This is a genomic window from Paenalicyclobacillus cellulosilyticus (assembly GCF_014647315.1).
Taxonomy (GTDB): domain Bacteria; phylum Bacillota; class Bacilli; order Alicyclobacillales; family Alicyclobacillaceae; genus Alicyclobacillus_J; species Alicyclobacillus_J cellulosilyticus.
Map to the genome: position 1 here is coordinate 1 of NZ_BMOY01000017.1, position 56235 is coordinate 56235.

General features: G+C 66.8%; 49 protein-coding genes and 1 pseudogene. 13 read left to right on the forward strand and 37 right to left on the reverse strand.

The window, feature by feature from the left end; all coding sequences use genetic code 11:
* Nucleotides 1-292: 292 nt before the first annotated feature.
* From IEX97_RS06635 to IEX97_RS06665, 7 genes are all read right to left on the reverse strand, one after another.
* Complete coding sequence (locus tag IEX97_RS06635; RefSeq protein WP_188881902.1) at nt 293-853, reverse strand: DUF5317 domain-containing protein; 561 nt, start codon at nt 851-853, stop codon at nt 293-295.
* 587 nt (nt 854-1440) lie between these two features.
* Nucleotides 1441-3171 (reverse strand): GGDEF domain-containing protein, encoded by a 1731-nt coding sequence (locus IEX97_RS06640; protein WP_229776555.1) that lies wholly within the window; start codon nt 3169-3171, stop codon nt 1441-1443.
* Nucleotides 3172-3237: 66 nt separating this feature from the next.
* Complete coding sequence (locus tag IEX97_RS06645) at nt 3238-3666, reverse strand: hypothetical protein (protein ID WP_188881904.1); 429 nt, start codon at nt 3664-3666, stop codon at nt 3238-3240.
* A gap of 20 nt (nt 3667-3686) precedes the next feature.
* Entirely contained in the window at nt 3687-4232 is a 546-nt protein-coding gene (locus IEX97_RS06650) for a response regulator (protein ID WP_188881905.1), read from the reverse strand.
* 205 nt (nt 4233-4437) lie between these two features.
* Nucleotides 4438-5628, reverse strand: a complete 1191-nt coding sequence (gene metK / locus IEX97_RS06655; RefSeq protein ID WP_229776537.1) for a methionine adenosyltransferase — start codon at nt 5626-5628, stop codon at nt 4438-4440.
* A gap of 233 nt (nt 5629-5861) precedes the next feature.
* Nucleotides 5862-6086, reverse strand: coding sequence for an alpha/beta-type small acid-soluble spore protein (locus IEX97_RS06660; protein WP_188881907.1), 225 nt, complete (start codon nt 6084-6086; stop codon nt 5862-5864).
* A gap of 93 nt (nt 6087-6179) precedes the next feature.
* Nucleotides 6180-6956, reverse strand: coding sequence for a WecB/TagA/CpsF family glycosyltransferase (locus IEX97_RS06665; protein ID WP_188881908.1), 777 nt, complete (start codon nt 6954-6956; stop codon nt 6180-6182).
* 405 nt (nt 6957-7361) lie between these two features.
* Between IEX97_RS06665 and IEX97_RS06670 the strand changes: the two genes are divergently transcribed.
* On the forward strand, nt 7362-7562 hold the full coding sequence (locus IEX97_RS06670; protein WP_188881947.1) for a cold-shock protein: 201 nt from the start codon (nt 7362-7364) through the stop codon (nt 7560-7562).
* Between the two features lie 293 nt (nt 7563-7855).
* Here IEX97_RS06670 and IEX97_RS06675 read toward each other — a convergent pair whose 3' ends face one another.
* The 5 genes from IEX97_RS06675 to proC form a co-directional block, all read right to left on the reverse strand.
* Nucleotides 7856-10426, reverse strand: coding sequence for a gluzincin family metallopeptidase (locus IEX97_RS06675; RefSeq protein ID WP_188881909.1), 2571 nt, complete (start codon nt 10424-10426; stop codon nt 7856-7858).
* 99 nt (nt 10427-10525) lie between these two features.
* Nucleotides 10526-12139, reverse strand: coding sequence for a DUF4855 domain-containing protein (locus IEX97_RS06680; protein ID WP_188881911.1), 1614 nt, complete (start codon nt 12137-12139; stop codon nt 10526-10528).
* A gap of 152 nt (nt 12140-12291) precedes the next feature.
* Complete coding sequence (gene nagA, locus IEX97_RS06685) at nt 12292-13434, reverse strand: N-acetylglucosamine-6-phosphate deacetylase (RefSeq protein WP_188881913.1); 1143 nt, start codon at nt 13432-13434, stop codon at nt 12292-12294.
* 27 nt (nt 13435-13461) lie between these two features.
* Nucleotides 13462-15033 (reverse strand): beta-N-acetylglucosaminidase domain-containing protein, encoded by a 1572-nt coding sequence (locus tag IEX97_RS06690; RefSeq protein ID WP_188881914.1) that lies wholly within the window; start codon nt 15031-15033, stop codon nt 13462-13464.
* A 55-nt stretch (nt 15034-15088) separates the two neighbouring features.
* The gene (gene proC, locus IEX97_RS06695; protein ID WP_229776540.1) at nt 15089-15922 is read right to left on the reverse strand and encodes a pyrroline-5-carboxylate reductase; all 834 of its coding nucleotides are present in this window, start codon (nt 15920-15922) and stop codon (nt 15089-15091) included.
* Nucleotides 15923-16118: 196 nt separating this feature from the next.
* Here proC and glnA point away from each other — a divergent pair, with 196 nt between their 5' ends.
* Nucleotides 16119-17543 carry a type I glutamate--ammonia ligase gene (gene glnA / locus IEX97_RS06700; RefSeq protein WP_188881915.1) on the forward strand — a complete coding sequence of 475 codons (1425 nt, stop codon included), beginning with the start codon at nt 16119-16121 and terminating at the stop codon, nt 17541-17543.
* A gap of 90 nt (nt 17544-17633) precedes the next feature.
* Here glnA and IEX97_RS06705 read toward each other — a convergent pair whose 3' ends face one another.
* The 3 genes from IEX97_RS06705 to IEX97_RS06715 all read right to left on the reverse strand — a co-directional run bounded on the left by IEX97_RS06705 (nt 17634) and on the right by IEX97_RS06715 (nt 19249).
* Entirely contained in the window at nt 17634-18062 is a 429-nt protein-coding gene (locus tag IEX97_RS06705) for a YfmQ family protein (protein ID WP_188881916.1), read from the reverse strand.
* A gap of 165 nt (nt 18063-18227) precedes the next feature.
* Nucleotides 18228-18473, reverse strand: coding sequence for a YkuS family protein (locus IEX97_RS06710; RefSeq protein WP_188881917.1), 246 nt, complete (start codon nt 18471-18473; stop codon nt 18228-18230).
* Between the two features lie 161 nt (nt 18474-18634).
* Nucleotides 18635-19249 (reverse strand): biotin transporter BioY, encoded by a 615-nt coding sequence (locus tag IEX97_RS06715; protein WP_188881918.1) that lies wholly within the window; start codon nt 19247-19249, stop codon nt 18635-18637.
* Between the two features lie 87 nt (nt 19250-19336).
* Here IEX97_RS06715 and IEX97_RS06720 point away from each other — a divergent pair, with 87 nt between their 5' ends.
* Nucleotides 19337-20281, forward strand: coding sequence for an ATP-binding cassette domain-containing protein (locus IEX97_RS06720; protein WP_188881919.1), 945 nt, complete (start codon nt 19337-19339; stop codon nt 20279-20281).
* On the forward strand, nt 20278-22026 hold the full coding sequence (locus tag IEX97_RS06725) for an ATP-binding cassette domain-containing protein (RefSeq protein WP_188881920.1): 1749 nt from the start codon (nt 20278-20280) through the stop codon (nt 22024-22026). Before IEX97_RS06720 ends, IEX97_RS06725 begins: the two co-directional genes overlap by 4 nt.
* Before the next feature lie 18 nt (nt 22027-22044).
* Here IEX97_RS06725 and IEX97_RS06730 read toward each other — a convergent pair whose 3' ends face one another.
* The 13 genes from IEX97_RS06730 to IEX97_RS06790 all read right to left on the reverse strand — a co-directional run bounded on the left by IEX97_RS06730 (nt 22045) and on the right by IEX97_RS06790 (nt 37247).
* A complete protein-coding gene (locus IEX97_RS06730) occupies nt 22045-23700 on the reverse strand; it encodes an MDR family MFS transporter (protein ID WP_229776542.1) in 1656 nt (551 codons plus the stop codon).
* Nucleotides 23697-24329: a bactofilin family protein gene (locus tag IEX97_RS06735; RefSeq protein ID WP_188881921.1), complete on the reverse strand. Its 633-nt coding sequence runs from the start codon at nt 24327-24329 to the stop codon at nt 23697-23699. Before IEX97_RS06735 ends, IEX97_RS06730 begins: the two co-directional genes overlap by 4 nt.
* Before the next feature lie 37 nt (nt 24330-24366).
* A complete protein-coding gene (locus tag IEX97_RS06740) occupies nt 24367-24960 on the reverse strand; it encodes a polymer-forming cytoskeletal protein (protein WP_188881923.1) in 594 nt (197 codons plus the stop codon).
* Nucleotides 24957-25604, reverse strand: coding sequence for a YhbD family protein (locus IEX97_RS06745; protein WP_188881924.1), 648 nt, complete (start codon nt 25602-25604; stop codon nt 24957-24959). Before IEX97_RS06745 ends, IEX97_RS06740 begins: the two co-directional genes overlap by 4 nt.
* A 285-nt stretch (nt 25605-25889) precedes the next feature.
* Nucleotides 25890-27353, reverse strand: coding sequence for a 4a-hydroxytetrahydrobiopterin dehydratase (locus IEX97_RS06750; protein ID WP_188881925.1), 1464 nt, complete (start codon nt 27351-27353; stop codon nt 25890-25892).
* Between the two features lie 81 nt (nt 27354-27434).
* The gene (locus IEX97_RS06755; protein WP_188881926.1) at nt 27435-28244 is read right to left on the reverse strand and encodes a sirohydrochlorin chelatase; all 810 of its coding nucleotides are present in this window, start codon (nt 28242-28244) and stop codon (nt 27435-27437) included.
* Complete coding sequence (gene cobA, locus IEX97_RS06760; RefSeq protein ID WP_188881928.1) at nt 28241-29788, reverse strand: uroporphyrinogen-III C-methyltransferase; 1548 nt, start codon at nt 29786-29788, stop codon at nt 28241-28243. The genes IEX97_RS06755 and cobA overlap by 4 nt, the downstream gene beginning before the upstream one ends.
* 131 nt (nt 29789-29919) lie before the next feature.
* Entirely contained in the window at nt 29920-31629 is a 1710-nt protein-coding gene (locus tag IEX97_RS06765; protein WP_188881929.1) for an NADPH-dependent assimilatory sulfite reductase hemoprotein subunit, read from the reverse strand.
* A complete protein-coding gene (sat, locus tag IEX97_RS06770) occupies nt 31629-32801 on the reverse strand; it encodes a sulfate adenylyltransferase (protein ID WP_188881930.1) in 1173 nt (390 codons plus the stop codon). The genes IEX97_RS06765 and sat overlap by 1 nt, the downstream gene beginning before the upstream one ends.
* Nucleotides 32802-32940: 139 nt before the next feature.
* Complete coding sequence (locus IEX97_RS06775) at nt 32941-33624, reverse strand: phosphoadenylyl-sulfate reductase (RefSeq protein WP_188881950.1); 684 nt, start codon at nt 33622-33624, stop codon at nt 32941-32943.
* A 134-nt stretch (nt 33625-33758) separates the two neighbouring features.
* Entirely contained in the window at nt 33759-35333 is a 1575-nt protein-coding gene (locus tag IEX97_RS06780; RefSeq protein ID WP_188881931.1) for a gluconokinase, read from the reverse strand.
* A 382-nt stretch (nt 35334-35715) separates the two neighbouring features.
* Nucleotides 35716-36222: an NUDIX hydrolase gene (locus tag IEX97_RS06785; RefSeq protein WP_229776544.1), complete on the reverse strand. Its 507-nt coding sequence runs from the start codon at nt 36220-36222 to the stop codon at nt 35716-35718.
* Between the two features lie 206 nt (nt 36223-36428).
* Nucleotides 36429-37247, reverse strand: coding sequence for a carbohydrate deacetylase (locus IEX97_RS06790; RefSeq protein WP_229776546.1), 819 nt, complete (start codon nt 37245-37247; stop codon nt 36429-36431).
* Between the two features lie 105 nt (nt 37248-37352).
* Between IEX97_RS06790 and IEX97_RS06795 the strand changes: the two genes are divergently transcribed.
* The 3 genes from IEX97_RS06795 to IEX97_RS06805 all read left to right on the forward strand — a co-directional run bounded on the left by IEX97_RS06795 (nt 37353) and on the right by IEX97_RS06805 (nt 40980).
* Nucleotides 37353-39194: a DUF4855 domain-containing protein gene (locus tag IEX97_RS06795; protein ID WP_188881932.1), complete on the forward strand. Its 1842-nt coding sequence runs from the start codon at nt 37353-37355 to the stop codon at nt 39192-39194.
* Nucleotides 39188-40060, forward strand: coding sequence for a DUF421 domain-containing protein (locus IEX97_RS06800; RefSeq protein ID WP_188881933.1), 873 nt, complete (start codon nt 39188-39190; stop codon nt 40058-40060). Before IEX97_RS06795 ends, IEX97_RS06800 begins: the two co-directional genes overlap by 7 nt.
* A gap of 140 nt (nt 40061-40200) precedes the next feature.
* The gene (locus tag IEX97_RS06805; protein WP_188881934.1) at nt 40201-40980 is read left to right on the forward strand and encodes a sulfite exporter TauE/SafE family protein; all 780 of its coding nucleotides are present in this window, start codon (nt 40201-40203) and stop codon (nt 40978-40980) included.
* Nucleotides 40981-40988: 8 nt separating this feature from the next.
* On the opposite strand, the gene IEX97_RS06810 is transcribed toward IEX97_RS06805, so the two are convergent.
* The gene (locus IEX97_RS06810) at nt 40989-42011 is read right to left on the reverse strand and encodes a zinc-dependent alcohol dehydrogenase family protein (protein ID WP_229776548.1); all 1023 of its coding nucleotides are present in this window, start codon (nt 42009-42011) and stop codon (nt 40989-40991) included.
* Nucleotides 42012-42057: 46 nt separating this feature from the next.
* Nucleotides 42058-43020: a D-2-hydroxyacid dehydrogenase gene (locus IEX97_RS06815; protein WP_188881936.1), complete on the reverse strand. Its 963-nt coding sequence runs from the start codon at nt 43018-43020 to the stop codon at nt 42058-42060.
* Between the two features lie 194 nt (nt 43021-43214).
* On the opposite strand from IEX97_RS06815, the gene IEX97_RS06820 reads away from it, so the two are divergent.
* Entirely contained in the window at nt 43215-43448 is a 234-nt protein-coding gene (locus IEX97_RS06820) for a hypothetical protein (RefSeq protein WP_188881937.1), read from the forward strand.
* Between the two features lie 20 nt (nt 43449-43468).
* Here the strand turns inward: IEX97_RS06820 and IEX97_RS06825 are convergent, their stop codons facing one another.
* Complete coding sequence (locus IEX97_RS06825) at nt 43469-44233, reverse strand: SDR family NAD(P)-dependent oxidoreductase (RefSeq protein WP_188881938.1); 765 nt, start codon at nt 44231-44233, stop codon at nt 43469-43471.
* Nucleotides 44234-44318: 85 nt separating this feature from the next.
* A complete protein-coding gene (locus IEX97_RS06830) occupies nt 44319-45308 on the reverse strand; it encodes an MBL fold metallo-hydrolase (RefSeq protein ID WP_229776549.1) in 990 nt (329 codons plus the stop codon).
* Nucleotides 45309-45426: 118 nt separating this feature from the next.
* Between IEX97_RS06830 and IEX97_RS06835 the strand changes: the two genes are divergently transcribed.
* Nucleotides 45427-46452 (forward strand): Gfo/Idh/MocA family protein, encoded by a 1026-nt coding sequence (locus IEX97_RS06835; protein ID WP_188881939.1) that lies wholly within the window; start codon nt 45427-45429, stop codon nt 46450-46452.
* Between the two features lie 138 nt (nt 46453-46590).
* The gene (locus tag IEX97_RS06840; RefSeq protein ID WP_188881940.1) at nt 46591-46794 is read left to right on the forward strand and encodes a hypothetical protein; all 204 of its coding nucleotides are present in this window, start codon (nt 46591-46593) and stop codon (nt 46792-46794) included.
* 31 nt (nt 46795-46825) lie between these two features.
* Here IEX97_RS06840 and IEX97_RS06845 read toward each other — a convergent pair whose 3' ends face one another.
* The gene (locus tag IEX97_RS06845; protein WP_188881941.1) at nt 46826-47779 is read right to left on the reverse strand and encodes an ROK family protein; all 954 of its coding nucleotides are present in this window, start codon (nt 47777-47779) and stop codon (nt 46826-46828) included.
* A gap of 193 nt (nt 47780-47972) precedes the next feature.
* Here IEX97_RS06845 and IEX97_RS13555 point away from each other — a divergent pair, with 193 nt between their 5' ends.
* Nucleotides 47973-49205: an MFS transporter gene (locus IEX97_RS13555; protein WP_229776551.1), complete on the forward strand. Its 1233-nt coding sequence runs from the start codon at nt 47973-47975 to the stop codon at nt 49203-49205.
* 47 nt (nt 49206-49252) lie between these two features.
* Here the strand turns inward: IEX97_RS13555 and IEX97_RS06850 are convergent.
* A pseudogene (locus IEX97_RS06850) lies at nt 49253-51001 on the reverse strand (glycerol-3-phosphate dehydrogenase/oxidase); the annotation flags it as partial.
* Nucleotides 50994-51737, reverse strand: a complete 744-nt coding sequence (locus tag IEX97_RS06855; RefSeq protein WP_188881944.1) for a Cof-type HAD-IIB family hydrolase — start codon at nt 51735-51737, stop codon at nt 50994-50996. The pseudogene IEX97_RS06850 and the gene IEX97_RS06855, both read right to left, overlap by 8 nt.
* Before the next feature lie 107 nt (nt 51738-51844).
* Between IEX97_RS06855 and IEX97_RS06860 the strand changes: the two genes are divergently transcribed.
* The gene (locus IEX97_RS06860; RefSeq protein ID WP_268238325.1) at nt 51845-52534 is read left to right on the forward strand and encodes a serine aminopeptidase domain-containing protein; all 690 of its coding nucleotides are present in this window, start codon (nt 51845-51847) and stop codon (nt 52532-52534) included.
* 201 nt (nt 52535-52735) lie between these two features.
* Here IEX97_RS06860 and IEX97_RS06865 read toward each other — a convergent pair whose 3' ends face one another.
* Together IEX97_RS06865 and map are read right to left on the reverse strand one after the other, a co-directional pair.
* Nucleotides 52736-54103: an ammonium transporter gene (locus tag IEX97_RS06865; RefSeq protein ID WP_229776558.1), complete on the reverse strand. Its 1368-nt coding sequence runs from the start codon at nt 54101-54103 to the stop codon at nt 52736-52738.
* A gap of 322 nt (nt 54104-54425) precedes the next feature.
* Complete coding sequence (gene map, locus IEX97_RS06870; RefSeq protein WP_229776553.1) at nt 54426-55799, reverse strand: type I methionyl aminopeptidase; 1374 nt, start codon at nt 55797-55799, stop codon at nt 54426-54428.
* 246 nt (nt 55800-56045) lie between these two features.
* Here map and IEX97_RS13910 point away from each other — a divergent pair, with 246 nt between their 5' ends.
* A complete protein-coding gene (locus tag IEX97_RS13910) occupies nt 56046-56171 on the forward strand; it encodes a peptide deformylase (protein ID WP_268238324.1) in 126 nt (41 codons plus the stop codon).
* The last annotated feature ends 64 nt before the right edge of the window (nt 56172-56235 follow it).

The window sequence follows — 56235 nt, forward strand, 5'->3', positions numbered from 1 at the left end:
AGTAGACACGCACGGTGGCTTCGTCGTCAAATGTGGACGACGGATTTTACACCACTACTTGAGACTTTAACCGATATGTAAGGGATAAACCACGGCGAACGCGATAAAAAAGACTCCCTCAAGATAAAGCGTACCAATTTCGGAAATAACAATTTTAAACCTCTCAGATAAAACAAGCAGCCCCGTCAAAGCATAATAGACCACCCAATCATCAATCGAAAAGGGTTGATTTATGTACAACGTATATAGAAATATCCCAAACCAGAGGCTTATCGAAAAAAAAGTTGCTCTCTTACTCCATAACACTTGATTCACGACGAGTCTCCCTTCTCGCCATTGTCATGCCATACTGCACCAGGATAATGATCCCTGTCATGATCAAAATATCTCCAATGCTGATAATGCTGGGTGGAGGAACTCGGATACTAAAGATATCGCCAAGAAAGTTAAGACGTGTATGCGAAGACATCGCAATACTTTTGTTAAAGTCACCATGAAGAAGTCTCTCAACAAGTCCTGCCCCCATCTGTTTCACCGCGGGGAGATAAACTGGCATCCGCAGGCCATTCGCCGCCATGGCGATAAAATTGGACAACGTTCCTAAACCAGCCCAAACTACGCCTGGCAAACGGAAATTCAAGGCACAAAAAACAAGCGAAAGGATGTAACTCACTACAATCGAAACCTCATACATCAAACCCGAGAAAACATGAACAGAAAGATATTCTAAAACAAAAGCGACAGGCAAGGTCAACAAACCTCGGAGCGGGAGATTTGTTAAGTTCCAAAAACTACCCTTTTTTAGCCAACCCAAAATAAAACCTATAAATAAGGCCAAAATTTCAAACCCCAAAATCCCACCTCATTCGACATTTCATTGAGTCGGAAAAACCGGGCTTGAATTGCCCGGCTTTTAAATGAAACAATCATGAACTCTCATGTCGTAAAGCCCCAGCTTGCTTGAGCAGCGACGGAGAACAGCACCATCGCCCCCAACACCAACACCGCTTTCACCTTCTGAGACATCGGCGGTCCCTCCTTCAGAAATGGCTTGACGCCCGTTTCTGAAGTGCTGTGGTCCGTGCTGCGACATGTAAGTCGCTCACTGGCCGCGATGCACCCGTAGCACATACGTGCGCCGGTACACCGTCCGCCCGCGAGCCGTGGCTGCGAATGTTGCTGCGTGAGTTACACCCCGATGGCATGATTATAGAGCAGAATTGGACAAGTTGCTAGACCTTCACAAAAATCAAAACGAGATTTCTGTGCATTGAATTCAGCGTTCCGCCTCCGACCCTGCGTTCAGCCACACCTGCTTGCTCGCCTTCCGCCTTCATCCCTGTACCGCCTTCATCCCTGTACCGCCTTCATCCCCGTTCCGCCTTCATCCCCGTCTCGTAGCGCGGACGCCTGCACCCCGAACACCTCAATCAAAACACCTCAATCAAACTGAGCCGGCGAATACACGGAGACGCGGTTGCGGCCGGTCTGCTTGGCGCCCAGGTACACGGCGCGATCGGCATAGCGCAAAAGCGTCAAAGCTGAATCCGCGCCGTCCGGGAAACTCGCCACCCCGATGCTCAACGTGATGTGAATGGCGACCAGAGGCGGCGGCCCGCCGTCCGCACGCGGAGCCAGGGCGTCTTCGACGTAAAACGCGGTCTCCTCCACCTGCATGCGGATCTGGTCGGCGATGGCTTGTCCCTCGGCCAAGCTCACGCCAGGCATCAGGATGGTGAATTCCTCTCCGCCGTAACGCGCCAAGACGTCGGATCCGCGCACGTTGCGCCGCAGCACATCCGCCAACTGGCGCAGCACCTGATTGCCGGCCTGGTGACCGTAGCGGTCGTTGACCTGTTTAAAGTGATCGATGTCGATGATGAGCAGGGTCACGGGCTCGCCCGTCTCACGACAGGACTCCACGAAGTGGTGCAACGCCTTGTCGAAATAGCGGTAGTTGTAGACGCCGGTCAATTCGTCCGTCTGGGACTGCAGCCTTGACTCTTGGTATTGGTGATAATGACCGAGGATGGTGGCAAACTGTTGACAGAACATCCGCAGCCACGCCCGTTCCGGCTCCCTGTACACCCGATAGCCGCAGACCTGGTACAATGCCACCACGCCGAACACCGTTCCGCCCAGGCATACGGGCGCCGCCAACCCGCTCGACCAAAACGGCGCGTCGTCGACCATGTGAAACAGCGCCCAGCGCTGGCGCGGCGATGACACCACCACCGGCTCGCGCGAAGAGGCACAAAAACCCGCCAACCCCGTCCCCACAGGCATCGACCTGAGGACCTGGGTGAAGTACCGCGCCAAGGCCAACCCGCCGGTCCCAGCCTCCACCGCCTGCGGGCGGAGGTGGAGATCGTCCCCGAGCGACCAAAAGACGGCTGCGTCACACACCAAGACTTGGCGCACCTCGCGCAGGAAGGTGTGGATGAGCTGTTCCAAGGTCATCTCCGGGTGCAGGGCGGCGACGCACCGGACCGCCGCCTGCAACCGCATCTTTTGTTGCAGCCACCTGCCTGATGCGGACGCTGCAATCGCCGAGCCGGCCGTCAACAAGATGGCGAGGAACGTGCCCGTCCATGCGCCGGTCCGCATACTGACCCAGGCGCACACCGCGCACACCACGTCGATGCACGCCCAGATCTGCGGCCATCCCCGGGGCATCCGCCACGGGTGAACCACCGCCCGCGGCCCGGGCAAGTTCTGCATCGCCCAGTCGGTCAGCAGGTAGACTGCAATGACAGCAACCCCGGACACCCACAGCGGCATTCCGTACGCCCGGCTGATGGTCTGCAGACCCCCGGCCGCCAACGGAGCCAAGAGCGCGGTGCCGTACCACCGTCCATCTGTGTCGAACGTGCGCAAGCGCAAGCCCATGTACACCTGTCCGGCCAACCAAATCGCGCTCTCCACGGCGATGACCGGGAACGCCCCGCAGGTCATCAGCCATGGCCCATGGGCCGCCAACAACAAACGACGGCGGTCACGCACCGCCGGGATCCACGCATGTTCCACCACAGCCAACTGGACGGCGACGGCGACCCACACCCAAAGCGGCAACGGCCGCCAAGGCAGATACGCAAACGCGATACCCAGGCACGCCGCGTCCGCGGCGAGCCAGAACCATACCGCCGTAGCGGCGCGCACAGCGGCCGGCATGCGTTTCACCGACTTTCTTCCGAGGATTGAGCGCGAAATCCCACCGGCGCCCGCCAGCACCGAGGTTCATCCGTCCCACATCGCCAGCGCTTGTTCCAAACCCGCGCTCCGGGAACCTTGCCGGCCGTTGACCACACACGTGATGGCAGACCCGTCCACCCACCGCTGCAAGCGCAACGGCAGGTCGCCTTCCGTCACCACGCGCTCATAACGCACCTCGTCGTGCCGGCGGGCGAACGCCTCCACAATGAACCTCGTCCCATCCATTGAGTTTACATCTAATACGACAATTCCGCGATCCCCGGGGCGGTTACGCGCCAGGGCCATCAACTGCCGCAACCATCCTTCCACGCCGTCCTCGCTGTCCTGGACAATCAACACAAAGCGCACCGGCACCTGCGCGGCGTGCCGGCGACGCCAGAAAGACACGGTATGCCGCACTAGCGCCCACGCACCGTAGAGCGTGAGGATCCACAGCACGACCGACCAGAACACGGGACCCACCTCCTGCGGCACTATATGCGCAAGGAAGCGGGCTTCGCGCTTGCCTCCGGCCGACGGGAAACCTCCACAAAACGATTCAGGGTGCCCGCGAGCAATCCTGGGATGGCTTCGAAATCGGGATACAACGCCAAACGGCCTGCCATAACATCGCGGATAGCCTGCACGATGCCCTTAGCCGATCCGTCCTTGACCACGTAGCCGGACGCTCCAGCCTGCAACGAGTGCAACACGTAACCCAGATCGTCGTGCATGCTGAGCATGATCACGTGCGGCGCGGGACGCTCCGCCCGTATCAGGCTCACCGCGTCGAGACCGCGCAAAAACGGCATGTCCACGTCGAGCAGCACAATGTCCGGTTGGACGTCGTCCAACCCGGCAAGCGCCTCGACCGCATTCGGCCAAGAAGCCACCACGTCGATGTCAGGTTCATAACTGAGGATTTCCGTCAGTGTCTCCCGGAACGGCTCATTGTCGTCGGTGACGCCGACGCGCACAGGGCGCCCGGCCGTAGCTGCGGCGAGCAAACAGGGGGACACGCCAGAGGCCTGCACCAACATCCTCTGTCGTCCACCTCCCACAAGGCGGGGAAGGGCCAGCCAGCACGTTGTCACGTTGGAATGAGAATTCCACAAATGGAACAAAAACTCCTGCCGCTTTCCGAAACAAAAAATTCGGCACACATGGCGACGATTCGCCAAGCGTGCCGAATGCACCCGCCGTGCCCGTACGCTGGCCCGGCGCCAGACGCGATGCAGAGCGCGATCACGATTGGGCCGACGCGAACGCCGCTTGCCGCAGCACGTCCGCCTTATCCGTGCGCTCCCAGGGGACGTCGAGATCGGTACGGCCGAAATGGCCGTACGCCGCCACCTGCCGGTAGATGGGCCGCCGCAAGTCGAGCATCTCGATGATGGCCGACGGACGCAAATCGAAGTGCTTGCGGATGAGGTCGACGATGACCGCATCCGGCACCTTGCCCGTCCCGTATGTGTCCACCGCAATCGACACCGGGTGGGCCACGCCGATGGCGTACGCCACCTGGACCTCGCACTTCTTCGCCAATCCCGCCGCTACCACGTTCTTGGCCACGTACCGCGCCGCGTACGCCGCGCTGCGGTCCACCTTCGTCGGGTCCTTGCCTGAGAACGCGCCGCCGCCGTGACGGGCATAGCCCCCGTAGGTGTCGACGATGATCTTGCGGCCGGTGAGACCCGTATCCCCTTGCGGGCCGCCGATGACAAAGCGGCCGGTCGGATTGATGAAATACCGCGTCCGTTCATCGAGCAGGTGCGCAGGCACCACGGCGGAGATGACGTGCTGGTGCATGTCGCGCGCGATGGTCTCCAACGTCACCGCTTCGTCGTGCTGCGTCGAGATGACGATGGTGTCCACGCGCACCGGGACGTCGTCCTCGTACTCGATGGTCACCTGCGTCTTGCCGTCCGGGCGCAGGTACGGCAGCGTCCCGTCCTTGCGCACCTCGCTGAGGCGGCGGGCCAGCCTGTGCGCAAGCGAGATGGGCAACGGCATCAACTCGGGTGTCTCATCGCACGCAAACCCGAACATCAGGCCCTGGTCGCCCGCACCGATGTCGTGCCCGTCCGACTCCCGCGCCTCCAAGGCACGATTGACCCCCATCGCGATGTCGGGCGATTGCTCGTCGATGGAGGTGATGACCGCGCACGTGTCGGCGTCAAAACCGAACTTCGCGCGGGTGTAGCCAATCTCGCGCAGCGTCTGCCGCACCACCTTCGGGATGTCGACATAGCAAGACGTGGTGATCTCGCCCGCCACCAGCACCAAGCCGGTCGTCGCCAACGTCTCGCACGCCACGCGCGCATCCGGGTCCTGCGCCAGGATGGCGTCCAGGACGGCGTCGGAGATTTGATCACACACTTTATCTGGATGGCCTTCGGTGACCGATTCGGACGTGAACAGCCTGCGCGTCGCCAAGTCCCATTCCTCCCCGCTCCGGTGTACTGCGTACCCGCCGCGGACACGGGCACCCCCCGGCGCCCGGCATACCGTACGCAAAACAAACATATCGTATTATATTTCCCCTCGCACGTCAAACGCGCGCGCAAAGCGGGCACCAAAGCGCCATACAGGAAAAGACGAGGCGCTGTGCCCCGTCTTTCTCATCCGCGTGGATTCGTTTGCCGCCGTCTTCCTGCACCAAAAGGCGATCACGCTTGTTTGCCGGCCAACGTCTGCTCCGCGAGTTGCACGAGCCGGCGCGTGATCTCGCCGCCGACCGCTCCTGCGTCCCGGGCCTGGATGTGCCCCCAGTAATCCTCGCTGCCTTGATGCACCGGCAGCCCCATCTCGGCGGCGATCTCGTACTTCAGGTTGTCGAGGGCGTTGTGGCAACCTGGAACCAAGAGCGTGTTGTTCTTCTGGCCGTACGCCATTGCAGGCACCTCCCCCAGGTTTGCGGGGACTCATCCCCGGCAATCCTAGTGTGCGCGCAACCGTCGGCAACACCCGTACAGATGGCTGGGAGTTCAGGCGCCACGGTCCGGATGGCGCAAAACATGCCAGACAAACCTGGGCAGGGCCAGCTGCCGCCGCCAGCGGCTGGGCTGGCGCAGGAGGCGATACAGCCATTCCAGGTTCAGGCGGCGGAAAAGGGCAGGCGCCCGCTTGATCCGTCCGCTCCAGACGTCGATGGCCCCGCCGACCCCCATCGCCACGCATGGCGGGAGGCTGTGCAACGACTGAAAGATAAGGAGTTCCTGCCGCGGCTGGCCCAGGCCGACCAGCCAGAGGTGGGGCGCAAACGCGCGGATGTCGTCCAGCACCTTCGGCCACGCCGGCGGATCGAAATACCCATGGTGACCGCGGAACGTGAGGGCTGGAAACTCGCGGGCAAAGCGAGCGAGACACGCCGCGAGCGCATCCGGGTGCGCGCCGAGCACGTACACGCGCAATCCCTGACCGCGCTGCTGGGCCGTCGCCAAGATCTCGAGCGCCAGCTCCACCCCGGTCACGCGCTCCGGCAACGGTTGTCCGCGCCACTTGGCGGCAAGGACGATGCCAATGCCGTCGGGGGTGACGAGATCGGCCCGCTGGGCGACCTCCATCACCGCCGGGTCCCGCTGCGCCATCATGACGAATTCCGGACCCGCGGTGATGATCATGCGGCGGCTTTGTTCCTGGATCCACAAAAACACCTGTTCAACCACTTGTCTCATGGTCAACCGCCCGAACCGCACGCCCAGAATGCGGACGTACGCGGGGTGGAATGATGCCCATGTTTCTGCACGTCCGAACACGTTCATCCCGCCCGCATCCACGCCGTGCGTCCAACCGGCGCACAGGTGTGGCGTGATGGATTCGCGGTGCACGCGGTGTGACGGGATGCTGTTTCGCCTCTTGCCGTGACCGCGTTGGCCGCTGCCGATATCTTACCACGCGCACGCCGCCTTGTCCCGCGGCAACTCGCCGCCCGGTCTTCCGCCCTGGCGAACGCCGGGCTGCCGACGGACTCACGGCCAAGGCGGCCGATGGGACGGCGTGGTCGGTCGGAACTTCCATTTCAACGGACTTCAACGGACGCACGGCCAAGGCGGAGGCCAAGACGGAAGATTTTTCTGACGTGTCATTGACATTCCAGCGCGGAAGTGATATGGTGAACACGCAAGGCAAATTTCATCGAGTACAGTGGGTACTTGGTAGGAGGCAGTATTGTGCAAGGTACAGTAAAGTGGTTCAATTCGGAAAAAGGGTACGGGTTCATCCAGGTCGAAGGCAGCAACGATGTCTTCGTCCACTACACCGCGATTTTGGGTGAAGGGTTCCGCACGTTGGAGGAAGGCCAGCGCGTCGAGTTCGACATCGTTCAGGGTCAACGCGGTCCGCAGGCTGCCAACGTGGTCAAACTGTAATCCAAAAATCGACGCCAGCGCCCCGCAGCAGCGGGGCGTTTTTATGTTCCCCCTCCCCGCACACGTCATCCGTCTCCCCATACCGATGCCACCCGGTGCGGGCATCCCGCAGTGCCGGACACAACAAAAGCCCCGCCGGCAATCGGGGGGTGGCGGGGCAAATGGCTGGTGATGAGACGTGCAGGGAGCAGCAATCCCATACCCTTTGCAGGGTTAAATTCGCCATCCGATGCCAAAATCCTCTCTCGTCCGCGACGTTCTTTCCATACCCTGTTGGCCGGCCCGCTTGCGGTTCACGCCAGGGCCTGCACACGCACGACCTCCAGGCCGAGGGGCACGCCGGTCGCCGGCTCCGTGATGCCGTCGTCGCTGCCGGGCGGAAACACGGTGGTCGAATCGATGTACGCCGTGCCGTAGAGACGTGCGATGGCCACCAAAGCCTGCATGTCGCCCATTTGCCCGCCGATGTCCCACGTGCCGTCCGCAGCGCTCGTCACAGGAGGCAGCGCCTTCAGCGACCCAGGGGCCGCCACCGATCCGTTGGCCCGCAGCACAAACGTGTACAGGCCGGGTCGCAGCCCCGTGTACCAGTACGTCTGCCCGCTCGGGTTGCTGATGAACATCTCGCGCACCGCCCCGGGCAGCACGCGCACCGTCACCGCGACGGCGCCGTCGCTGCCGGCGGCCATGCGCGCCAGCTGGCGGTTGACGGCCTGCGAGAACGCGCGCAGCGACTCACCGAACACCGCCGGAAAAGCTGCCGTCGGGCCGGCGCGATCGACCAGGCGCACGTACTGGAGCACCTTGACCATGCCGAACCGTTGCACGAGGGTGTACACCGCGTAGTCATCCTGCGCCTCCACGTTATACCGTGGCGCGAGCGATCCCGCTTCTCCCAGCGCATACAGGTCCCCTGTCCGGGCATGCCGGATCACGTCCGACCACAGGCTCCAGCGCAACGACTGCCAGAGCAGCGCGTTGGGCGTCGCATCCGCTTCCGCGGCCAGCCCCAGTTCCCAGGCAACCCCTTCGTTCACCCAGTCCGGCAACCGGTTGCTCACGCTGGCCAGGAGACAATGCGCGAACTCGTGCGCCATCACGTTGATGCCCCACTCCGCGTCCAATCCGTCCAGGTTGACGGCGATGGTCTGCGGTCCCTCGGACGCGGCCTGCGAGCTGAGCCCGTAGCTCTCGGCGTCGGTCGCGGCGTAGCCTTCGTCTTGAAAATGCTGCGTGTACGAGGCCGTGCCGCTGAAAACCTCGATGGTGACCGGCAGCGCCGGGCGAATGCCGGTGGCGGCGAGATCGTCCGCGTAGGCGCGCTCGAACAGGCTGCCGATGCTCACCAGGTCCCAGGGCGACACCCCGCTGTCCTGAGCGGCCACCACCGCGTGCGCGCTCCGGTACACCGGGCCGGAGGGCGCCGGCGGCACCGGCGTGGCGCCCACATGGTTCGCCCCCGCCCCCGCCACGATCCGTTGTCCGAGGAACACGTCCGCTCCGTGCACCCGGACGGCCCACAACTCGTACGGCCCTGCCGGCACTTGCAGCGTGTACGAACCGTCCGCCCGCACCGCCGTCGTGTAGTGGGCGTGGGTGAGATCGCTGCGCAGGTCAAGGACGCAGCCCGCCGGCCACGTTCCGGCCGCGCCAACCGCGGCGGCGTTCCCGCCGCTCCACACGAGCCGTCCGGATATGCGCGCCAGTGCCGGCTGCGGATTGACGGTCACCTGCCCTTGGCTGGGTGAGACGGGCACCCCGGTGCCGACCCAGCCGGACGCCGGGGTGAAGACGCCCGCCAACACCCCCCGCGTCCCGGGCAGCACCGTGTGAAACCGGCCATCGGCCGCCGCCGGCACGGTCAACAGGCGGCCGTCCGCGGTGACAAACGCCACCTTGGCACCCGGGGTGCGCACCCCCGCCACGCGGCCGGAGACAGGAAACGAACCGGCGGGCTTGGCGGGCGGGCCCACCACCCCCGGGTTGACAACCGGATCGATCACGACGTTGCCGTCCGGACGGACGCCCGCCGCGACACCGGTCGCCGCCATCAGCGTGGACATCGGCACGAACACATGTCCGCCCAAGCGAATGAGCGCGGAAGGCGTTCTGACTCCGTCGACGGCGAGGGTGCCGTCCGCCACCACCTCGGGCCACACCGGCAGCTCCCAGCGGCCGTGCTGCCACACCATCCGGTAGCCGGCGCGGGCGAGCCATTGTATGAGCACCGCCACATCCGCATACGCGCTGCCGCCGGCCACCACCACGTCCATCGCCGGTCCGCCCGCAATCCGTCCGCGCACCGTAGCCCCGGTCTGCTGCGTACGCGCGCGGGGCGCGGCTGTGCCCGGGACGGAGGGGAAAGCTGCCGACGGCGCCGCAGCGCGCGGTTGGGCGGATGTCGTTGCGGTGATGAGCTTGGCGCGGGCGTCGTAGCGGACCGACCAGTGGAATGCGGGTGCGATGGCGTCCAGGTCGACGTACACGCTTCCGTTCACCGTCAAGGTATGCGCCTGGGTGTAGACGCGCCCGTCGACCGTCGTCGCGGCCTGGGCGTGATACACCGGCAGACCGGCCGTCCGCAACACCCGTCCGTCCCACGTGGCGGAAACGCCCGCGTTGCGCAACAGGCGCAGAACATACCAGACGGACGCGAACGTCCTCCCCCCTGCTTGGACAACCGGTACAGCCCCGGCGGGGTGACCGGCCACCCACACCGGCTGCCAGACGACCGCAGGACCAGCAGCGGCAGCCGTCCGCGCGAAGGCCGGCAGGCATACACTTGCCGCCGCGGCCGCTGCGCCCATCCACGCCGACGCCACAGCCCGCATCTTGCGCGTCCCGCCGGTTCTGCCGCTGCGCATCCACCGCCACCTCCGCGCCCCCGTCGCGCCTGAAGCCTCCCACGTCTTCGGGCGCGATGACGAGATTGACTAGGATAAGCATACACCGGCGCCCTGCCGTCAGCCAGCGTACAAAAAGCCGTACGTCGCGTCGTACAGTGCCCGCACGGCCGGGTCCGGCGAACGCGCCGCCTGGCTGAGCAGCTTCGACCCGGCGTAGAAGGCGTGCGACACGATGCCCGCAAAGCCGTCGTTCTGCATCTGGCGCAGGCTCTGCACGTACAAGCCGCGGTACAGCGGGCTGGTCAGCGCCTGCGACGGCAGCTCGAGCTCGATGCCCGTGCCGTTGCGGGCGGCGAGCGCCTCGGCGTTGGTCAGCCGCTCTGCGTACGCCTGCTCGCCGAGGAATACGTAGTTGAGTTGGAGCCAAGCCGCGTCAAACCCGAGCTGTTGCCAATCCTCGAGGCCGGGCGCGTAGTAGTACGGGATCCAGAACAGCGGCAATCCCGCTTGGTGCACCAAGGCGGCGGTGCCTTGGATCAACTCGGTGTCGCCGGGCGACTTGTAGCGCACCGCCTCGCTGGTCCAGTAGAACCCGGCCAGCTTGAGGTGCGGCAAGCCAGCCTGACGCCAGCGCGACAGGACAGAACGGACAAACCAGCCCACAGCCTGCAGGCGTGCCGACACGGCGGCGGGATCGCCCGTTTTCGCTTGGAAGGAGATGGTGTGCCCGTCCACCGTCCCCCACCTCCCGTCACCAAAGCGCGGGTACGGGATGCCGATGACCACCTGTTCCGGGCCGGGCGGATTGCCGCCGAACCGCTGCAGTGCGTTGTTCGTCTGCGCTGCCGCGGCGTCGAGGGCTTCCAACTGCACGCCGTGCGCGAACAGGCTCTGCAGGTACTTCTGCCACCCCATTTGGGTGTCGGGCACATCGCCGTAGGGCAAAAACAACATGGTGTCGAACATCCGGCCGCCAATCTCTCCGTTTGGCATCAGATAGCCGGTCGCCGGCAGAAAGTCGTCCGCCGTCCACGTCCCCTGCTGCCCGTGGCTGCCAGTGTAGACGAGCAGCATGTTGTGGATGCCGTGGGCACGCGCGTCAAGCGCGGTCATCGGCTGGGTGAACGGCGCCGGGACGGCGGGCAGCGCAGGCAAATCGGGATAGCTTGGTTGCGCGGTCATGTCGCAGATGACCTGCAGGTGGCGGACGAACACCCACGCCGCCACCGGGAAGTGAATGCGCACAAGATGTGTCATCACCCCCGGGGCGGAGACGCTGAACACCTGCGTCGTCTGCCGCGGGTCCCAGGTGGGGATGGCCGTCTGCCGCGTCCCCAACAACACCCATTTTCCGTTCACGTACGCCTCAAAGTCCACGTGTTCCGGGTAGAAAACTCCCCATGCCGGCTTTTGCAACATCTCGATGGAGACCTCGACCACCGGGCGGTCGTACGTCAAGTCGACGGTGATGTCCCGGCCGCCTTGGCTGTCGAAGCCGCGCCAGCCCTCGGTGCTGGTCAACGGCGCGTCATACTTCTTCTCTTGCGCGGCGAAGCCTTGGTCGACCGGCCCGTCCACGTCCACCTGAATGTTGGCGTACGGCGCGAAGTCCAGCCACGCGTCCTTGGCTTGCGCCCGCGCCGCCGGAGGGGCGATGGCCGCGAGTCCCATGGCTGCGCACAGCGCGGCGGCTGCGATCCGTCTCCCACAAAGCGTACGTCGTCTCCCCATCACAACCTCCTCGCGTCTGCCATCCTGCTGGATGGGAGAGTTTTCCCCGTATCCCTGTGGTAAGACGCAACCGCGCGTCGATTGTTACGCGTCCATCGTCACAACGTCTTGCACACCCGCGGATGGCGCACCCGCCGTGACACCTTTCGCGATCACACGCCCGCCAGCCACGTCGCCCTGGGCCTAAGCCCGCGGTCGAGCACAACCAGGTCCGCGTCATAACCGGGCGCAATCCGGCCTTTGCAATGGCCGAGGCCGATGGCCCGGGCAGGCGTCGTCGCGGCCATGTACACCGCGTCCCACAGCGGCACCCCGCACCGCGCCACCAGGTTGCGCACCGCCTGGTCCAGCGTCAAGGTACTGCCGGCGAGCGTCCCGTCGGCGAGCGTCGCCCGCCCGTCACGCACCGTCACCGGGAGATCCCCCAGCTGGTACTCGCCGTCGGGCATGTCCGCCGCCATGATGGCGTCGGAGACGAGCATGACCCCATCCCGCCCCTTCACCCGGATGAGCAGCTGCATCGCGGCAGGATGCACATGAAAACCGTCGGCGATGAGCTCGGCGTACACCCCGTCCGCCAACAGGGCGGCACCCACCACGCCGGGTTGCCGGTGGTGCAGGCCGGTCATCGCGTTGAAACAATGGGTGACGTGCGCCGCGCCGGCGGCAATCGCCGCCTCCGCCTGCTCGTAGGTGGCGGTGGTGTGCGCGATCGACACCGTCACCCCCTGTTCGACGAGCCATCGGATCACGGGCAGGGCACCGTCCACCTCCGGCGCCATCGAGACGATGCGCACCTGTCCGCCCGCGGCCGCCAGCACCTCCGCCGCGACCCGCACGTCCGGCAACCGGATGTACGCCTCATTCTGCGCCCCTTTGGCCTTGGGGTGGATCCACGGTCCCTCCAGGTGCACGCCCAACACCCGCGCCTGGCCGACAGGGTTGGCCGTTTGCTGTTCCATGTACGCGCACACCGCCGCCAGGGCCCGCTTCGTCACTTCCAGGCTGTGCGTGACGGTCGTCGGCAGAAAACCGGTCACGCCGTGCGCCCACAACCGCTTGGCAATCCGCTCCAGCGACGCGACCGAACCGTCCATCACGTCCGCGCCCGCCATGCCGTGAATGTGCAGATCGATGAAACCTGGCGCCAGATAGCTGTCCGCAAACACGTCCGTCGGCGCATATGCCCCCGCGGGGGCCACCTCTTGGATCACGCCGTCTTCGATGACCACCAACCCGTCTTCCATGACCCCGTCCGGGGTGATGACATCCCCTTGCAAAACCCGCACCGCCATCCTGTTTCCCCTCCAGTCTCTCGCCCATCACGTCGGCGACGGTTGTGCCGCATCGTTCGGCGTGATGCCCGCCGGCACGGGCACCTTCGCCAAGACCTGGTGCAAGAACGCCGGAATCGCGCCCCCCGCCACCGATTCTTTGCAGGCGTCCACCTGGCGCACCAACGCGGACAGTTTCCGCCACGCGGCCTTGTACGCAGCATCCTCCGCAGCGGCCGGCCCCAAACGCCTCGCCGCCGCGACGACCGAGATGGCGAAGGAACCCGCTTCGCCCTGCAGCGCGAGGACAGCCGACCAGGGACGGATCTCACGGTACAGCCGCGGATCGGGCAGCTTGGCGAGCGCGGTGTCTAGGCCACGCATTTCACGGAAGGTGCGGGCGAGGGCGGATTGCGCCCCGACCTCCTGGGCGGGCTGGCGCCAAAACGACTGCACCTCGCGGGTGAGCCAGGCGGGCGGTGTGTTGTCGTGGTAGTAGGTTGCATTGTAGCGGGCGAACGCGGCGAGCGCCTGCGCCGCGCGGCCGCCGATGCCCCGCACCGCCGCATCCCAGGCTGCCTGCGGGCGGTACGTCCCGGGGTGCGCCAGGTATTCCGCACCGGTCCACAGCGCGATTTCAGACGCCCGCGCTTGTTGCATCGGATTGAACAGGTACCCGGCCACCACGCGGGGCAACTTCGGATCGCGCCCTGTGAGCGGTCCGAGGAACAGGCGCGGCCGCTTATCGAGGATGTATGTGTAGTCGTTGACCGGATAGTTGTCCCAGATGATCAACGGGTGACCGAGCCAGCGCTCGACCTGCTCGGCCTGCGCCGCGGTGATGGTGCCGGCCAGGGTGGCAGGACCGGTCCAAATCACGGGCACGCCCGGCGGCAGGTGCCGGCGCAGGGAGTCCCAATAGGGGTTGTCCGCGACCCCGCGGTAGACGGTCGGCGTGAACAGCAGCCGGAACGAGGGATGTGCCCGGCGCTCGCGCGCCAAGACGTACGCGGCCAGGTCCGCCTGGGCGTAGGCCATGTCCCCGCCGTAACGCGCCCTGTCTGCCGCGTCCAACCCGCGGTAGACGTCGTCGAAGCTGAGCATCACCGTGGATACGCCGAGGCGCAGCAGCTGGTCCAGCTTGTGGATCAGTGCGGCCCGGTCCGCCGGCCGGCTGTAGGTGATGGTCAGCCCCGGGCTGATGGAGTAGATGAATTGGATGTGCAGTGCAGCGGCCGCCTGGACCAGCCGGCGCAGCGACGCAAGCTGGGCCGGCGGATAAAGCAGGTTCCAATCGGCGCGTTGGTATGGATCGTCCTTGGGGGCATAGACAAACGTGTTCATCCCGTGCCGGCGGAGGAACTGCAGCAACTGCACCGCGTCTTCCTCCGGCCACGGCGCGCCGTAGTATCCCTCCACCACACCGGTATACGCAGGCTCTGCGCCGGCTGCGCGCGTCGGCGCTTGCCAAAACCCGAGCGCCGTGCAACCGGCCGCCAAGCCGATGGCTGCGGCGGCAGACCACGCCCGCATCCCGTTTCGCCGCCCCGGAGAACGCCACGCCGTCAGCATCGGCACCACGCGCCGCGCCGCACCCCGCCGCCATCCCAACCCAGACAAGACCGCCGCACTCGCTTCGCCTCCTCAACCGCCGCCCAAGGCGCCCGCCCCAACTTCAACCGCGGTACGTGCGGCCCAGTTCCTCCGCACGGCGCGCCGCCGCCGTCAAGGCCGCCGCGACGACATGCTTCAGACCCGCCTGTTCCATCGCGGTGACCCCCGCATGGGTGGTGCCGTTGGGTGAAGTGACCCGCGCCCGCAACTCGGCAGGGCTGATGCCCCATGCCCGGAGCACCTCGGCGGTACCTGCCAGCGTTTGCACCAGCAGCCGGCGCGCCTCGTCGCGCGTAAACCCCATGTCCGCGGCGGCGTCCTCCATCGCTTCGAGGATGTAGCACAGAAAGCCGGGTCCGCTGCCGCACAGCGCGGTCACCGCGTCCATCCGCGTTTCCGGCAGCTCCACCACCTCGCCCAGCTGGCGCAAAAGAAAGAGCACGTCTTCCCGATCCTGGGGCCGGATCTGTTCGTCGAACGCGACCGCCGTCACGCCGGCCTGGACCGCCACCGGGATGTTGGGCATCGTCCGCACCACCGGCGAACGGCGGCCAATCTTTTCTTGCATATATGAAATGGGCACGCCCGCGGCAAACGACAACACCGGCTGACCGGTGAGGAACGGCGCCGCCTGGGCCAACGCGTCCCCCACATCCCCCGGCTTGACCGCCACCACCACCAGTCCCGCCGCGGACATCTCTGCCCATGAGGCGGCCTCCCTCACCCCGTAGCGGGCCGAGAGTTCCGCAATCCGTTCCGGCCGGCGGCGGTTGACGACGGCCACCCGCTCCGGGGCCATCGCGCCGCGCGCCGTCACACCGCGGATAAACGCTTCCGCCATCGATCCGGCACCGATGATGAAGATGCCGCGCGCCATCAACCCGGCTTCTGCCATGGTCCAGCCACCCTCTCCTTATCTCGGATCCAGGATAAATGAGCGGCCGCCGGGCTGCAACGCCCCGGCTGCGGCCATAAAAAATCCATGATGTGATGTAATGTATATTTACATATCGCATTGACGGAAGCGGATCGGTTTTCTTATAGTAGCTCTTGTGTACGGATCCGAATCGTTTCTAGGGAGTGGAGAGAAGTTGACGGCACGCGATATTCTCGAGCTGATCAAGCAGCACAACGTCGAAATGGTCGACTTCCGGATCGTCGACGTGCCGGGGCGCCAGCATCATGTCACCATCCCGGCCAGCGAAGTCGACGAGGACATGCTCAACAACGGGATCGCGTTCGACGGTTCCAGCATCCAGGGCTTCCGCGGCATCGAGGAGAGCGACATGGTCATGCGGCCGGTGTTCGAAACCGCGTACCTGGATCCGTTCATGGCCGTGCCGACGCTCGCGCTCGCCTGCAACGTGTTTGAACCGAACGGCAACCGCTACGAGCGCGACCCGCGTTACATCGCCGAAAAGGCGGAGGCATACCTCGTCGCGACCGGCATCGCCGACAAGGCTTTCTTTGGTCCGGAGCTCGAATTCTTCATCTTCGACGATGTGCGGTACGACTCGTCCGCGCACAGCGCGTTCTACAGCATCGATTCGATTGAAGCGATGTGGAACACCGGGCGCGACGAGGGTCCGAACCTGGGCTACAAGGTGAAGAACAAGGGCGGTTACTTCCCGGTCCCGCCGACCGATACGCAGCAAGACATCCGCACGGAGATGGTCCAAGAGCTGATCCGGGCCGGCATCCGCGTCGAGCGCCATCACCACGAGGTGGCGACGGCCGGGCAGGCGGAGATCAACTTCCGCTTCAACACGCTGACCAAGACGGCCGACACGGTGATGTTGTACAAGTACATCGTGCGCAACGTCGCCCGCAAGTACGGGAAGATTGCCACGTTCATGCCGAAGCCCATCTTCGGCGACAACGGTTCGGGTATGCACGTGCACCAGAGCCTGTTCAAGGGCGATCAACCGCTGTTCTACAAAGAGGGCGGCTACGGCAACCTGAGCGACGTGGCGCTGCACTACATCGCGGGCATCTTGGAACACGCGCCGGCCATCCTGGCGTTCTCCAACCCGAGCACCAACTCCTACAAGCGCTTGGTGCCGGGCTATGAGGCGCCGGTCAACCTGGTGTTCTCGAAAGGCAACCGCAGCGCCGCCATTCGTGTGCCGGTCGCGACGGTCACGCCGAAGAGCGCGCGCATCGAGTTCCGCACGCCGGACTCCACCTCCAACCCGTATCTTGCGTTCGCGGCCATGCTCATGGCCGGCCTCGACGGCATTCGCCGCAAGCTCGATCCGACCGCGCTCGGCTACGGGCCCGTCGACAAGAACATCTACGAGCTCGATGCCGAAGCGAAGCGGAACATCAAGAGCGTGCCGGGATCGTTCGAGGAGAGCCTGGCGGCGCTGGAGGCGGACCATGAGTTCCTGCTCGAAGGCGGCGTGTTCACAAAGGACTTCATTTACAATTGGATTGAGTTGAAGCGCTCGACGGAAGTCCAGCCGATGCACCTGCGCCCGCATCCGTACGAGTTCCACCTGTACCTCGACCTGTGATGGTACGGTGCGGCGGCGACGGAAGATCGAAGGTCCCGTACAGGCGGTTTGCCGTGGCCCTGGCAGGAAGCCGGGGCCACGGCTTTCTCTTCAGCCTGCCTGCACCGCGCCGTGCGCCTGCAACCAATCCGCAAGGGCGGGCGCGTACACCTGGTACACCACCGGCTTCCCGCGCCGGGAGCGCGCGATGACGATGTCGTGGCTGCGGATGTCGTGGCTGCGCGTTGAGAGCGTGATTTCTCCCCCGCTGGCTGTCTCGGCCACGACCTGAGGTCGCCAGTCGGGCGTCATGGTACAACGGCGCAAAAACACCGCCTGATTGAACGCCGCGATGAACGCCGCCCGGGCCTCGCCATCCACCTCGCGACCTGCGACCACGACGCGCACCACCTCCGCAGCCGTGAGCGGACGATGTGTCTCGAACCTTTCGACCATTCTCTTTAAATACAGGGAAGGCAGGCCGCCGAACGCGAACACGGCCACCACCGCCACCAAGTGCCAGAACCAGATCCAGAACAAACGCATCCCCCGCCGGAACCGTCCGCGCCGGCTGGTGCAGCCAAGACGAGCCATCCGCCCGCCGTGCGCACACGGTTCATTCCATCCTGCCTTGATGCATTGTGCCATATGGAAGGGAGGATGCCAAGGGTGAACCGCATGGCGCGCCGTTCGCGCGCCATGCGGTCAATGGATGTACGGCTGAATGCGTTGAAACACCTGTTCCGGGGTCAGCCCGGCGGCATCGATGACCGGGACGTCATAGACCACGTCTTGCATGCCCATCAGGTTTCTGTCTGTGCCGTTGATCACGATGGCGCACACATCCGCCCGCTCCGGTTTGCCGTTGTGAATGCCGACACATGGGCAACCCTGTGCCTGCAGGTAGTCACGGATGTGGCTGAGCGCCGGTTCGACGGCGACGGCGTACATGGTTCATCCCTCCGACTGCAAGGCGGTGCGGTACACCTTGAATGTACCCCGCAGCCGGCGACTTATGCGTGCTGCGCGATGGATCCTGCGTCAAGCGCGCACCTGCCTGCGCGATCATCCACGTCCGCGCAGCGGACGCATCTCTCATCCGCACGCCCCCATCACTTCGGCAGTTCCACCACGCCCCCCTGCGCTTGGCCCAGCAAGCGCTCGGGCGGATACACCGGCCGTACCGCCAAGCAGATGATGGTGGTCAACACGGCTTTCGCCGTGTCGCCCGGGAGATAGGGCCAGAATCCGAGCGCAATGGCCTTGCTGAGCGGCCAGTGGAAAACATGGGCCAGCCAGGGCACGCCGCTGACGTAACACAAAAGCGATCCGAACACTTCCACGGCCAAAAATGTCAACACGTACGCCCGGACATGCGCCCATACGCCATGCCCGTGCACGCGAATGCGGCGCACGCACCAGCCGACCAAGAGCGCATCGAATGGCCACATCCACACGTAGCCTCCTGTGTACCCGAGCAACACCGACAATCCGCCGCGCCCGTCGAGCATCGGCAGGCCGAGCGCCGTGAGCAGGACCACGAGGAACTGGCTGAGGAACCCGTACCATGGGCCGAGGATGGCACCCGCGAGCATCACCGACAGGTTGCCGAGGGTGACAGGCACCGGACTGAAGGGAAGGTGAAGTTGCATCAAGTCGAGCACGACCGTCAACGCCGCAAACAAAGCACTGAACACAACCCCGCGCACCGTCAAGCCACGCTGCAAGGACGATCCGCCTCCCGTTGTTAACTTATGAGTCAAATTGTGTTAACATCCCCAGTGTAGCGAGTTGGCGGACGGACAGCAAGGGGGATGATGCGATTGCCCCAGGGGATGGACCGCTTCGACGCGGCAACGGCGACGCCCGGCAGCACCACAGCAGGCGACGGCGCAAGCCCGCAACACGGCCCGGGCACCCGCGGCGCGGTATGGGCGCGCTTGTCTGACGCGGCGGTGGCGTACGCCGCCGCAGACGGCCCTCGGCTCGCGCTCGCCGGAGTGAACCTGGTCATCCGGCGCGGTGAGTGGCTGGCGCTGGTCGGTCCAAACGCCAGCGGCAAGTCCACCTTGGGCCGCGTCCTGGCCGGGCTGTGTCCGTTGTCGCGCGGCCGCATCGAGGTTCCGGACGGCCCGGACGGGCGCCCCGCCTACGCACGCATCGTGCTCCAACAACCGGATGCGCAGATCGTCGGGGCCACGCCGTGGGAAGACGTGTGCTTCACCTTGGAGCAGTCGGGCGTTGCGGCGGAGACCATCGCCGCGCGCGCCAGGCAGGCATTGGCCGACGTCGGCTTTCTGGAGATGGCGTACCGTCCGGTGGATCACCTCTCCGGCGGCCAGAAGCAACGGTTGTGCATCGCCGGCTGCCTCGCCGTAGACCCGCAGGCCGTGGTGTTTGACGAAGCCACCGCCCTCCTCGATCCGCTCGCGCAGCAACGTGTGATGGCGGCGGCAGCGCACCTGGCGCAAAAAGGTGCGGCGGTCATCTGGGTGACCCACCGCCTGGAGGAACTGGCGCCGGCGCAGCGCGTGGTGGCGCTCGCGGACGGTCGTGTGGTGTTTGACGGGACACCCGCCTCGTTCTTCTATGGCGGGGACGGCGGCCCCGAACACACGCCGTGCGCCCGTCTCGGTTTTTCTCCCCCGTTTGCCGTGCAGGTGGCGTGGCACCTGCGGGCCCGGGGCATCACGGTCCCCGGCGCCCCCATTCTCCCGGAAGACCTGGCGGTGCTCGCCGAAGGAGTGGTTGCACGATGACCCGCATCGTGTGGCAGGGCGTCACGGTCGCAGGCGAGCCCGGCCATCCGCCGCGGCTGCAAGGGCTTCATCTTACCTGGCCAAAGGGCGTGACCTTGCTTGCCGGCCCCAGCGGAGCAGGCAAGACGACGCTGCTCGACGTCTTCTGCGGCCTGTTGGCGCCGGATGCGGGAGACGTGTGGGTGGACGGGGTGTCCTTGTACGCGCCGGGCGCGCGGACGGTGCGCCAGCGGTGGCTTCGGACGGTGGGCGTGGTCAGCCAATTCCCGGATCAAGCGCTGTTTGCCCGCACGGTGCGGGAAGAGTTCCGCTACAACCTGCGCCCGTTCGGCGTGCGCGGGCGCGCGGCGGAGATGCGGACGGCCGCCGCGCTCACCGCGGTGGAACTGGGACTGGACATCCTCGCCCGCAACCCGCTGACGCTGAGCGGCGGACAGCAGCGTCGCCTCGGTTTGGCCCTCTCGCTGGCCCAGACGCCCAGGTGGCTCGTGCTTGACGAGCCGACGGCGGGGCTCGATCCGGCGGGTATCCGGGCGCTGGTGGCGCAGCTGAACACATGGCGCACCCAGATGGAGGGCGTCGTGGTGGCCACGCACGACATCGACGCGCTGTTGCCTGTGGCAGATCACGTCCTTCTTTTGCGCGACGGCGCGGTGGTGGCGTTCGGACCCGCGCCAAAGCTGGCTTCCGAACCGGAGGTGTGGGAGGCTGCCGGCCTTTTGCCTCCGGCGGCGGCGCGCCTGCGCCGGGCCTTCCGGCCATGGGGGGTGGATCTCCCGGCCTGGCCGCCCCAACCGGACCAGGTGGCGGCGGCCATCGCAGAGGCACAGACCCTGCGCGGGGCCGACGCGACGGTGGCGCCCGCGGCCGCCGCAGCGGCGGCCCGAGGAGGGGTCACGGCGGCAGTGGGAGCCGCGGCCTTCCCGGAGGCACCGGCCTACGGAGATGACCCAGCACGTTCTCCTGCCGCCGCCCCCGCGGTGACCGGGGCGGCGGATCAGCCATCCTGTGGCCGTCGCCTCGATCCGCGCACCCATTGGGGCATGTACCTGATGCTGACCACAGCGACGCTCGCCCAGACGCGCTGGGCGGGGGTGTTGCTCGCCGGGGTTCTGGCGCTGGCCGCCGCCCGTGCCGCCCGCGTACCCTGGCACACCTTGTGGCGGACCAGCAAGCCCGTATGGATGATGGGCTCCTTCGCCGTGCTGTGGGCAGGCGTGCACCTGGGTGCAGGGGGCAGGTGGGGATTTTCCTTCTTGGCCGCCTTGGCCGCTGCGCAGCAAGCGTGCAAGGTGGGTTGGCTCGCCGTCTGGGGCTGCCTGCTGCCGCTTGCCACCAGCCCGGTGGAGTTGCAGCGGGCCATGGCCTGGGCCTTGTCGTGGTTGGGAAGGTGGCGCGTGCCGGTGAACGCTTTGGCCTTGGCCACCACGCTGTTGTTCCGCTTCATCCCCGTCCTGGCCGGCGAGCTCGCCCGGTTTGCACGCATCGCGCAGTTGCGCGGCAAGCGCGTCACCCGCCGCCGGGGTATCCCGTGGCGCGACGCGCCCGCCGTGATGGTTCCGTTGATCCTGGCGCTTTTGCGCACCGGGGACGACCTGGCCACCGCCCTGGAGGCGCGAGGGGTGCGCGACCTGCGCCAGCCGCTGCGCGTGCGGATGCCGCCTTTCCCCCGGCGTGATCGGGTGGCCTTCGTGGTGACTGCGGCGGTCTGCCTCGCCTGGTGGTGGCTTTTCAGGCGAGCATGAACAGGTAAGCAGAACCAGTCAGGGTGTCACGTCCGCCTCCGGCGCCCCGACGGACGGATGGGCCGCTGTACCGTAGCCCGTCCACCGCGCGCGTCCGAAGCCAAAACAGAGCACGAGCGCCAAGAGTGCGGGCAGCAATGTCCAGGCAAATGTCGCCGTGATGGATGACGTCAGCAATTCCGTCAAGCGGTGCAAAACTTCCGCCGGCATGTGGGCGCGCAGGTCCGGGGAGAGCAGCATGCGCGGGTCCGGGACAGCAGGCGGCGTGCCTGGACCACCCGCGATCGCGCCATGGCCCGGGACAGCAGTGGGCGTTCCGGCATGGGATCCCGGCGCGAATAACGTCTTGAGCCCGTTCGCAAACCGATTGCGTTCCAGGACACCGTACACCGTGATGCTGACCGTCATGCCGAGTTCGCGCACAAACGACATCGTGGCACTGGCCGCCCCGCGGTGCGCAGGCCCGAACGGCTGCATCACTGCCATACTGAGCACCGAGAACGACGGACCGATGCCAAGGCCAAGCAGCACCATCGCCAGCTCTAGCCACCACTCAGGGGTGGCGGGCGTGAGTTGCATCAGCATGACCAACGCTGCGGTAAACACCGTGCCCGACGCCAGCAGGATGTTGCGATAACCGAGCCGCTGGCAGAGTTGACCGCAAAGCGGCGCGCTCACCGAACTGCCCAGCATCATCGGCAACAGGGTCTGACCCGCGTTCGTGGCATCCCCCCCGCGCACCCCTTGCACGTAGATGGGGATGTACACCACGGCCACCACGAACGCCGCCGACGTCAGCAACCCCACAAGGTTGGCGACGGCAAACACGCGCTCCCGGAACATGGCGTATGAGACAATGGGGGCTTTGGCCCACGTTTCCACCCACAAGAACGCGGCGAAGCACAACGCAGCGACCATGAACAACGCGAGGATGACCGGCGACGACCAGGCATACTTTTGCCCGCCCAGTTGCAGCGCAAACATCAGGCTCCCGGCCGCCGGAACCAGCGTGAACACGCCGGCCCAGTCCACCGCTTGGCGTACATGGCGCTGCGACTCGCGGTAGCCCAGCCCCACCAACAGCAGAGCGAAGATGCCCAGCGGCAGATTGATGAAAAACACCCAACGCCAACTGACGTGCTCCGTGATGTACGCGCCGAGCAGCGGCCCGACGATGCTGGCCGCGCCAAACACAGCGCCGAACATGCCGGACATCCGTCCGGCCTTCTCCGGCGGTACGACATCGAAGATGATGGTGAACGCGACCGGCATGAGCGCACCGCCGCCGATGCCCTGGAGAGCGCGGTAGAGCGCCAGTTGCCACATGGAATGGGCGGTGCCGCACAGCATGGATGCGAAAATGAACATGCCCACACCGAACAGGAAGAACCGCTTGCGGCCATACATATCCGACAGTTTGCCGATGATGGGCATGCCGGCCGTCTCCGTGGCCATGTACGCCGCCGTCACCCACACGAACTGATCAAACCCGCCGAGGCTGGCGACAATCGTGCCCATGGCGGTGGAAACCACCGTGTTGTCGATGGCCCCGACGAAGATGGCTAAAAGCAGCCCGGCGACAATCAGCCCCAAGCGCTGTCTGCGCGGTTCCTTGGCCGCACTTTCTTGCACCACGCCCGCCAACGCGGAGGCTTGCGGTGTGACGTCTTTCACCGTTCGATCACCTCACCCACGCGCGCCCGGGGAGAGACCTGCAGGTGCACCGTGTACTCCACCCGGTCAATCTCGCTGTCCGGCCCAATCTCCACGCGCCGACCGCGCACGGTGCGGGCCTTGACCTTCTCCACGTGCAACTCGTCCCCTTCCACGACCTCCGCCGCCGCCAGGAAACCCGCATGGCGAAACCAGCGCCAGCCTTCGCGAATGACGACGCGGCCGCCGCCAATCTCCTGCGCCCGGACCGGCCCGTACAGGCGCAGCAGCAACTCCTCCGCGCTCAGCAGCCCGTCCACCGACGCCCCGCCGCGCAAATCCAGGTGCTCTGCCTCCAAGTTCCCGCGCACCGTCACCTGACCGCGGATGTGGGCGTGATCGGCCTGCAGCGACCCTTCGACCGTCATGTCGCCGGTCACGTGCAGGCGGCGCACGTCGAGCGGGCCCCCGACGCGCAGCGTGCCGGTGAGGTGCAGCTCCTCACATTGGACCGGGCCGTCGAAGGTGCCTTCGCCCACCACGCGCACACGCCGGTAGCGGCCGCCGGCGGCGGTGCTCGATCCGGTGATGCGGATGTCGCCCGGCGCCGGCTGCGCGTGGGCGTCTTGTGCTTGTCGGTCTTGCGTCATGTGCATCCGACCTCCTCTGCGGGAATGAAACTCCCGTTTACGCCTGCTCCGCCTCGCGGATGACGGCGTCCGGCGCCCGGTGCAATGCGTGGCGGTACTCGACGCGGTCAAGGCGGCAGCCGCTGTCCGCATGCACCACTCCCCCGCGCACCAGGCGCGCCGTGACACCGCGCAGATAGACGTCATCCCCTTCGATGCTGTCGGCGCGCATCCCGCCAGGCAAAAAGCTCAGCCAGCGCGGACGCTCGGACGCAATATAGACGCGGCCGCCGCCAATCTCGCGGATTCGCCCCGGTCCGTGCAACTCCAGGTCGTCGGCGTTGACCAGGCCGTCCACCCGCAACAGCCCGCGCCCTTCCAACCTGTCTGCCGCCAGGTTGCCGTTGACGGTCAACCAGCCTGAAACGGTGATGTGCTTGGCCTCGACATCACCGCGCACCTCGCACTTGCCCTCGATGTGCACACGCTCCGCGCGTACGCGCCCGCGCACGTGGCATTTGCCGCTCACCGCAAGCTGGTTGCACTGCACGTCGCCGCGGATGACCGCCATCCCATCAATCGACACGTCCTCGTAAGCGCCGCCCGCCAGTTGTCCCCAGCCGCTCAGCCGGACGTTGCGCCCGCTCGTCATGATGCATCCCCCATTTCCAGCACCCGCAGTTTCAAGGCTTCCGCCGCCGCCGTCAGATCGACGCGCGCCACCACGTGCGCGTCCGGTTCGAACTCGATGTCGGCACCGCCCTCCTGCCTGGCCGCCACGATGGCGCACGTGGAGGTGCCTAACTTACGGACAAACACCAGGGTGGCGGCTCGTTCGGCAAACCGTTCGTAGTGCCGGCGCAGCGTTTGCCAGATGATGTCCGCCTCCGGCCAGGCGACGGCCCCGTTGCGGATGAGTTCGTCGATCACGCTCAACGCCAAGGCCTCGGCAAACGTCAGCACCTCCTGCTGGCACGCCTGGCGGCACCACTGCACCGTGGCTTGTGTCACAATGTGATGTTTCTCAAGGTCCAAGAGGCGCAGCGTCACGTCCGGCACCGGCGAGACGCGGTGAGCAATCTCGTCCAGCGACAGGTCTTCCTTCATGTTGCGGATGAGCTCAATCCGCGCCAAGATTTTGTCGCGCGGAAAAAACGTCTCCTGCCCCGTGAACGTGGACCGGCGAATGAACCACTCCTCCGGGATCAGACGCTTGCGCTTCCACCGGTACAGTTGGCCGTAAGAGATTCCGGTGAGGTCGAGCAACTCCTTCTTGGAGATCAGGTCTTCGTCCACCGCGACTCACTCCCGCTTCTGTCGTCCCCTGGGCAAACCAATCATAACATCACAATGTTACACATGGCAAGGGGGTGTACACCCTGTCACATTGAGGAGAAGAAAAACAAGGACGCAGGTGCATAGGAAGCGGGGAGCATGACGAACCCGGCGGGGGATGGATGAGGGGCTGTGAGCGGCGTGCGCACGGCACGGGCAGCGAGGGGCCGAGTGCGTGCCTACGGAGGCAAGCTGACCGGGGCTTTGGCGGCGTGCGCACGGCACGTCGCATCCGTGCCGCGCAGATTACGCATCGGAGGAAAACCCCGCCCTGTACACGGCGTCACACGCCGCCGCCTCGTCAAAGTCGGTTGCGGTCAGGCCGCCGGCATGCCACGTGGTCAAGCGCAGGGTGACATACTTGTAGTCAATCTGGATGAACGGGTGGTGGTGGAAAGCTTCGGCCAGCGCGCCCACCATGTTCGCGAAGCTGAGCGCGTCCGGGAAGGTGGCAAACCGGTAACGCCGTTGGATGAACCGGCCGTCGGCAAGCAGCCATGCCGGCAGTGCCGCCAAGCGCGCCGCCACCTCGTCCTCGGTGAGCCGCTTTGGCCCTTGCGGCGGCGAGGCCACCGGCGTGGCCGGCGGTGCCTGCCCTGCCGGGACGCCCGCGGCATCCGCGGCGGATGCGATACCGGCCGCATGCGCGGCGGATGGGAAACTCGCCGCATGCGCCGCGGACGTTGCATCTGCGGTATCCGCAACAGACGTTGCGCCCGCTCTTGCCCCGGTCACCCGCAGCACAATCTTGCCGATGTTCGCGTTCGACTCCATGTACGCATGGGCGGCGGCCGCCTCCGACCAGTCGAACACCCGGTCGATGACCGGCACCAGACGGCCGTCGGCGAAACGGCGCAGGGCAAACGCCGCAAACTCTTGCGTCAAGCGCACCTTTTCCGCCAGCGGGCGGGATCGCAGCGCGGTGCCGATGATGTGCTGGCGGCGCTGCAAGAGGCGGCCAAGATCCACCTGGTTGACCTTGCTGCCGCCCAGGGTGCCGATGACGATGAGGCGTCCGTCCGTCGCGAGGGATTGCAGGTTGTCTGCAAAGTACGGCGCGCCGACAAAGTCGAGGATCAGGTCCACCCCGCGGCCGCCGGTCTGTTCCAACACCCACGGCGCGAACGACCCTTGATGGTAATTCCAACCGGCGCGCGCCCCGAGCGCACAACAAAACGCCACCTTCTCGTCGGAGCCCGCCGTCACCAGCGCCTGTGCACCCGCCGCGCGGATGAGTTGAATGGCCGCCGTGCCGACGCCGCTCGCACCCGCGTGGACAAGCACCGTTTGCCCGCGCCGCAGTCCGCCCAGCCAGAACAGGTTGAGGTAGGCGGTGAGAAACACCTCCGGGATGGCGGCCGCTTGCTCGTACGACAACCCATCCGGAATCCGCATCGCCATGGCGGCCGGGACCACCGCGCGCTCCGCATAGCCGCCGCCCGGCAGCAGGGCGCATACACGGTCCCCCGGACGCCAACCCAAAACCCGTTCCCCTACCTGGATCACCTCGCCCGCCATCTCGAGCCCGAGGATGTCCGACGCGCCCGGCGGCGGCGGATACAGACCACGCCGCTGCAAAAGGTCCGCCCGGTTGAGCGCTGTCGCCCGCACCGCGACCAAGAGGTCGTCCGGACCGCAAATCGGGTCCGGCGCGTCCCCGAGGTACAAGACGTCCGGTCCGCCGTATCCGCGCATGCATACCGCTTTCATCCACACGCCTCCGTTCTGCGATCCATGCACCGCAACAGGTGCTTCGCTGCATTCACGACATGGCCGTGCGCTTTGTGACCGTCAAGAACCGGCTGCGATTTCGCGCAGCGCCGCCGCCACCCGCTCCGCCAGGCGCGCCACCAACCGCGGGTGCACGCCCAGATGGCCTGCCAGATAGATCGGCACGCCCGGACGGAGCGCTTCCCAAGCCCGCAGCTGCCCGGGCAGGCGGCGGGTCAAGTAGCCTTGGAACCACAGATACGGTAACGCGTAAACCGCCTTGGGCGCAAGCGCCGCGCAGGCCGCCAGCCCCTCTTCCAGGGTGGGCCCGGTACCGGCGAGGAAACAGTGCACCCAGGTCCGGGCACCGGCGCGCGCCGCGATCCCGCACGCCACCTTCACAAACTCCGCTTGCGCCTTCGCATCCCGGTTGCCGCGGCCGATGAACAGCACGCACTCCCCGTCCCCGCCCTGGAACCCGGCCGCCTGCAAGCGCTCCGCCGCCACGGCTGCAAACGCCTCGTCCCATCCCACCGCGTCAAGGGTCGCCACCGCAAGATCCGGCCAGCGTGCGCGCGCGTCCTGCACCAAGGCGGGCAGGTCGTGCTTGAGGTGGCCGGCGGCGAAGAGAAACAGCGGGACCAAGAGCACCCGCCGGGCCCCGCGCCGGTACACCTCCGCGATGGCGTCCAGGATGCCCGGTTCGGCGAGTTCGAGGAACCCAGAAACAAAACGCGGCGGCACCCAATCCGCCTCGTCCGCGCCCGTGCGCAGGCGTCGCACGACCTGGTCCGCCACCTGAGAGACAAAGGCGTGAAATTCGGCCACGCCGGCATCTTCGCGCGTGCCGTGTCCCGCGAAGACGATGCCTGTGCCATCCCATCCTGTCATGTGCCCATCGCCACCTCGGACGGCCATGCCTGCGGCTCCTCCGGCTCCGTCAGCCGCGCCGCCACAGCGTCCGCATCCGGCGCCCACTGTGCGTCGGCGCCCGCCGCCCGCAGGCGGTTGACCACCCACGCGTCCCGCGCCAGGAGGCGGACCGCCGTGAGCCGATGCCCTGCGGCAGCGGCTGTGCCGGTCAACACCATCCACGCGGCATCGGACAGCACCCAGACCGCGTCGAACGAACACCCTCCCCCCGCACGTGCGAATGGGGGGCGCGCCGGGCGCGCGTCGCCAACCCCCTCCGCCTGCGCTTGCCACCATGCCAGCAAGCGGACCATATCCGGCTTCGCCACCGCCAGCGGCACCCAGACGGCCCCTGCGGGCGGATGGGGCGCCACGTCGTCCGCCACGATGCCGTACGACGAGAGACGGACGGCGACCCGCGGCTCTGCGGCCGCCAACCGCCACCCTGCCAGCTGCCGCACATCGCGCCCGGCCTCGCGCCAGGCTGCAAACCACAGGTCCACCGCCAGCGGACTCGGCCACCACAACACGCGCTCACCTTTTGCCACCGCCATCGCGATCACGCCCGGTGCCGGCGGCTCGGCAGCGAAGCCCGGTGCCGCGCCGCTCGGCGACACGATCTCCATCGCGGCCCACAACGGCGACACGGACAGGGGGTGACTGCATCCGGCAAGCGTCCAGTCATACACCTCGGCACCGAGGGCCTCGAGCACATCGGCCGCGTCCGCCGCCTCGTCCGCCACGTCGCCCACCACCAGGACGCGCCGCCCGAACAGCGGCCGCGCCTGTGCCCACGCGAGGACCTCGCCAAGCCGCGCCACTTCGCCAATGACGACCACCGCCGGCGACCGCAGGCGCCGCTTCGCCACCTCGGCGGCCACGGTGCCCAGCTCCGCGCGCAGCACCTCCTGGGCTGCCCGCGTGCCCCAGCGGATGACCGCCACCGGCGTTCCGGGCGGACGCCCGGCCGCCACAAGCCGGGCCGCGATCTCGCCGAGGTGCGCCATCCCCATCATCACCACGATGGTCCCGCCCGTCCGTGCCAGCCCCTCCCAGTCCACGCCGCCCGCTTGCGAGCACGCGTGACCGGTGACGACGGTGAACGCCGGCGAGATGTCCCGATGGGTGACCGGGATGCCGGCGTATGCCGGCACGGCGACCGCCGACGTCACGCCCGGCACGACCTCCCACGCCACACCGGCCGCCGTCAAGGCCAACGCCTCCTCGCCGCCGCGGCCGAACACGAACGGATCGCCGCCTTTCAGGCGAACAACCGTCTTCCCCGCCCGCGCCAAGGAGATGAGCAAGGCGTGGATGTCCTCCTGTTCCATCTCGTGCGCCCCCGGGGCTTTGCCGGCGTAATAGCACACCGCGCGGGAAGACACGAAGCCCAGCAAGCGCGGCGACAGCAGCCGGTCGAACACCACCGCGTCCGCCGCCGCCAACAGGCGCCGCGCCCGCAGCGTGAGCAGGCCGGGATCGCCCGGACCGGCGCCCACCAGGTAGACCTTGCCTGCCGCCATGCATCGTCCCTCCTCTCCATCCCCGTGTCCGAGCGGGTTACCTCGCACACCATGCCGCGCACACCCGCAGCCGCCGTGCCGTGCGCGGGACGACGCACACGCTGGCGCCGCGTCGTGGCCACGGCCGTGCGTCACGTCGATGCGACCTGTGCCTCGCGGAAGCGGTCGAGCCCGACGCGGTGCACAAAGTCGCCGAAGCCTTCGCCCGGTTGCCGCTCCTTGGCGTACGCCGCCACGATGGGCCGGACCTCCTCCACCAGCTTGTCGATGGGCACCAGCTGCTTGTACAGTTGGTTCAGCCGCGTGCCCTTGAAGTCGCCGCCAAGGAACAGGTCGTACTTGCCGGGCGAGCGGCCGACGAACGCGATGTCGCCGATGTACGGCCGTGCGCACCCGTTGGGGCAGCCGGTCATGCGGATGCTGATGTGCTCGTCGGCGATGCCGTATTCTGCGAACAACCGCTCGAATTCAGGCAGAATGGTCGGCAACGCCCGCTCCGACTCGGCGGTGGCCAAACCGCAAGTGGGCAAAGCCACGCACGCCATGGCCGACTTGCGCACGTTCGAGAGCTCTTCCGCCAGCTTCACCCCGGCTGCCCGCAGCTTCGCCTCAATCTCGCCGCGCAAATGATTCGGGATGTCGCTCAGGATGATGTTCTGCTGCGTCGTCAGACGCACCGTCGGCCGGTACGACGCGACGATGTCGCGCAAGACCGACTTGAGCTTGACGTCCTCCGTATCCTTCACCCGGCCGTTTTGCACATAGATGCCGATGTAGCTGTAGCCCGCCTTCTGCGTGTGCCAGCCGAGATGGTCGTGCGCCCGGTGCCACACCAGATCGCGCGGCGGCGCGAGCTTCTTGCCCAGCCGCTGCTCCACCTCGGCGCGGAACCAGTCGAGCCCGCGCCGGTCGAGGAGGTATTTCATCCGGGCGTAGCGGCGGTCTTTGCGGTCGCCGTAATCCCGCTGCACGGTGATGATGGCCACCACCGTGTCAAACAGGTCTTGCCGCGGGACATAGCCCAACGGGGACGCCAGGCGCGGATACGTGTCCTTCACCGTCGCGGTGCGGCCCATGCCGCCGCCCACGAGGATGGTGTAACCGGTGACGTGTTCGCCGTCCACGTGCGCGACGATGCCGAGATCGTTCGCGTAGACGTCGATGCAGTTGTCGCCCTCGATGGCAATCCCGATCTTGAACTTGCGCGGCAGGTAGACGTCGCCGTACAGGGGCTCTTCCTCTACGCCTTCGCCGAGCTGGATGGGCTCGCCGTCCAGCCAAATCTCGTGGTAGGCGTGCGTCTTCGCCCCGACGCGGTCCACGATGCCGAGCAGATCCTCCCGGATCTCTTCGTGATAACGCTCGCTGCCCGGCGCCGCGCAGGTGATGGTGTTGCGCACCTGGTCGCCGCAGCCGCCGAGCGTCGTCACCAGCGCTTCATTCAGCTCGCGGATGGTGGCCTTCAAATCCCGCTTGAGCACCCCGTGCAGTTGAATCGTCTGGCGGGTGGTGATGCGCAGGGTGCCGTACTCGCTGTATTTGTCGGCCAACTCGTCGAATTTCAAATACTGCTCCGGCTTGAGCACGCCGCCCGGGATACGGGCGCGCACCATCATGATGTAGTGTTTGTCCTTGCCCTCTTTGCGCAGTTTGGCGCGCAGGTCACGGTCGTCCTGCTGGTAGACGCCGTGGAACTTGAGGATTTGGCGGTTCGCCTCGTCGAACGACGGCGTCCCGTCCTGCAGGGCCTCCTTCAGCGTCCCGCGCAGGTAGCGGCTTTCCCGCTTGATGACCTCGACCTCCGACTCCTGCGCTTCCACCTTCTGAATTTCCTCCGCCATCACTGGGTCACCTCCGCCATACCGGCGACGAGCACCTCGGCCACCTCGGGCCGGGTGAACTTGGGCGACGGCTTCTCCCCGCTGCGCAGGATGGCCCGCACCTTCGTCCCCGACAGGATGTACCGGTATTCCGGCGGGTGCGGACAGGTCTTCTCCGAGGCCATGCCGTCGCATTTCTCACAGTAGAAGCTGTTCTCGAAGAACAGCGGCTGGATGCCGAGTTCCTCCGGCTTGAAGTTCGCAAAGATCTTCTGCGCGTCGTACGTGCCGTAATAGTTGCCGACCCCGGCGTGATCGCGCCCGACGATGAAGTGGGTGCAGCCGTAGTTCTTGCGCACCAGCGCGTGGAACACCGCCTCGCGCGGGCCCGCGTAGCGCATGGCGGCCGGATAGACGGCGAGGAACACGCGCTCCGGCTGATAGTAGTGCCGAAGCAGCACCTCATAGCTGCGCATGCGCACGTCGGCCGGGATGTCGTCCGCCTTGGTCTCCCCGACGAGCGGATTGAGGAACAGTCCGTCCACAATCTCCAGCGCGCACTTCTGGATGTATTCGTGTGCCCGGTGCACCGGGTTGCGTGTCTGGAAGCCCACCACCGTGCGCCAACCCTTCACCTCGGCGAAGATGCGCCGGGTTTCTTTCGGATCGACATAGTATTCGGCGAACTGTTCCGGCTGCTTGCGGTTGAGCAGGGTGATGGGGCCGGCCACGTAATACGGCTCGCGCGCGTACAGCCGCTGTACGCCGGGGTGCGCTTCGTCGGTGGTGAGAAATACGGCCTGCGCCTCGCGCCGCTTGTCGTACGGGTAGACCTCGGTGACCTCCAGGGTCCCGTAGATGACGCCGTCGTCCTCGCCGACGAGCGCCACCTTCTCACCTTCCCGCAGCGATTTCGCCACGTCTTCGGCCACCGGCAGCGTGACGGGAATGGTCCAGACCTCCCCGCTCGCCAGGTGCATGGTCTCGAGGACGGCCTCGTAGTCCGCCTTGCCCTGGAACCCGGTGAGCGGCGAGAACGCGCCGATGCCGATGAGCTCCAAATCGGAACGCGACCAGTTGGAGATGGGGACGGCCTTGAGCGATCTCGCCTCTTTGAGCGCCTCTTCGCGCGCCGGGCCGGTCAGTTCGCGGTCGATGAGCCGTCCGCCGTGCGGTGCGATGAGTTCTGCCATGTTCCCTGGTGCAACCTCCTTCGCTGTGTCAAGCTGTCGCCCGCAGGCCGCGACCGGGCAGCCGCAAGCCGCGCCCGGAGAGCCGCAAGCCGCGCCACGGTCGCGGCGCACGGACGCCCGCGCCCCGCGCGCCCGGAGTTCACTTGTGCAGCCCGCACTCCGTCTTGTTGAAACCGGCCCACCGCCCCGCGCGCGGGTCCTCCCCCGGTTTGACCGGACGCGTGCAGTGGGAGCAGCCGATGCTCGGGTATCCCTGGTCGTGCAACGGGTTGTACGGGACGCCGTGATCGTGAATGTAGCGCCAAACCTGCTTGTGGGTCCACAGCGCGAGCGGATTGACCTTGACCAGGCCGAACTTTTTATCCATCTCGAACACCTGGGCGTTCGCCCGCGTCGGCGCCTGTTCGCGCCGGATGCCCGTGATCCAGCCGTCGTAGTCCTTCAGGATGCGCGTGAGCGGCTGAACCTTGCGCAGGTTGCAGCACAGGTCCGGGTCGCGCGACCACAGCGCCTCGCCGTACTGGGCGGCCTGTTCCGCGAGCGTCAACTCCGGCCGCACCTGGATGAGATGCGGGATGTTGTACTTCTCCTTCGCCCGCTCAATCAATGCGTACGTCTCCGGAAACAAGACGTCGGTGTCGAGATAGAACACGTGCGTCTGCGGCGCAATCGACATCAGCATGTCGAGCAGGACCATGTCTTCGGCGCCGAAGCTGCAGGCAAACGTCAGGCGCGGGATTTTCTCCACCGCCACCTTCAGGATCTCCTGCGGTTCCGCGTGCTCCATGGTCTTGGCTAACGCCTCGATTTCCGCCGGGCTCAACACGGTCGTCGGCACAGCTTACACCCTCTATTCCGATTAATATAGTCTATATTCGTGTCGAAGTGAGTGTACCGCGCCAAGGCGCCAGCGTCAAGGGTTTTCTCATCCGCTGGGCGCGGCGGGCAGGGCCGCGTTCACCCTTCGCCCGCGAGCGCCTGCACCAGCGCCTGAAAGCGGGCAAACCGCGCCGCGAGGGCGGCATGCGCTTCGGGGTCGGGACGAACGACCGCCGCATCCACCGTCGCCCGGCCGCGCTCCGCCGCCTCTGCCCACGTCCATGCCCCCGTGGCCACGTGCGCCAACGCGACGGCCCCGAGCAGCGAGGCGTCCACATCCGCCTGCACCTGCACCGGGATGCCGAACAAGTCGGCCGTCCATTGCACCACCCATCCGGTGCGGAACAGCTTGCCGGACAAAATGACCACCTCGGGTCGCCCGGCACCCGCCATGACGCGCGTCGCAATCCAATATAAGTTGAACAAAATGCCTTCGACCCCGGCCCGCATCCAGTGGGCTGGCGTGTGGTGCAGGCGCAGGCCTATCCATGCCGCCCGCGCCCTGGCATCCCACAAAGGAGCCCGTTCCCCCGTGACGTACGGAAGGCAGAACAGCGCCGGGTCACTGGCCTTTGCGGCCGCTGCCAGCAGGCGGGCGAAGCCGTCCGCCGCGGCCGTGCCTGCCGCACCATCGCCGGTGACCGCACCTGCGGTCCCCGCCGCCACGGATCCCTGGGCCGGGCCGTCGCACGCCGCCTGCCAGAGCGCCGCCCACCCCTGGTACAGCCAGTCGATCACGACGCCGCCGCTGTTGGTCGGTGCGCCGACGACCCACCGCCCAGGCGCCAGCGGGTAGCTGAACAGCCGCGCCGACTCGTCGGCCACCGGGCGGCTCGCGCCGGTCCGCACCGCGCCGCTGGTGCCGACGGTCAGCACCATGACCGACGCATCCACGACCCCTGCGCCCAGATTGGCGAGGACCCCGTCCGACGCCCCGATGGTCACCGGCGTGCCGGGGGTAAGACCTGCTTCGCGCAGCCAGCCGTCGTCCGGGACCGGGCGGGTGTAGGTGGTCGGCACCACGCGCGACAACCGCGCGGGCGTCACCCCGGCCAAAGCCAGGGCGGGTGCGTGCCACGCCCCGGATGCGACGTCCAATAAGCCCGTCGCGCCCGCCATGGCCGCGTCGATGCACCACTCCCCGAACGCATGCCACCAGACCCATTCCTTCAAAGAGACGAAGCGGGCGGCCCGCTGGTGTACGCCAGGCTGTGCCCGTTGCAGCCACATCAGCTTGGACAGGGGCGTCATGGCGTGGATGGGCGCGCCGGTGGCGCGGTAGATATCCCGGCCGCATCCGGTATCCCACAGCGCGGCAGCATCGTCCGCCGCGCGGGCGTCCATCCACGTCATGGCCCGCGTCAACGGGCGCCCGTCGGCAGCGACGGCCAGCAGGCTGTGCATGGCGGAGCTGAACGCCACGCGCGCGACCGGCCGCCCCGTTGCTTGCGCCGCCTGCACCACTGCGGCGAGCACCCGGCGGACGCGCGTCAACACCTCCTCCGGGTCCTGTTCGGCTGCCCCGTCGGCCGCCACCTGCGTCTCCAACCGCTCTTCCGCTCTGGCCACCTCCCGGCCTGCCTCATCGACCGCGATGGCCTTGACGGACGTCGTCCCGATGTCTATCGCGACGCTGCATTCGTTCGTCCGCAACCTCTCTCGCCCCCTGTCGCACGCTGCTGCAAGCCGCGCGCCGGACGGCCAGGACATCCGTCCGTTGCACGCCGCCGCCTGCTTGAATGAATTGGTGGTGGGAAGCCGCGATGCGGCCGGCCGCTCGCCGCGCCGCCCCGGCTTCCTGAAACGTCACCGCGCAGTGAAGGAGGTATGTCTCATGGACGGTGTGTTCGGCGGTTACACACGCTGGGCGGTCGTGTTCCTCATCATCTTCGTGCTGTTCTTCCTGCTCATCCCGTACGGCACGGTCACGACCTGCACCACCACCACCGTCTGAGCCGGCGTGAGGCTACCTGGCCATCGAGCAGGAGGGGGCGCGGTACTGCCCCGCGCCCCGGTGCCTTTGTGCCACATCTTGTCACCTTTGCGCCACCACCCACGCCGGATCCAGCGGCAGGCGCTCGTACGCCCGGATCCGACCGTCGACCCCGTAGGTGAACGCGTGCTCCACCGGCGGTTCGCCGCCGAGCATATGGTCCAAATAGTACGGAATGTTCGCCACCACATCCGCCGCTTGCCGCACCCACGAGATGGGCTTCCACGCCAACTCCCCTTCATCACACGGCAGCACCTCGCGCACCGGCGCTTCCGCCGTGAACAGGTACATCCCTTCCGCACCATCCCACGTCACGATGCCGCGAAACCGCACCGCGGGGAGGACGAGGCCGGTCTCTTCACGCACCTCGCGTACGCACGCCGCCACCGGGGTTTCACCGGGATCGATCTTGCCGCCCACCCCGTTCCACAAGCCGCGGTTCGGCGGCCGCCGGCGGTGGAGCAACAGCAGGTCGTCTCCGTGGCGGATGAAGCAGATAGTGTAGCGCAACACGGCGGGCATCCGCCGCGCACTGCCGCTGTCGGTCATGGCTTGTCCCTCCGCACACTGCGCCACGGCTCGCGCGAGATTTGCGCCGCCGTGCGTCCCACCTGTAGCGTACCAGACGCGGGTCGCAAACCGGAAGGGGTGCCCAGTGGCAGCGCGCGATCGCGCTCATCCTTGGCGAGCGGCCGCTCCGGAAGGAGAAGGCATCCGGCGCCCGCCGGGATGAAGCTGCCGCCATGGCCCCGCCGTCACGGCAGGTAACGGCGCAGCGCGTCCCGCACCTCCCGGTAGGTGAGGAGGACAAATTCCCCGAGAGCGCGGCGGACGTCCGGATGACGCAATGCCGCAAAATCGGCATAACGCCGCTCCCAGTCCGGCAATCGCTGCGCCTCCGGCGTCGGCACCGCCGCATGGTGGATGAGGTGGTATACGCCAGGTCCCAGCCGGGTCAAGGTATCGACATACCATGCGGCTCTGTCCTCCGCCGCGACGGCGTATGTGTCGACCAAGCGCACCGCAGGGAGAGGGAACTCAGCCATGATCCGCGCCAACGCGTCCGCCATGTCCCGGGGCAAGCCCCGGGCATGAAAGTCGTCCGTCCACAGGGCGGGCACACGGAACTCGAGCGCGAGGCGGGCGTACACCTCCGCCAGGTCCGGCCGCAACACCGCACCCATGTGGGTGTCGATGTGGGTGATGTCCAACCCCAACCGCTGCAAGAACACCATCTGCGCCCGCAGTTCCCGCTCTGCGTCACCTGGATCGATGTGCTGCCACGCTGCCTCGAGCGTGGGCCAGAAGTAACCCTGGGCATCGGTCAAGCTGCTCTCCCCGGTGAGCGGCCGCATACGCGGGAAAGCCCATTCGCTGGTCAGCACCAGGTGCACACCGAGATCGCCCGTACGGATCTGCGGCGCCCAAGCACCGGGCGCCATGACGGACCCGGTGGGAAACCCAAGCTCCAGATACGCCCGGTTGCCCGCCTCCGTCATCCCCAGATCGTCGTGGTGCACGAGGATGGCACGCTTCCCGGCAAGCCCCATGTCCTCCCACAGCTTGTTCTGCACGAAATTCTCATCTCCTCAGGCAGGTATCCTGATCCCGCACCCATCATGTTGGACATACTGCTTGCCATTCCTGCACATACTGCACGCCAGCAGGAGATGGACACGATGCACACCGCATGGCGACACGCGCTGGCCGCGTTCGGGGCGTTCTTCGTCGTGGCCCTGACCCTTGCCGCTTCCGCACCCGCCGTTCGGACGCAAGCCGCCCCGGTGGCGGCGGCCGCGGACGTCGATCTCGCCCGCGGACGGCCCTACATGATCACCACCACCCTGCCCGACCGCTGGCTGCACCATGTGGAGGCCGTGTGTTTCCCGGATACCGGGCACCGATTGACCGACGGCGAGATTGGCCCGATGGACTGGACGTTTCACGGTCCGTGGGTGGGATTCCTGCGCCAGGAACGGCGGGACGTGGTGCTGGACCTGGGCGCCGTCCGCACCATCCACCAGCTGTCCGCCTGGTTCCTGCAGGACCGCCGAGGCGGGATCCGGTTCCCGAAAGAGGTGGCATTCGCCGTCGCCACGCAGCCCGGCTTGTGGCAGACGCTTGGCCGTGTGCCTACGCGCATCCCGCTGTACGCGCCGGGGCCGGTGCGGCAAGCGTTCACCCTCGGCGACCTGTGCGTGGCCGCCCGCTATGTGCGGGTTTCCTTCACCCCGGAGGTGTGGTGTTTTCTCAGCGAAGTGGCGTGCATCGGCACGCCTTCCGTCTTGCGCGGCACCCCCGTGGCGGTACCCAGTCTCGCCATGTCGGTGCGCGACCGCGGGTACCTGCCGGCCAGCCTGCCTGTGCTGCACGGCCGCCGGCATGAGGTGTTGATCTACAACGGATATGTGCCCCGCCATCCCAGCGTCGGACACTGGACGAGCCAGATGTTCCTGCCGTACGTCGCATATATCGACCCGCAGGGCCACGTGCGCGACTGGCTGTTCGACACCTTCCTGTTTCTCCCTTTCACCTGCGGGCCGAGCGGCGGCCGCTACGCATACGGTTCCGCCACCCAGGCCGACTGGCGTTGGTATGTGGATCAGTTGTTCACGCCGGGCACCCAGTTGGCGGCGCTCGATCACGCCGTCGCCACGGCGGAAGCCGCATTGCACCAGCGCGGTCGCCAGGTGTCCGTCGTGTTGGCCATCCCGTTCCCTGGGCGGACGGACCGGTTCCTGGCCGGACTGCCGCTCGACCCGGCGCAGGTCGGACACCCGCGGTCGCTCGCCGAGCGGGCCGCCGTCATCGAGGATTACGTCCGCGACGTGCTTGCGCATTGGCGGCGCGCCCACTTCCCCCACCTGTCGCTCGCCGGGTTTTATTGGCTGGCGGAGAGCATCCCCGAAGCCGAGTCGCCGGACGAACACCGGCTGATCCGCTTGGCCAGTGCGATTGTCCACGCAGCCGGCCCGTACGCGTTCGATTGGATCCCGTTTCACGAATCGGAAGGTTTTCGGACATGGCGGGAGGACGGGTTCGACGATGTGCTCATGCAGCCGAATTACGCGTTTGACGCCGGTCCGGACCGCTTGGCCAACAACGCGTGGCTGGCCAGAAAGTACGGTCTCGGGGTCGAGATGGAGATGGATTGGCGCGTGTTGCGCCGCGATCCCGAGGGAGATGCCGCGCGCCGCCGCTACCAGGACTACCTCGACGCCGCTTACCGGTACGGCTACCGACAGACCCTGCTCGCCTGGTACCAGGGATACCAGGTGTTGCGCGCCGCCATGCTGAGCCCAGATCCGGCCATCCGCCGCATTTACGACGATACGTACCTCTTCGTGCGGCGGCGCCATGGCTCGTCGCATCGAGCGGCTCACCTTAGCCCATACTACGGACGCACCGCACGCGCGTGCGGTTACGGCGCACGGCCGCGTGGTCCAGGGCGCGCATCGCCACAAACGACAGACTCAGCCGAAGGAAACCAACTCAGCCGAAGGGATACAGAGACATGTTGACACGAGGCGTCACCTGGCAAGAGGTGTTGTTCCAATCCCTCATCGCGTTCTTTGTGCTGTTCGTCCTGGCGCGACTGCTGGGCAAGCGCCAAGTGGCGCAGCTGACGATGTTCGACTACATCGCCGGCATCACCATCGGCAACATCGCCGCCGCCTGGTCGCTGGACGAGGTCCGCAGCATCCACGCCGTCATCAGCCTGTTGGTGTGGACCGGCTTGGTGTTGCTCCTCGCCTGGATCCAACGCAAGTCGTACCGGGCCCGGGTGGTGTTGGACGGACGGCCGACCGTGGTGATTGAGGGCGGAAAGGTGTTGGAAGAGAACCTGAAGAAGGCGAACCTGTCGATAGAGGAACTGATGCTCCTCTTGCGGCGCAAGGACGTGTTCAAGCTGGCGGACGTGGAGTATGCGGTGTTCGAGACCAACGGCGAGCTGTCCGTGCTGAAAAAGACGTCCGTTCAACCCTTGACGCCCAAGGACGCCGGGATGCTGGTGATGGATGAGGCCCAGCCGCGGCTGGTGGTCATCGACGGGCATGTGATGAACCGCTCGCTCGAGGAGGCGGGCTACACGAAAGCCTGGTTGTTGGCGGAGTTGAACAAACTGGGCGCGCGTGACTTCTCCGACGTATTCATGGCGCAAGTGGACGCTCAGGGCAACGTGTACGCAGACTTGTACCAGGATGCCGTCCACCGTCCGCAGGTACCGGAGCGTCCGCTGTTGCTCGCGCATCTGAAAAAGATGCAAGCCGACTTTGAGTTATGGGCGTTGGAAACGGTCGACAAAGAGGCAAAGGCGTTGTACGAGCGCACGGCCCGGCAATTAAACGATCTTGTGCACAAGGTGGAGCCTCTCCTGCGCCGCTGAAACTTCGACAGCGTCTGCCGCCGTTCGTCGTGAGGTCAGACCTTTCTGTTCAACCAACCCGCGAACCGGTACGATAGGAGGGAATGCGTGTCGATGGCGGCGCCGGACGGGCGTCGCGTCGGGAAAGGCGGCCGCGGCGGATGCACGTCCATCTTGTTCCCTTTCACCTTTCCATCCTGCTCTTGGCTTTCGGCTTGGCGGCCGGTTTCGTCGATGCCGCGGTAGGAGGCGGCGGCCTCATCGCCGTGCCTGGTTTGTTGTTCGTCGGTCTGCCTCCTGCGCTGGCACTGGGGACGAACAAATTCGGCGGCACCCTCGGCGCCGTCACCAGCGCGGTCTCGTACGCCGTGTCTGGCCGCGTGCACCGGCGCATGGCGTTGACGCTCGCGCCCCTCTCGCTCGCCGGCTCGGTCCTTGGCGCCCTCTTGGTCCATCACCTGCCCTCCGGCTTCCTCAAGCCGCTCGTCCTGGTTTTGCTCGTGGCGGTCACCGCGTATACGGCCATCCGCAAAGACGCGGGGCGGGTTGCGCGCTACCAAGGCCTCTCCGTCCGCGCCCGCTGGCTCCTGCCGCCGGCGGCCCTTGGCATCGGGTTTTACGACGGGTTCTTCGGCCCAGGAACCGGCTCGTTTCTCATCATGGTGTTCTTGCTCACCGGGTTTGACTTCGTGACCGCGTCAGGAAACGCGAAGGTACTGAACCTGGCGAGCAATCTGGGCGCGCTGTGCACCTTTTTCGCGCTGCACGCGGTCGATTACGCCGCCGGGGCGGTGCTGGCAGCGGCCATGATGGCGGGCGCGGCGGCGGGATCGCAGGTGGCCATCCGCAAGGGCGCGGCGTACCTGCGCCCGTTGTTCATCGGGATGACCAGCCTGCTCGTCCTCCACCAGGCGTGGGTGTGGTGGGCGGCGCGCGGGTGAGGACCGCCTTACATCAGGACGACCTGTGCCTTGAGCATGTCGGCTGGCTTCGGTTGGGCCAAGAGCGCCGGAACCTCCTCCAGCCGGACGGTGTGCGTCACCAGCGGTTCCACCTGAATCCGTCCGGTGCGCACCCAGTGGAAGGCGGGCAGGAAGGTGTTGTTCACCGCCATGGATCCCAGGATGGCCCAGTCCTTGTTGTACACCTCAAACGGGTTGAGCCGAATCTCCGCGGTGCGCGGCGCGACGCCGAACTGCAGATACTTTCCTGCCCGGCCGACGTAGGACAGGGCCTGTTCGATGACGCTCGGGATGCCGGTGACATCCACCACGATGTCGAACCCGTCCGGGTAATCGCGCCGCAGCACCTCCGGCGCCTCCTGCGCCAACACCCCGCGCGTCGCCCCCATGCGCAGGGCGAGATCGAGCTTCTCCGGCGCCACGTCCACCACCACCAGTTCCGATGCCCCGGCATGGGCGATGGCCTGCACCAACTGCAAGCCCATGGCACCCGTGCCGAACAGGAGTGCCTGATCCCCGGCCTGTACCTGCAGGCGGTTCATGCCGTGGACGACGCAGGCGACCGGCTCGACAAACGCCGCCGCCGCGAACGACATATCGTCCGGGATCTTGACCACGTTGCGCACAGGCACCTTGACGAATTCCGCCATGGCGCCGGCGGTGGTGTTGCCGAGCGCCGCCCAGTTCTTGCAGTGGTTGACGCGGTGCGTCAAGCAGTACTCGCAGTGGCCGCAGTAGAGCGTCGGATCGGCCGTCACGCGGTCACCAGGCGCAAATCCGGTCACCCCGGGCCCGACCGCGTCAATCACACCGGAAAATTCGTGTCCCGGAATGATGGGGTACGGCGACAGAAAGTCGCCTTCGAAGATGTGGTAGTCGGTGCCGCAGATGCCGCAGCGCGCCACCCGGATGGTCACCTCACCCGGACCCGGTTCCGGATACGGGACCGACTCCACCGCAGCCTGGTGCGGCCCCCGCACCACCAGTGCACGCATCGTCCGCTCGTTCATACGGATACCCCTCTCGCGCGGTATATGGCGTTCAACATCCCTATGTTCAATACCCCAGTTTTCGATCCACGACATTCTCGAGCCGCTCTCCGTTGACAAACCGGCGGATGTTGCGCTCGAGCAATTGAAACCGGCGCTCCGTCTTCGTCGGCGACACCCCCGCCGAATGGGAGGTGATGATGACGTTCTCGAGCCCCCACAGCGGATTGTCGGGCGGCAGCGGCTCCTCGGCCGTGACGTCAAGCCCTGCCCCGCCGAGCCGGCCCGTGGACAGCGCCGCGACGAGCGCCGATTCATCCACCGAACCGCCGCGGCCGATGTTCACAAACACTGCACCCGGCTTGAATTTGGCAAATCGCTCCGCAGAGAAAAACCCGCGCGTCTCCGGCGTCAGCGGCAAAGCCGAGACGACGAAGTCCGCATGCGGCAACACGTCGTCGACGTGAGCGGTGTCGTACAACTCGTCGACGTACGGCGGCGAGGTGGTCACCTGGCGCTTGACCCCGATGACATGCGCGCCGAGCGCCTTGGCCCGCACCGCCACCTCCTTGCCGATGTCGCCGAGGCCCACCACCAGCACCGTCGCATCCTGCACCTGCAGGCAGTCCCGGCTTGGCTTCCACACCCGTTGGTGCTGCTGATCGCGGTGGATGTGAATCCGCCTGGCAAACGCCATCATAAGGGCGATGGCGTGCTCCGCGCCCGGGATGCCGAACACCCCGCTCGAGTTGGTGAGGACGACCTCCGGCCGGAGTTTCGGATTGTCCGCATAGCCATTGGCCCCCGCGCTGGGCAGTTGCAACCACCGCAGCTTCGGCATGGCATCCAACATCTCGTCCGTCGGCCAACCGACGAATGCGTCTGCCTCCTGCAACACCTCCGGCGGCACCTCGCGGCCAGCCGCCTCGATGAACGTCACATCCGGAAACGCAGCCTTCAATTCAGAGACCTTATCCGCAGGCAGCGTCCATTCGCCGCGGTAATTGAAGACGATGTGGATACTCGACATGCGCACCATCCTTGTTTCCGTGGTTCACCGGCCGCGGCCTTCCCGGTTCGTTTACGCACCGGCCGCGGGCGGATGGCCTGTCCCAACCCTATTGTATACCCTGCGCATAGTCCGCACCCAGCCGCGCATCCTGTATGGAGAGGAGCGACGGGCCACGTCGCGCGCAGATCCCATGCGAAGGCGAGGGATGATGGGTGTCCAGCAACCAGCGCCCGTTTCGGACGGTCCAAGCCGCCCGTGACAAGGCGGCCCACGCCGTCCCCGGTCTGTCCAGTCTGCACGATGGCGTCGAACAGATGCCTGCGCACGACGCCCACACCGAATCGGTGATCGACGAGATTGACCGCATGCGGGGGGACGGCGGCGTCGCACCCGAGATCGAACACACCCGCGCCGACGACGCACCCCTGCCGAACCACCTGCGCTGACCCACGTGGGCCGCGCGGTCTCAATACACAAGGCCCAGGCCCCCGTCGACGCAGATGGACTGGCCCGTGATCTGGGAAGCCGCGTCGGAGGCGAGAAACAACACCGTCGGCGCGATGTCCTCCGGCGTCTGCAGCCGGCCGAGCGGGATCTTGGCCGCCCCTTGTTCCGCCCAATCGTCCGGCATCCCGAGCGCCCGCTGCACCTCTGCTTCGCCTTCCGTGATCACCCACCCGGGATGGACGCAATTGACGCGGATCCGGTACGGCGCCAGCGCCTTCGCCAGGTTGCGCGTCAACGTCCACACCCCGCCTTTGGCCACCGAATACGCGAACAGGTTGGGCGCCCCGCCAAACGCGTTGAGCGATCCGATGTTGACGATGACCCCTTGCCCGCGCGCCACCATCCGCGGCACCGCCGCCCGGCAGGCGTGGAACACGCCTTTCAGATTGATGTCCATCACCCGGTCCCACAGCGCCTCGTCCGTTTCCAAGAGCGTACCGCGCGGAAACACCCCCGCACAGTTGACCAAGATGTCGATCCCGCCGTACACGCGCTCGGCAAACCGCGCCATCTCCTCGGTTGCCTCAGGAAGCGTGACGTCCGTCTGGACGAACGCGACCTTCAGCCGCTCCGCCTGCCACGCCTCCGCGATGTCCACGCCGGCAGGGCTGACGTCCGCGAGGACCACCTTCGCCCCGGACTCGGCAAAGCGGCGAGCAATCGCCCGCCCGATGCCCCGCGCTCCGCCGGTGACGACCGCCACCTTTCCGTAAAACTCACCCATCCCGCAACCCCCTGTACCCGTACCGGGCCGCCGGCGTCCACCCCGCCGCGACACCAGCGCCCGGAGCAGAACATCCCGAAGATTCCTATCTGTTTTCTGTTGTAGCACGGGCCGCGGCAGCGGGCAACTGGAACGTCTCTCCTTGACAGCGGATCACAATCCGCCCCGCTTCGTGACCTGCGGCGGCGAGCAGGCGGGAGAGCGGCTCCTCCACCGGCTCCTGCGACAGCACGAACGTCCGCCAGTGCATCGGAATGAGCCACTCGCCCTGGGTGTCGAGAAACATCCGCCAGGCCTGCTCCGGCGTGCAGTGGGCGCGTTGGAAAGCATCCGGGGCGTACGCGCCGATGGGCATGCAGACCACGTCCGGAGGCAGGGGTGTCGCCACGGTGGCAAACGCGTCGGTGTACGCGGTGTCGCCGGCAAACAAGATGCGCACCGGGCGTCCGTGCGGGCTTTCCTTTTCGATGAGATAACCGTTCCATCCGTAATGACGGTTCCAGGGAAAGCGGGCGCCCCAGTGGCGGACCGGCACGGCGGTGACGCGCACGCCGCCAGGAAGGGTGAGCGCTTGGCCGGGTGCCAGCTCGTGGACGGCAGCGAACGGCAGACGCCGCAGCAGACGCGCGGTGCCGGCCGCCGTCACCACCGTCACCCGGCGGTCGGCCAACCGGCGCAGGCTCGGCATGTCGAGGTGGTCGAGGTGGGCGTGCGAGAGGAGCACCACGTCCACCCGCCCCGCCAAGTCGTCCGCTGTCAGCGCCGGATCGGTGAAGCGGCGAGGGCCGACGCACAGGGGGCCGAGGCGGACGCCGACCTGGGCGGAGAACACCGGATCGGTGAGGATGCGCACGCCGAAAAGCTGCATGAGGACGGTCGAGTGGCCGATCCAGGTGAAATAACACCCATCGCCCCACGCCTCGACATCCGGCCGGCCGGCGATGGGCAGGCGCGGCGGTTTGGGAAAACGCCGCTGCCAGGCACGGTACTGGAGATAGACGCGCAGGGCCAACGCCCCAGCCACCGCGGCGGCAGCCCCGAGCAGCACAGCGGCCCACAGCCATCCTGGGCCCACAGCCTCACACCCTTTCGCACACAAGGAATGGGTACAGGCATGCGATGACAGAAAAGTTTGGATAACCCCCTTCCCCTGCCGCGTAAACCTGGTACGATGGGGACAGGAGGGGGATGCCATGACCAAGGCCAACGACGCAGGGCGAACCCTGCGCTGGGGCGTGATCAGCACGGCGGACATCGGCGTCCGGGCGGTCATCCCCGCACTGCAACAATCACAGTATAACGAAGTGCTCGCCATCGCCAGCAGGTCTGTGGACCGCGCGCAGGAGACCGCGGCGCGGCTGGGGATCCCCAGATGGTACGGGTCGTACGAGGCGCTGTTGCAAGACCCGGAACTTGACGCGGTCTACATCCCGCTGCCCAACCACCTGCATGCCGCGTGGGCCATCCGCGCGGCCGAGGCCGGCAAGCACGTCCTGTGTGAAAAGCCCATCGCGCTCACGGCGGACGAAGCCGCCCGGATGGCGGCCGCGGCGGCGGCAGCCGGCGTGGTCCTGGCCGAGGCGTTCATGTACCGCCACCATCCGCGCTACCAGCGGATCCTGGACGTCATCGCGGCGGGCGAAATCGGCCGGGTGTGGGGCGTGCATGGGGTGTTCACGTTCAACAACGCGCACGACCGCGGCAACATCCGCTTCGTCCGGGCGATGGGCGGCGGCAGCCTTTACGACGTCGGGTGCTACCCCATCAGCGCGGCGCGCCTCCTGCTCGGCGAGCCGGAAGCCGTCACCGTCCAGGCGTACTTTTCGCCGGATCACGACGACGTCGACATGATGGCGTTCGGGTTGTTGGAGTTCCCGGGCGGGCGCAGCGCCACCTTCGAGTGCGGCATGTGGGGGGACGGGCGCAACACGCTGCAGATTGTCGGTTCGGACGGGCGGATCGACGTCCCGCATGCGTTCCTGTACCCATCCCGCGAAGCCGCCGCGTTCACCGTCACTGTCCGCGGAGAAACCCGGGTGGAGCCGGTGCCCGACGTCAACCAGTATGTGCTGCAGGCGGACGATTTTGCCCGCGCGGTCTTCGGTCTGGCGCCGCCGCGTTTCCCGGCGGACGACGCGGTGCGGAACATGCGGGTGTTGGACGCCTGTCTTGCCTCCGCCCGGGAACGCCGCCGCGTGGCGCTCGCGCCGGCGGAATAAGCCTGCCGGCAGGTCTGCCGGCGCCGTCCTTTCTTTCCCGCGCCGGCGAGCGGGCCGTAGCCGGGCCGGGTCAGGACAGATGCGGCGCGCCGGGGCGTATACTGAAAGCAAGCGGATGACCAAGAGGAGGGACCTGCGATGTTGTGCCCGCACTGTGGTCCGCACGGCCAGATGGTCCAAGTGAGCTTCAGCCCGGAATATGAGCATTATCAGTGCACCGTGTGCCACATCACGTATGTCGTATACCCGCTCGGCGACGGCGAATTCACCGAGCCCGTTCCCGTTGCGCCGGAGGACGGCGGGCGCGGGACGGGGCCCGCGGACCCTCGGCCGCAGACCTGAGGAAGCCTGCGGACATGCTGTGCCGCAGCGGTCAGCCGGCCGCCAAACCGAGCAGCGCCGCGCCGAGCGCCCCGACGTGCGTGCCGAGCGCGGCCGGCTCGATGGTGAAGCTGTCGCGCAGGTGCGGGAAGACGTACGACCGCACCTGTTCGCGGAGCGGGGTGAACAGCGCATCGCCGGCGCTCGCCACACCGCCGCCCACCACCACCCGCTCCGGGTTATAGATGTGGACAAAATTCGCGATCCCGATGGCCAAATACCGCACCGCCGACGCAATCACCTCTGCGGCCAGCGGATCGCCCTCCGCTTGGCGGGCAAACACGTCGCGCGCCGTCACGGTCTTTGCCGCGAAAGCTTCGTTCCCGCCCGCCGCGCGACGGGCCGCCCGCTCCGCATACGCCCGCGCGATGGCGGTCCCCGAGGCGAGCGCCTCCAGGCAGCCGCGGTTGCCGCAGTTGCAACGCGGGCCGTCCGGCTCCAGGATGACGTGGCCGAACTCTGCCGCCGCGCCCATCTTCCCGTGTTGCAGCCTGCCGTCCACGATGGCACCGCCGCCAATCCCGGTGCTCACCGTCAAGTAGATCATGTCGCGCGTGCCCCGGCCGGCCCCCAGCCGCCATTCGGCGAGCGCCGCCGCATTGGCGTCGTTGTCAAGGTACACCGGCCGCCCCAGCGCCTGCGCCAACCGCGCCCGCAGCGGGATGTCGATCCACCCCGGCAGGTTGGGCGGGCTCAGGACGACGCCCGTGGTGACGTCGAGCGGACCGGGAGCGCAGACGCCGATGGCTTCCAGGTCGGCCATCCTGAGCCCGGCTTGTGCCACGGCTTGCTCCGCCGACTGAAGCAACCGCGCGATGACCGCGTCGGGACCTTCGTGCGCCAGGGTGTCGAGCCGCGCCTCTCCCGCCACCCGGCCCTCCGGGCTGACCACCACCGTCATGATCTTCGTGCCGCCAAGATCTATCCCCAGGGTGTATCCGCTCATCTCATGCCTCCTGTCCTTCGCGCCGAAACAGCGGAACGCGCATGAAACGCGTGGTACGTCCGGCGCGCGTGGTGTATCATGAAACCCGTCGAGTGCGCCCGCCGGGTGGAAGGGCGCAGCCTGTCGCCGCGTCCTCACCATGGTACCACAGGGGCGCGCTTTCCTTCATGCCAGACGCAAAGGAGGCGGGCTCATGTCCCAGGGCTTGCCCTCGCTGGAAACGGGACGGACGGCCGCCCTGGTGTCCGCACCGCGCACCCGCCTGCACGCGGTTGGGTTCGCCGTGGCCACGGCGCTCTACTGGTTTGCCGTTTACACCTACGTGCCCATCTTGTCGCCGTACGTCGAGCACCTGGGGGCCAAGGTATGGTTCGTCGGGCTGGTCATCGGCAGCTACGGGTTCACGCAGATGCTGTTGCGCGTGCCGCTCGGCATCTGGTCGGACCGCACCGGACGACGCAAGGCGTTCATCCTCGCCGGGATCGCGTGCGCCACGGCGAGCAGCCTCGGCTTCGCCCTCACCAACACCCCTGGCTGGGCGCTCGTCTGGCGGGGACTGGCGGGGTGCGCCGCCGCCGGTTGGGTGGCGTTCACCGTGCTCTATGCCTCCTATTACCGTCCGGATGAGGCGGCCAAGGCGATGGGCGTCATCAGCTTCTTCACGAGCATCGGGCAGATGGCCGCCATGACCCTCGGCGGACTGCTCGCGCAATGGAAGGGCTGGCACGCCCCGTTCTGGGCGGGCGCGTTGGGCGGGGCCGTCGGCCTGCTCGTGGCGCTCGGCATTCGGGAAAACCGCGACGCCAAGCGCCAACCGGTGCCCGTTGCGGAACTGTTGCGCATGGGGACACAGTGGGGGTTGTTGTCCGTCTCGCTGCTCGCCGTCGTGAGCCAGAGCATCACCTTCACGACGATGTACGGATTCACCAACCTGCAGGCGGCCCACATCGGCGCTTCGAAGGCGATGCTGAGCCTGTTGACGCTGATGACCTCCCTTCCCAACGCCATCGCCGGCTACGTCAGCGGCGGCTGGTTCGTCCGCCGCTTCGGCGCCCGCGCCACCATCATTACCGGGTTTTTGCTGGCTGCGTTCGGGACCCTGGCGGTGCCGTTGTCACCCTGGCTGTGGCTGCTCATCCTCACCCAGGTCGTCAACGGGTTCGGGCAAGGTCTCGTGATGCCCGTGCTCATGAGCCTGTCCATCCACAGCGTGCATCCGGACCGCCGGGCGACGGCGATGGGATTCTTCCAGGCCATCTACTCGATTGGAATGTGCGGCGGGCCGTTCATCTCCGGCTGGCTCGGCCAGGCGCTCGGACTGGCCGGCGTGTTTGTGTTCTGCGGGATCACCTGCGTGTTCGGGGCTTGGCTGACGTGGCGCTGGGTCCAGGGCGCCGCCAGCCCCGCCGGCCCGTCCGCCCAATAGCTCTCCGCGAGCAAACGCGCAAGCTCCGCCGCCGTCTCCTCCTCGTTCCAGCCGCGCAGGCGTGCCATCGCCTGCGCAACGGCGGGGGCGGCGGCGACGGCGGCCGGTCCGCCGAACCACCCGAACGGGACGCGCCGCACCAGCGCATCCGCCAAATGCACCGCCATTTCATGGCGGACAAAGTAGTGCAACTCGGCCCACATGAGCGGAACGCCTGGCGCCACCCACCTGCGATCCGCCTCCGCCGCGGCGGCGAGCACTTCTTCGGCCACATCGCCGTAACGGCGGGCAAGGCGGCTGGCATCCTCCGCCGCCACGCCGTATGCCGCCGCGAGCCGCTTGCCTTCCGCCTCGGCCCAGGCGTCCAGACCGCGCGGTGGAATGCGCCAGCCGCCCACGAGCGGCGCGGTGGCCGACAGACGCCGCGCCCGCGTCGCCAGGCGACGGTCCGCGTCCCAGCCGAAACGGCGGCGGAGCTCTCCGTACACCACGCAAAGCGCGTCTTCCGCCATCTTCCGCCAGGCGGTCAGCTTGCCGCCGGCGATGGTCACCACCCCGCCCGGCGTGACGAACACCACATCCCTGCGCGACACGTCCTTGGTGTCCTTGCCAGCATCCCTGCCGGGTTCCACGACAAGCGGCCGCACGCCGGCGAAACGCCCGAGGATGTCGGTCTCGGCCAAATTCCGGCCGGGGAAGAACCGGTTGGCGAGCTGAAGCAGGTACGCCACGTCGTGCGCGGTCACCGGCGGGTGCGCCAAGTCGCCTTCATACCGCTCGTCGGTGGTCCCGATGTACGTGACCGGGCCGCGCGGGATGAAAAACGCGAGCCGGCCGTCCGGCGTCTGGACGCTCACCGCATGGCGGAGAGGCAGGCGATCCCGCGGGACGACGATGTGGGCACCCCGGCTGTGCAAGATGCGCGGCATTCCCCGCTCATCCCGCCGCCACGACGCGATCCCGTCTTTGCCCGCCGCCCCGTCGCTTTCCGCACCGCCTGCCCCGGCGCCCGCGGCGTTCGCCGCCGCTCCTGCTTCTGCGCACCGTCTCTCCAGCGCCAACACCGCTTCCATCCACGGCCCGGTGGCGTTGACCACCACCTTGCCGCGCACCGTGAAGCGGCTGCCGCTGCCGGCGGCCGCATCCTCAACCACCACGCCCGCAACCCGCCCGTCCGCGAAGACGAGATCGACCACGGGCGCATAGTTGACCGCCACCGCCCCGAGCGCCACCGCCGATTTCACCACCGTCAAGGTCAGGCGCGCGTCGTCCGTCAGGTACTCGTGGTAGAGCACCCCGCCCGTCAGGCCATCCGCCGCCAGGTCCGGTTCACGGGCGAGCACCTCGTGCGCACGCAACACCTTGCGCCTCTCCTCCGGCGCCACCTTCGCCAGCCAGTCGTATACCCATACCGCCAAGCCCATCGCCGTGCGCCCGTACTTCATCCCGCGGTAGGTCGGCAACAAAAACGGCAACGGCCGCACCAGGTGCGGGGCCAGGTTCTGCATCCCTTCCCGCTCGCGGCCGCCCTCGCGCACCAGGGAGATCTCTCCGTGCTCCAGGTAGCGCAGCCCGCCGTGAAACAGCTTCGTCGAGCGGCTGCTCGTCCCCGCCGCGAAGTCCCGCGCCTCAAACAGCGCCACCCTGAGCCCGGCCAACGCCGCCTCGCGGGCGATGCCCGCCCCGGTGATCCCCCCGCCAATCACAATCACATCCCACATTTGCCTTGCGGCTGCCGACAGCATCCGGCCGCGTTCCTCGGCTGCCCACGCCATGCCGCTCTCCTCCTCACGCATCCAGCAGCCCGGCGATGGCCTGGGCCACACCGTCTTCCCAACATGCCCCGGTCACCCCGTCTGCCACCCGCTTCACCTCAGGGGCTGCGTTGCCCATGGCGATGCCCTTGCCGGCCCAGCGGATCATCGCCACGTCGTTCAAGCTGTCGCCGATGGCCACCACCTGCGACGCGTCGATGCCCATCTCCGCGCACACCCGCGCCAACCCCCGCGCCTTGTTCACCCCCGCCGGATTGACCTCGATGTTGTCCGGCCCGGAGTTGGTCAACTCGAAGCGGCCGAGGGCCGCCAGCTCGTCCCAGATGGCTGCGAGCACGCGCGGGTCTTCGTGAAAATAGCCGAACTTCAGCCAAGCATAATGGTCGATTTCATCTTCCCGCAGGCCGGCAGGCGGCGGCTGGCGGCCCGCCACGCTCGTCCAATAGTACGCGCCGTACGTGCGCGCCAAACGGTAGAGGGTGCGGACATCCTCCGGTGCCAGCAGGTGCTGTTCGAGGCACCGCCCGTCTCCGCTCCACACCTGGCCCCCGTTGGCCGTGACGAACGGGGCGGTCAGCGCCAGCTCATCCCGCAGCCGTTCCACCAGCCCCCACCTCTGGCGCCCGCTCGCGATGGTCACCTCCACCCCCGCCCGGCGCGCCCGTTCAATCGCCCGCCGGTTGGCGGCGGACACCGTCCCGTCCGTGCAGAGCAAGGTACCGTCGAGATCGAGCGCAATCAGTTTCCAACCCGCCATGAGGACCTCCTTCCCACCCATGTACCGGGCACCCCTGCCGCCGCCCGCAAGGGTATAATCGAAAAGACCCACGTTTCTCCGCCGCGCATCTGTCCCAGCTCGGGCACATCGGCGACGACGGTTTCGAAAAGATGGTGGACGACATCGGCGCCGTCCACGCCTGGACCCAGCGCCATCTCCCGCAGCGGCCGGTGTTCCTGCTCGGCCACAGCATGGAGTCGTTCCTCACCTTACGCTATCTGGAGCGCGGCGCCCGCGGCCTGGCCGGCGCCATCCTCTCCGGCAGCGGCAGCCAGCCGCTTCCCCTCTTTCGTATGGGCATATGGCTCGCTGCCCAGGAGATGCGCCGCGACCCGCTGGCGGCGAGCCCTCGCCTGATGCGGCTCACCTTCGCGGGGTTCAACCGCGGGCTGACGCCGCGGCGCACCGCGTTCGACTGGCTCAGCCGCGATCCGCACGCCGTCGACGCGTTCATCCAAGACCCGTACTGTGGCGCGGTCATGCCCGCTGCGTTCTTTTATTGGTTCTTCCGCGGCCTGGCGGACACGCTGGACCCGCGCGCCCTCCGGCTCATCCCGCACGACCTGCCAATGTACCTGTTCTCCGGTGCGCGCGATCCGGTGGGCGGGCGCGGCCTGCGCGGCCTCCGCCGGTTGATTGCGGCTTTGCGACGGCACGGCGTCCGCGATCTCACGGTGCGCATCTACCCTGGCGGACGCCACGAGATGCTTCAAGAAACCAATCGCGATGAAGTGCTGCGCGACCTTGTCGCCTGGCTCGACCGCCATCTGCCGTAACCTCGTTTGCGCCGCCCATCCCTCAACGCGGCGCACGCCTTCAGCATAGTGTTCCGGAACCCGCGGGCGCAAGACGTCCGGCACAGTGCAACCGCTTCCACGCGATCCGCTGCCGGACGCACAAAAAAGCTGCCTGCCGGGGAATATCTTCCCTGACAGGCAGCAGCGCCGCGGTTTTCCGCGGTGAACGCGGCAAGCACCCTACCCCTTGGACGCCGGCGCGGCGGGATCGGACGGTTCGGAGGAAAGGCCTGCGCCGACCGGGCTCACGCGCTCCCAGCCGCGTCCGCCCGCATCGCGCCGCGGTACCTGGGCGATGACCCGCTGCACCTCTTCCACGGACGGCATCTCCGGATAAGCATTTTCGTTGTGCAGCACCAGGTCGAGACCCATGAGCTCCTCTTCGCGGGTGACGCGGAAGCCCATCACCGCGTCGACCACCTTGATGAGGATCCAGGTGCCGATGCCGGAGAACGCCCAGGTCGACACGACGCCGATGAGCTGCAGCAACAGCTGATGCGGATTGCCGTAGAACAGACCGTTGGCGCCTGCCGAATTCACCAACGTGGTGGCGAACAAGCCGGTCGCCAGCGCTCCCCACGTACCGCCGATGCCGTGACCCCCGAACGCGTCGAGCGCATCGTCATATCCCAGCTTCTGCTTCATGAATGTGGAGGAGAAGAAGCAGAGCACGCCGCTCACGAAGCCGATGATGATGGACGCCCCAGGGGTGACGAACCCGGCTGCCGGCGTCACGGCGACCAGTCCGGTCACCGCGCCGGCGCAGGCCCCGACGAGCGTCACATGGCCGGTGCGCAGCCGTTCCACGAGCATCCAGCCGAGCGCGGCCGCCGCGGTCGCGGTGTTGGTCGTCAAGAAGGCGTTCGCCGCCAGCCCGTTGGCCGCCAACGCGCTACCCGCGTTGAAACCGAACCAACCAAACCACAAAAGCGCGGTGCCGAGCAACACGAACGGAACGTTGTGGGCGCGGATGGTGGGACCGCCGTACTCCGCCCGCCGGCCGAGGTAGATGGCGGCGACCAACCCCGCCACCCCGGAGCTGATGTGCACCACCGTGCCGCCCGCAAAGTCGAGGACGCCCAGGTTGCGCAGCCAACCGCCGACACCCCACACCCAGTGCGCGAGCGGATCGTAGATGAAGATGGCCCACAGGGTGATGAAGACGAGGAACGAGGAGAACTTGACCCGTTCCGCCAAGCCGCCGACGATGAGCGCCGGCGTGATGATGGCGAACATCATCTGGAAAATCCCGAACACGGTCGCCGGGATGGTCCCGGCGTAATCGGCGTCCGGCGCGGCACCCACCCCGTTCCACAGGGCCCACTTCAGGCTGCCGACGATGTGCCCGACATCCGGGCCAAACGCCAGGCTGTACCCGAACAGCACCCACTGCACTGAGACGATGAGGATGACGGAATAGACCTGGAACATGGTCGTGATGACGTTTTTCTTCCGTACCAGTCCGCCGTAGAAAAACGCGAGCCCCGGCGTCATCAGCAGGACAAGCGCCGACGAGGCGAGGATCCACGCCGTGTCTCCCGCGTCGATGGCTGGCGGTGCCGACGCCGCCCAGGCGGTCTGCGGGAGCGCCGCCATGAGGAACGCGGCCAGCGCCGCCCACCACCAGGGCCGCCGGCGCGATACGCGCACCGCTTCGTCAGCTTTGATTACACCCATCCGCTCGATGCGGCCATTCATGCTGCCGCGCCTCCTTTGTAAGAAGGATATATGACTTCTATATGCTGATTTCAACAGAAAGTTCCCGGTTTGTCAATGCTGTTTGTAATATAAAATGACGTATATCCGAATGATTTTACATACACTCAGGATTACATCATCTTATGTAAGAAAACCGCACATAATCGTGCGGTCAGAGCAACGCAGGCCCATGCGCGGGCGAAGGCCGGGCAGAGGGAGGGTCTGCAGGCGGACGGTCCCCGAACGCGGAGCGGTCAGGCTCCATCCGCTTGCGCATCGCCAAGGTTCGCAGCGCCGGTTCACCCACCACCGCAAACCCGAGCCGACGGTAAAACCTGACGGCCCGGGGGTTGTCGATCTGGACCCAAAGTTCCACAGCGGACGCGCCTTCTGCCCGGGCCCATGCCTCCACCTGGGTCATCACCCACCTGCCGATACCGCACCCCTGATACGACCGATCCAACACGAGGGTGTTCACGAAGAGGGCGTCGCCCAGCCGCGGTACGACGACCAAAAAGCCAGCCGGCTTCCCGCCTTGCACCTCGACGATGCACCATCTGGCACCCGGAATGGCGAAAATCTCCTCCACCTCCACCCGCCGGCCCCAGGCGCGAAGGAGAACGGGGTCCATCTCCTGGTGGGCCAGGGTGAGCGCCCACCCCCGCTCGTCCGGGCGCATCGGGCGCAGGCGCAACCCCGGCAACGGGGGCAAAGCCTGCCCGAGGGCGGCATCCGGCGGATGGCCCGTCAACACCTGCGGCCCATCCTCCGTGATGAGCACGGTGTCTTCGAAGTGGACCGCGACAGCCCCGTCCGTGGTGACTTCCGTCCAGCCGTCGTCCTTCGTCCGGGTCCTCCCGCAGCCGGTCGTCAGCAACGGCTCAATCGCTATCGCCATGCCGGCGCGCAGCCGCGGTCCCATTCCAGGCGGTCCGAAGTTGGGGATTTGCGGAGCCTGATGCAGCATGCGCCCAATACCGTGGCCAAACGCGTGTTTGATGACGGTGGCGCCGTGCGCCAAGGCGCACCGGTGGACGGCGTGGGAGATGTCCGAGACGGGCGCCTGGCAGCGCGCGGCACGCACGCCGGCCCACAGCGCCGTCCGCGCCGCCGCGATGAGCCGGTTCACCTCCGTCCCTGCGCCGTCGGCCGTTCCGTCGGACGTTCCGCCACCCGCGCCGTCGACCGCGCCGTCGGACGTTCCATCGGCCACGACGTAGGTGCGGGCGCAATCGGTATGGCACCCTTCGTACACGACCCCCACGTCCACCTTCACCACGTCCCCCGGCCGCAGCCGCCGCGGTCCCGGCACGCCGTGGCCCACCTCGTCGTTGACAGAGACACAGATATGACCAGGGAATCCGTAGAGGCTCGGAAACGGCGACGCCGCACCGCACTGATGGAGCACCGCCGCGGCGACGCGGTCCAGTTCCGCCGTCGCCGTCCCCGGCGCGAGATGCGCGCGGACGGCGGCGTGCACCCGCTGGTTGATCTCCCCCGCTTCGCGCATACGCGCCACGTCCGCGGCCGATAACACGTCCAACATATCCATTCCCCTCCACCACCGCCCGGTCAGCCTCCCGACGGCCATCTCGTCGCTGCATGGATATGTCGCGGCGAGCCTGGCCGGAACCGGATGCGTGGCCCGTATCCACGGCACAGCGGTTGCAGGCCGGAGCAAGCTTACGGACGGAGTCTGCGGCCAAGCCCGTTTTGGGTCAGCGCCGTGTTCTACGGTGCGGCGGCCGCATGTGCTGGCGCAGACGGAGTGCGCCAAGAGGAGGAGAGCAGGATGAGCGTGCGGGACATCATCGTCGGGGAGGAGTCGTCCGTTCTGCGGCAGCCAGCGGCACCGGTGACGAGGTTCGACGACGAACTGGCACGACTGGTGGACGATCTGTTCGACACCATGCTGTAACCGCTCACGCTGTTTGGCGGAAGACGAGCGGTTTTTTGCTGCGTTCGTTGACGGAGGGTTTTCC

What these genes read in the sequence shown, in the direction of transcription:
- IEX97_RS06640 (WP_229776555.1), bottom strand. Translation starts at nt 3,171, where the DNA reads ATGCCGGCCGCTGTGCGCGCCGCTACGGCGGTATGGTTCTGGCTCGCC.
- IEX97_RS06650 (WP_188881905.1), bottom strand. Translation starts at nt 4,232, where the DNA reads ATGTTGGTGCAGGCCTCTGGCGTGTCCCCCTGTTTGCTCGCCGCAGCT.
- IEX97_RS06660 (WP_188881907.1), bottom strand. Translation starts at nt 6,086, where the DNA reads ATGGCGTACGGCCAGAAGAACAACACGCTCTTGGTTCCAGGTTGCCAC.
- IEX97_RS06665 (WP_188881908.1), bottom strand. Translation starts at nt 6,956, where the DNA reads ATGAACGTGTTCGGACGTGCAGAAACATGGGCATCATTCCACCCCGCG.
- IEX97_RS06675 (WP_188881909.1), bottom strand. Translation starts at nt 10,426, where the DNA reads ATGCGCAGCGGCAGAACCGGCGGGACGCGCAAGATGCGGGCTGTGGCG.
- IEX97_RS06680 (WP_188881911.1), bottom strand. Translation starts at nt 12,139, where the DNA reads ATGGGGAGACGACGTACGCTTTGTGGGAGACGGATCGCAGCCGCCGCG.
- nagA (WP_188881913.1), bottom strand. Translation starts at nt 13,434, where the DNA reads ATGGCGGTGCGGGTTTTGCAAGGGGATGTCATCACCCCGGACGGGGTC.
- proC (WP_229776540.1), bottom strand. Translation starts at nt 15,922, where the DNA reads ATGGCAGAAGCCGGGTTGATGGCGCGCGGCATCTTCATCATCGGTGCC.
- IEX97_RS06710 (WP_188881917.1), bottom strand. Translation starts at nt 18,473, where the DNA reads ATGTACGCCGTCGCCGTCGAACCGGCGCTCAGCCACATCCGTGACTAC.
- IEX97_RS06720 (WP_188881919.1), top strand. Translation starts at nt 19,337, where the DNA reads ATGATGCGATTGCCCCAGGGGATGGACCGCTTCGACGCGGCAACGGCG.
- IEX97_RS06725 (WP_188881920.1), top strand. Translation starts at nt 20,278, where the DNA reads ATGACCCGCATCGTGTGGCAGGGCGTCACGGTCGCAGGCGAGCCCGGC.
- IEX97_RS06735 (WP_188881921.1), bottom strand. Translation starts at nt 24,329, where the DNA reads ATGACGCAAGACCGACAAGCACAAGACGCCCACGCGCAGCCGGCGCCG.
- IEX97_RS06740 (WP_188881923.1), bottom strand. Translation starts at nt 24,960, where the DNA reads ATGACGAGCGGGCGCAACGTCCGGCTGAGCGGCTGGGGACAACTGGCG.
- IEX97_RS06750 (WP_188881925.1), bottom strand. Translation starts at nt 27,353, where the DNA reads ATGAAAGCGGTATGCATGCGCGGATACGGCGGACCGGACGTCTTGTAC.
- IEX97_RS06755 (WP_188881926.1), bottom strand. Translation starts at nt 28,244, where the DNA reads ATGACAGGATGGGATGGCACAGGCATCGTCTTCGCGGGACACGGCACG.
- cobA (WP_188881928.1), bottom strand. Translation starts at nt 29,788, where the DNA reads ATGGCGGCAGGCAAGGTCTACCTGGTGGGCGCCGGTCCGGGCGATCCC.
- IEX97_RS06765 (WP_188881929.1), bottom strand. Translation starts at nt 31,629, where the DNA reads ATGGCGGAGGAAATTCAGAAGGTGGAAGCGCAGGAGTCGGAGGTCGAG.
- sat (WP_188881930.1), bottom strand. Translation starts at nt 32,801, where the DNA reads ATGGCAGAACTCATCGCACCGCACGGCGGACGGCTCATCGACCGCGAA.
- IEX97_RS06785 (WP_229776544.1), bottom strand. Translation starts at nt 36,222, where the DNA reads ATGACCGACAGCGGCAGTGCGCGGCGGATGCCCGCCGTGTTGCGCTAC.
- IEX97_RS06795 (WP_188881932.1), top strand. Translation starts at nt 37,353, where the DNA reads ATGCACACCGCATGGCGACACGCGCTGGCCGCGTTCGGGGCGTTCTTC.
- IEX97_RS06800 (WP_188881933.1), top strand. Translation starts at nt 39,188, where the DNA reads ATGTTGACACGAGGCGTCACCTGGCAAGAGGTGTTGTTCCAATCCCTC.
- IEX97_RS06805 (WP_188881934.1), top strand. Translation starts at nt 40,201, where the DNA reads ATGCACGTCCATCTTGTTCCCTTTCACCTTTCCATCCTGCTCTTGGCT.
- IEX97_RS06810 (WP_229776548.1), bottom strand. Translation starts at nt 42,011, where the DNA reads ATGAACGAGCGGACGATGCGTGCACTGGTGGTGCGGGGGCCGCACCAG.
- IEX97_RS06815 (WP_188881936.1), bottom strand. Translation starts at nt 43,020, where the DNA reads ATGTCGAGTATCCACATCGTCTTCAATTACCGCGGCGAATGGACGCTG.
- IEX97_RS06825 (WP_188881938.1), bottom strand. Translation starts at nt 44,233, where the DNA reads ATGGGTGAGTTTTACGGAAAGGTGGCGGTCGTCACCGGCGGAGCGCGG.
- IEX97_RS06835 (WP_188881939.1), top strand. Translation starts at nt 45,427, where the DNA reads ATGACCAAGGCCAACGACGCAGGGCGAACCCTGCGCTGGGGCGTGATC.
- IEX97_RS06840 (WP_188881940.1), top strand. Translation starts at nt 46,591, where the DNA reads ATGTTGTGCCCGCACTGTGGTCCGCACGGCCAGATGGTCCAAGTGAGC.
- IEX97_RS06845 (WP_188881941.1), bottom strand. Translation starts at nt 47,779, where the DNA reads ATGAGCGGATACACCCTGGGGATAGATCTTGGCGGCACGAAGATCATG.
- IEX97_RS13555 (WP_229776551.1), top strand. Translation starts at nt 47,973, where the DNA reads ATGTCCCAGGGCTTGCCCTCGCTGGAAACGGGACGGACGGCCGCCCTG.
- IEX97_RS06855 (WP_188881944.1), bottom strand. Translation starts at nt 51,737, where the DNA reads ATGGCGGGTTGGAAACTGATTGCGCTCGATCTCGACGGTACCTTGCTC.
- map (WP_229776553.1), bottom strand. Translation starts at nt 55,799, where the DNA reads ATGTTGGACGTGTTATCGGCCGCGGACGTGGCGCGTATGCGCGAAGCG.
- IEX97_RS13910 (WP_268238324.1), top strand. Translation starts at nt 56,046, where the DNA reads ATGAGCGTGCGGGACATCATCGTCGGGGAGGAGTCGTCCGTTCTGCGG.